The sequence below is a fragment of the Pseudomonas syringae group sp. J248-6 genome (assembly GCF_032586995.1).
Taxonomy (GTDB): domain Bacteria; phylum Pseudomonadota; class Gammaproteobacteria; order Pseudomonadales; family Pseudomonadaceae; genus Aquipseudomonas; species Aquipseudomonas amygdali.
Map to the genome: position 1 here is coordinate 230086 of NZ_JAWHOP010000004.1, position 55083 is coordinate 285168.

The window sequence follows — 55083 nt, forward strand, 5'->3', positions numbered from 1 at the left end:
GTGTTCAGTCATGTAAACGGCAGGGACAAGATCACTGTCAAAGGCTGGTTTGCCCAAGACAGTGGTCGTTACCAGCTAGAGCGTGTGGAGTTTTTAGAGGGTGGTTTGTGGAGCAGCCAAGACATGAAAGTAATGACGGCGAAATATACTCAGCTAGATCAGGTTAATATACTACTTCTAGGTCAAGGAGATTTTTCTCTTGAGTAAATAACAAAAAAATTGGAGTGGTGGAGTCAAAATGATATTTCCCCAACCTGCCCGGTCTTGCGCTGCTCACAGCGGCGTAAGACGTCGGCGCCTATATGAGGGAGTTCGCAAGCTTCGGCGAAATCCCTCGAGGCTCTTAAGTTAGCAGTTTCTGATCATATTTAATGATCGGCCGTTAATTGCTTTGAGCAGGCTGCAAAAACATAGCAAACTTGCTTGCTCAAAAGCTGTACTTGGCCGTCAACGCATAGCTGCGCGGGTTGCCGTAGACGTCGGTGGAGCCCCATACCGAGCTTGCGCCAATCGCCGTGTAGTAGGAGCGGTCAAAGATGTTGTTGGCGTTAAGTTGCAAGTCGAGGTTCTTGCTCACCTGATACCCCGCCATCAAGTCTGCGACGGCGTAGCTGCCTTGTTCCAGACGGTAGATGCCGTCTGTGAGCGCGATGTCGTTGTACATGCGACTCTGCCAGTAGACGTTGCCGCCGACGCGCATTTTTTCCAGTGCGCCTTGCAGGCGGTAGACGGTCGATACCTTGAACAGGTGCTCGGGTGTGTCGGTGTTGAATTGCTGGTTCTTGTTCGCCGGATCGGTGTCCTTGAGATAGTGGGTGCGGGCATAGGTGTAGCCTGCGCCGACTTGCCAGTTCTCGGTCAATGCGCCTTGCAGCTCCATCTCGATACCCTGACTGCGTACCAGACCGGCTGCGTCGTAACAGGTCAGGACCGCGCAGCCCGCCTGGGTCGGTGACTCGGTCTTGAGATTTTTCTGATCGATCCGGAACACTGCCAGGCTGGCATTGAGGGCACCGTTGAAATATTCGCCCTTGATGCCGACTTCATAGTTTTCGCCCACGACGGGGTCGAGTACCTTGCCGGACAGGCTTTGCGCGCTCTGTGGCTGGAAGACATCGGTGTAGCTGGTGTACAGGGAATGGTGTTCATCGAGCTTGTAGATCAGCCCCGCGTAGCGCGTCAGGTTGCGGGTGACCTTGTAGTCTTCATCACCAGAGCGATCATCGTAGTCGTACCAGTCCAGACGGCCGCCGAGGATCAGGGTCAGCGGGTCGGCCAGGCTCAGACGTGTAGTGAGGTAAACCGCATCCTGGGTGGCGATGCTATGCGTCTTGCCATCGCGGACGAAGTCCGGCTTCGGCGCGCCAATCGGCAGTCCTGTGTCATAGGGGCTGTACTCCTTGCTGGTCTTGTCGTACACGCGCCTGCTGGTGCCGACCACCACTTCATGGGTGCGCCCAAAGGCTTCGACCGGCCCGCTGGCGTAGACATCGAACGCAGTCTGCTGCTCCTCAGGCTTGGACTGATAGGCCGTCGTTTCCAGCGGGCCGTTGTAGCGCGACAGGTAAGTGCCTGAAAACAGACCGTCCAGCGACGAGCTCGAGCCTGCTACGCGCAGTTTCCAGTCGTTGTCGAAACGGTGCTCCAGCTCACCGAACACGGTGTCTATGCGGATTTTCTTGTTTTCCCAATCCGAGCCGGAATAGGTCGAACGCGGCAGGTTCAGGTGATGGCCGTCAGTGCCGAGTGGCAGGCCACCCCAGAAGTAATTGGTCTGATCTTCCTGACGAGACAAGCCCAGAGTGGCGGTCGTGGCATCGTTCAGATCTGCCTCGACCACCCCGTAGAACACGCTGTGATCACTTTTTTCCTTGTCGCGGAAACTGTTGGCATCCTGGTAGGAACCGACTATTCGGCCGCGTACCGTGCGGCTGTCATTCAGTGGTCCGGAGGCATCGAATACGCCGCGGTAGTCGTCCCAGCTTCCGACCGTGCCGGTGAGGGTGACCTGTGGAACGGCGGTAGGGCGTTTGCGCACCATATTGATCGCCGCTGAAGGGTTGCCAGACCCTGTCGCCAGGCCTGTAGCGCCTCTGATCACCTCGACATGATCGAACATGGCCAGGTTGGGTTGAACGCCTGCCGTGTAGCCCGAGTACGAGGCGGGCAGGCCGTCGTACATGATGTTGTCGATGTCGAAACCGCGAGAGGTGTAGGTTTGCCGGCCCGGTCCGCTGGATTGGTCCAAAAACAGACCTGGGGTGTATTTCACCACGTCGTTGATGCTGGTCATGGCCTGGTCGTCCATGCGCTGACGAGTGACGACGGTCACCGCCTGCGGGGTTTCACGAATGGTGAGCGGCAATTTGGTCGCCGTCTGCATCGGGCCCGTGGTGTAGGACTGACTGTCTTCGGTGGTAGAGCCAAGTTGATCGCTGCTGATTTGCGTCGCGCCCAGCTCCATTGTCGTCGTCGATGACGCTTCGGTGGCTTGCGTTTCAGCGCCGTAGGCAGCCTGAGAAGTTGCGATCCAGATGCCCATTGTCAGCAGGGCAGGGGTGAAAAGAAAACGGCTTTGCGATTGCTGGCCCGGCATGAACCCGACACTCCCTGAAGCCGTCCGTGGCTGGATGATAATAATGTTGATAACTGTTCGCATTATTGTGGCAGGTTGTTTCTGTCAGAAAAAGACACTGCGAACAAATAGTTAACAAAATTTTCACATTTCCACCGCGAGCACAGGTGCGCGTCTGCGCGCGCATCAGTTGAGTTTTCGGCAGCGCTATCGATCTTGAAGAGAGGGATCAGGCAGACATTTTTCCAGCTGTGGAATTGCCCATTCGACGAATGCCTTGACCCGGGGTGAGAGCTGCAAGGTGTGCGGATAAACCAGTTGAATCGGCAGATCTGCCGTTTCGAAGTCATTGAGTACCCTGATCAGGCGACCGTCAGCCAGTTCATCTGCAACCTGATAATGCATCAGCCGGGTCACGCCCAGACCCTGCACGCAGGCCAGGCTGGCAGCGCGGACCTGATTACAGACCAGCCTGGGGGTAATGTCCTGTATCAACTCTTTGCCCTGATGCCGGAAGTACCACTGCCGGCCGTGCGAAGCCAGCGTGATGCACGCGTGCTCAGGCAGTGATTTCGGGGTGTCCAGCAGCGCGGCGGTGCGCAGGTAGCCCGGGCTTGCACAGGTTACCAGCCGGGTCGCACCGATCCTGCGCGCGACCATCGCCGAGTCCGGGAGATGGCCGATGCGCAACGCCAGATCAAGGCGCTCGTCGAGCAAAGGCACGATCTGGTCATTGAGGTTCAGCTCGACGTTGATGTCCTGATGCTCGCTGAGAAAGGCGTTTACCAGCGGAGCGATATAACGCTGCCCGAACTCGACAGGTGCCGTCACCCGAAGCAGGCCCCGCACGATGCCGTCGCGGCCATCAAGGCGCTGTTCCATGTCATCGAAGTCCGCGAGCATGCGCCGGGTCCAGCGCAGATACTCCTCGCCCTCATCGGTCAGGGCCATGCGCCGCGTGCTGCGGTTCAACAAGCGTACGCCCAGATGACTTTCCAGAGCGGCCAGCGAGCGGACTAGCGACGCGACCGATTGCCCGGTGACATCCGCCGCCGAACTCAGACTGCCGCTGTCGACGATCCGCACGAAATTGGCCATTGCCTTGAGCCTGTCCATTGCCACCTTCTGATTTGTGCGATTAGTGCATAGGTCTTGTCAGGTCCGCAGCATAGGTGAAACCACTGCCGTGGCCGACACTGGCGAAACTGCTTCCAATCGGAGTTTCAACCTCATGAGCCTGCAACCCAACCCCGCCCGGATTCTCGCATACGACCACATCGGTATTCGCGTCAGCGACCAAAACCGCGCACTGGCTTTCTACCAGGCGCTTGGTTTTGTCGAGAGTGCGCGTTTTCCACGTTACGAAGCCAACGAGATGCTCAGCCCGGACGGCGTGCGCATCAACCTGATCTTCAATGGCGTTCGCGTGCCCCGTGCTCACAACGTGTTGCTGGATGACCCACTGAAACTGCCGGGCATGACGCACCCGGCGTTTATCGTCGATGACCTGCAGGCACTCGAGCGCTGGCTGGGCGCGCAGGGAATTGTCGTCACTGAAGGGCCGCACCCCATCGGCCCGCGACGAATCGCACTGTTCATCCGCGACCCTGATGGCAACGTTCTGGAATTCAATCAACTCGTCGATGGAGACACACAATGAAACTGTACGATCTGCAAGCCTCCGGCAACTGCTACAAAGTACGCCTGTTCGCTGCCCTGGCCCATATCGAGCTTGACGTGGTCGCCGTGGATTTTCTGAACGGCGAGCATAAAAAGCCACCACTGTCTGACCTCAATCCTCTGGGCGAATTGCCGGTTCTACAGGATGGTCCGGTCGTCCTGCGTGACTCGCAGGCCATTCTGATTTACCTCGCTGGCGAATATGGCGGTCTGGCGTGGTGGCCCGCTCACCCTCAGGGACAGGCCGAAATCGCCCAATGGCTTTCGTTCGCTGGCAACGAAATCCAGCACAGCCTTTGCGCGGCGCGGCTGGTGCAGAAATTCGGCGCTGCGCTGAACAAGGCCGAGGCCCTGCAGAAATCTTCTGTTGTGTTGGGGCTGCTCGACAAACATCTTGCACAGCATGACTGGCTGGCAATGGGGCGACCTACGATTGCCGAGTGTGCGGTTTATCCGTATGTGGTGCTGGCACCGGAAGGCGGTGTGGAGTTGGGGGCGTACCCGAGTGTTTTGCGGTGGCTTGAACGGGTGGAGGGGCTGGCGGGTTACCAGTCGGCTTGATTCGGGCCGCAGGCCTGGCACTGATCGTATAGGTGCCTGCCAGTTGGCAGGACACCACTCAGCCGCTGCTGCGGAACCTGCGACAACCATGACAGGTAACTCATCGAAAAACGCTATGAAAATCTTGTACATGAAATTACATTGGTACAAGTTTTGCGGCTTCGGAGTATTGGATAGCTGGCCCTGAGGTACAGGTCAATCGTCTGACGCCACAGCTTTTCAGATTCTTGCAGACGCCATGCGGAGCCTTTTCCATTGACCGAATCCCCCCATCTCCACCTCGTCCTCGGTGATCAACTGTCTTTCGACCTGGCGTCCCTGAAAGACCTGAACCCAGAGCGCGATACGGTCCTGTTGGTCGAGGTGATGGAGGAGGCAAGCCATGTGCCGCATCATCCGCAGAAAATCGTGCTGATCTTCAGCGCCATGCGTCATTTTGCCGAGGCGCTGCGCGAGCGCGGCGTTCGGGTGCAGTACGTCATGCTTGATGACCCGCAGAACACCGGGTCGGTGCCGGGTGAGTTGCGGCGCTGGCAGGCCCTGCTGCAAGCCAAAGAGCTGCACGTCACCGAGTGCGGTGACTGGCGGCTGGAGCAGTCGATCAAGGACAGCGGGTTGCCGATTCAATGGCATGCCGATACGCGCTTTCTCTGTTCCCGCGAAGAATTTTCGTCGTGGGCGCAGGGTAAAAAGCAGTTGCGCATGGAGTTCTTCTATCGGGAGATGCGGCGCAAGAGCAGGTTGCTGTTGAACGGCGATGGCACACCGGTTGGCGGTGCCTGGAATTTTGATGCGGAAAACCGCAAGGCGCTGCCCAAGGGCGTCGCTGCGCCTTACCCGATGCGCTTCTCGGCAGACGGGATCACTCGCGACGTGCTGACACTGGTAGCTGAACGTTTTGCCAGTCATTACGGTTCGCTGGATGATTTCGATTACCCGGTGACGCATGTCGATGCTCAGGCGCTGTGGGACTACTTTCTCGATTTCGGGCTGGCGGGTTTCGGCGATTATCAGGACGCAATGGCCACTGATGAGCCGTTTCTGTTTCACGCGCGGATCAGCGCTGCGCTGAACATCGGCCTGCTGGATCTGCGCCAGATCTGCAGTGACGTTGAGTCCGCGTACTGGTCGGGCAGGGTGGCGCTGAATGCCGCCGAAGGTTTCATTCGCCAATTGATCGGCTGGCGGGAATATGTGCGTGGCGTTTACTGGCTGAAAATGCCCGAGTATGCCGATGGCAACCTGTTCGGCAACAGCAGGCCGCTGCCGGAGTTTTACTGGACCGGCGAAACGAAGATGAACTGCATGAGTCAGGCGATCGGCCAGAGCCTCAAGCATGCCTATGCCCATCATATTCAGCGCCTGATGGTGACCGGCAACTTTGCGCTGCTTGCCGGTATCGTGCCGAGCCAGATCTGCGAGTGGTATCTGGCGATTTACATGGACGCTTTCGACTGGGTCGAGCTGCCCAATACGCTGGGCATGGTCATGCACGCCGATGGCGGCTATCTGGGCTCCAAGCCCTACTGCGCCAGCGGCCAATACATCAAGCGCATGTCTGACTATTGCCGTGGCTGCGCTTACAAGGTCACTGAAAGCACGACTGACGATGCCTGCCCGTTCAACGCGCTCTACTGGCATTTTCTGATGCGCCATGGCGATCTTTTGCGGCGCAATCAGCGTATGGGCATTATTTACAAGAACCTTGATCGCATGGCTGAACCCAAACAGCAGGCGTTGTGGGAGCGGGGCGAGGCGTTGCTGGCCAGGCTCGATGCTGGAGAGGCGCTTTGAAAAAGACTGAGCTGCCGGTCAAAACCTGTGTGGTCTGCGGGTTGCCGTTTACCTGGCGCAAGAAGTGGGCACGCTGCTGGGATGAGGTGCGCTACTGCTCTGAACGCTGTCGTCGAAACAAGCCATCGGCGAGCCAGTAACGCTTTCAAAATATTTCGAAATGAAAAGTGCTGAACTATCGCTTCGCCAGAATGATCCTTTTCTATGCGCATTCAGCGCGACCCCGACAGGCGAGTGCATTCGCACTGAGCATTGATCCAGGGTCGCCGAACGAAAAGGAGCCGTCATGACCGTAACCACCCATCCCGACTACCGATATACGCCAGGCCCGCTACACGCGACCCTGCTCGCCGGAACCGTGCCTCTGTTTCTTGGCGGATTGCTGAGCGACATCGCCTACTACCAGACCTTTCAGATTCAGTGGAGCAACTTTGCCGCCTGGTTGATTGCCGGAGGCTTGTTGTTCTGCGGGCTGGCGTTGCTGTTCGCACTGGTCAATCTAGTGCGTGCGGATCACAAGGCCGGTCGTCCCGTGGTGTACTTCCTGTTGTTGCTGGTTACCTGGGTGTTGGGGCTGGTCAATGCTTTCGAGCATGCGAAAGACGCCTGGGCGGTCATGCCGTCTGGCTTGATCCTGTCGGTCATTGTTACTGTTCTGGCCTGCGTTGCGACGTGGACCGGGCTCACCAGCCTGCGTTCCGGAGGTGCAGAATGAGAAATATCCACGCATTGACTGCATTGAGCATGGCGCTGCTGCTGAGCGCCTGCGGTGGTGAAGCCGACAGCACTCAGGCGCGCGGACCGGACCCGAAGTTGCCGGACCCGCAACGCGGCCTGTTGCCGAGCATGAAGATTGCCGAACCGACGGCTTGGGGCGATCAGAAGCCTGCCGTGCCTGAGGGTTTCAGTATCACGGCGATTGCCAGTGATCTGAATATTCCACGTCAGTCCATCGTTTTGCCCAATGGCGACATCATCGTTGCCGAAGGGCGCGGCGGCAGCGCTGCCAAGCTCAAACCCAAAGACGTGATTGCCAGCGTCATCAAGGCCCAGGGCAACACCAAGGTCAAGAGCGGTAATCGTCTGACACTGTTGCGGGACGCGGACGGCGACGGCAAGTATGAGCTGAAAACGGTCTTTGCCGAGAACCTGAATGCGCCCTATGGCCTGGCCTTCGCGAACGGCAAGCTGTACGTGGCCAACCAGGATGCGCTGGTCAGCTTCGATTATCAGGAAGGTCAGACCAAGGCCAGCGGTGAGCCGACCAAGGTCACCGATTTGCCTGCGGCGATCAACCACCACTGGACCAAGTCGCTGACGGCAAGCCCTGATGGCCGCTACCTGTATGTCGGTATCGGCTCGAACAGCAACGTGACCGAGCGCGGCATGGAAGTCGAAATCGATCGCGCGATGGTCTGGCAGATCGACGCCGCAACCGGTGCGCACAAGCCTTATGCGACCGGTCTGCGTAACCCGACCGCGTTGACGATTCAGCCGGGTACCGGGCAGTTGTGGACGGTGGTCAATGAGCGTGACGAGTTGGGCCCGGACCTGGTTCCCGATTACCTGACCTCGGTGAAGGAGGGCGCGTTCTATGGCTGGCCGTATAGCTATTGGGGCCAGAACGTAGACACGCGTGCCCAGCCACAGAACCCGGCCAAGGTCGCTGCGGCGATCAAGCCGGATTACAGCCTGGGTTCGCACGTTGCCGCACTGGGTGTGTCGTTCTCGATCCCGGCCATGGGCGACAAGTTCGCTGACGGCGTCTTCGTTGGCGAGCATGGCAGCTGGAACCGCGATAACCCGGTGGGTTACAAGGTGATCTTCGTGCCGTTCAGCAATGGACGTCCTGCCGGCGAGCCTGTGGACTTCGCAACCGGTTTCCGCGGAGCTGACGGCAAGACTCGCGGCCGGCCAGTGGGCGTGACAGTTGATCCGAAAGGCGCACTCATCATCGCCGACGACCTGGCCAACACCGTCTGGAGAGTGACCCGCAACAAATAGGTCACGACTGCCTGTGTGATCATTCCCATGCACCGCATGGGAATGCCTTTGACACTCTGCGCCAGGCAATGAGCCTCGACGCGGAGCGTCAAGAACTGCGTGCCGTCGCAGAGCGTCGGCACGATATTCAGTCAGTGATCGTTCCCATGCTCCGCGTGGGAATGCCGTTCGTGACGCTCTGCGTCACCCATGCAACCTCGACGCAGAGCATCGGCCTGACAGCCAGTCTTCGCAGAAATTATCGCGTGTCGTTGATACGGAATTTCGCTCGCAAGGTGGCTTCGTCAAGGCTTTACCCGTTAGGGTTACCCGCATCCATGCGCTGGCCCGACGGGTCAGTTGCTGACATTCCCGAATTCTGGAACCGCTGTGAGTCGTTTTGAAACCGCTGGAAACGTAGAAACAAAACCCGCTTCATGGTGGGCCGTTGGTAGCGTATCGCTTGGGTCATTCGCTACCGTCACCACTGAATTTCTCCCTGTCGGGCTGTTGCCCGATATTGCTCGTGACCTGGGAACCAGCATCAGCCAAGCGGGCTTGATGATGGCTGTGCCCGGCATCCTCGCGGCCATTTCAGCACCTTCCTGTATTGCCCTGTTCAGTCATGTCGATCGCAAGCGCCTGTTGCTGGGGCTGCTGTCGATATTGCTGGCGTCCAACCTCATCGTGGCGCTGTCGACGCACTTCTGGCTGACGCTTGCCGGCAGGGTCCTGCTTGGCTTCGCACTGGGAGGTTTCTGGACGATTGCCGGTTCGCTCGGGCCTCGCTTGAGGCCCGGCAAGGAGGGCGTAAAGGCCACCGCGTATGTGTTGGCGGGCGTCTCGATCGGAACTGTTGCCGGGATTCCGGCTGGCACGTTGATCGGTGAAGCGTTCGGCTGGCGGGCGGCATTTGAAACGGCGGCAGTGGTCACGGTTGCGGTAGGGCTGTTGATTGCAATGTTTTTACCGGCGCTGCCGGGCGAGCGCTCTGCCGGCATCAGTCAGATGCTGTCGCTGGCTGGCGAGCAACGCATTCGCCGCATGTTTGCCGCTGCACTGTTGATCTATGTCGGGCACTTCGCGGCTTACACCTACCTCGCGCCCTTCGTGCAGGAGTTCGCGCATATCCAGGGGCAGGCCTTGGGAGCATTGCTGTTCGCCTTCGGTCTGGCAGCGGTGGCAGGCAATCTGGCCGGTGGAGCCCTGGCAGCCAGAAGCGCACCGTCCTCGGTGCTGATCATGACCCTGCTGATGCTGGGGTCGCTGACTGCGCTGCTGATGTTTGTCGGCAACCCGTGGCTGCTCTGGCCGGTGATTCTGGTTTGGGGATTCGCTTTCGGGATGATCCCCATCACCACGCAGATCTGGTGTTTCGAGGCCTCCAATGATCGCGTGGAAGGTGTTCAGGCGCTGCTGGTCTGTGTGGTGAATCTGTCGATTGGCGGCGGGGCGTTCATCGGCGGCGTGGTGTCCGGTCGGGCCGGCTTCACCGCCGCCATCGTCATCGGGGCGGTATGTGCCGCGCTGTCCATGATCACCGTTGTGCTGGCGCTGCGCCGCTCCAGGCCGGTCATTTGCACAGACTGATTTGCCGCTAATGAGGTATTCGGCTATCCAGCATCCATCGCCGAATACCTGCTCACACCGTCAGCCTGCTTTGAAAAACGCGACCTTGCGGGTAAGGCGATCTGCAAGCTGTGCCAGTTCTTCGCTGGCACTTGCCACCTGCTGCGATCCATTGGCGGACTTGAGTGTCGAGTCGTGAATGCTGTTGATGTTCATGGCAACGTCTTCTGCCACCGAGCTTTGCTGAACAGCAGCGCTGGCGATCTGCGCATTCATGTGATTGATCGCGCCCACTTCCTGATTGATTCTGGACAGAGCACTTTGTGCGTTGCGTGTCTGGTCAACGGCGCGATTGACCAGCTCGCAGCTGTCGCGCATGTTCTGCGCCGCGGTTTCAGTACCGCCTTGCAGCGTGCTGATCATGTTTTGAATTTCCTGGGTCGACTGCTGGGTACGATTCGCCAGGGAACGAACTTCATCGGCGACGACCGCAAAGCCTCTGCCGTGCTCACCCGCACGGGCTGCTTCAATGGCCGCATTGAGTGCCAGCAGATTGGTTTGCGAGGCAATCGAGTTGATCACCTCGATCACCGTTTCGATCTGCTCGCTGTGCCTGGACACCTGCTCCACAGTATTTGTTGTTTCAGTCAGCGTGGCCGCCAGTTGCTCGATGGCAGTGGTAGTGCTTTCGACAAGGCGGTTACCGGTCGCCACTTCGCTGTCTGCCAAACGTGCAGCGTCTGCTGCCTGTGCTGCATAGCCCGAGACTTCATTGACCGTGGCGGCCATCTGGCTGATGGCGGTCGCCACCTGTTCGGCTTCACGGGTCTGCACCATGATCTGAGTATTGTTGGCAGAGGAGGCCGCCGACAGCACGGTGGATGACTGGCTGACCTCCTGGGCAGCCGTCCTCACCTCGGTGATGGTTTCCGAGAGACGAGTCAACGCGGTTTTCAGTACGCCCATGACACTGTCGGGATGCGCGGTGGTGATGGTTTGCTGCAGATCACCGGCCGCCAATCGTCGAATGGCCTGCGCAACCTCTACAGGCTCCGCGCCAAGCGTCTTTTTCACAAAGCGAATGATGAAAACCGACAGCACGATGCTCAGCAGCACGGCGAAAGCCGTTGCCAGCAGCATCAGGCCACGGAACTGGCTGGCGGTCGCCTGCACATTATCCAGTTGAACCCTGATCGAGGCTTCCTCATGGTCGATGAGCGCGTTGATGCGCTTCAGCCATTCGCTGTAGTCGCCCGATGTCTGGCTCAGCAACAGGGCCTGGGCACCGGCGATGTCACCGGTACGGCGCAAGGCAATGACGCTTTTGGTAGAGCCCAGCGTCTGCTGTTCGATTTCCTTGATGCCACGCAACAGTTGCCGCTCTTCGGCACTTACGGTCGGCCTGGAGAACAGTTGATCCATCGGTGCAGCCGAATCGATGTAGTCCTTTTCCAGCCGGGTCATCTCTGCCAGATGGAGCGCGAGGTCCTGATCATTGTTGACCAGTACCGCATCGCGCAGGGCGATCGCCCGGTTATGCACGCTGCCACGAAAGTTGATCGCATAGCGTTGCACCTTTGCGGCATTGTCTCCAACGTCTTCCAGGGTGCTGTCGATGAAGCCAACCCGCTGAATGCCGACAGCGGTGATCAATATGAGCAGTGAAACGACCGCGGCAAACCCCAAGCCGATGCGGGTAGCCAGAGAAACCGGATTTTTCATGGAAGGAACTCGAACGGGGGAAGTGGATAAAGTCGAATCAAGGGCTGGCAAACGGCCATTCATTGCGAATAGTCAGACAATACCGTGCAGCCGGTCGGTCGCCCAATAGATATTTGCGTGCGGCGAGATAGGCAGGTGTTATTTCAGAAATGTGTGACGGTTACGAGTGCTGTGATGTTGTCTTCGTAATATAAGCGTTGCTGGTCACCGTTCTATCGGATGACTGCGGTCCATCAGGTTACCGGCGACGCTGTAACGTTCGCCGGCGTCGGGTTTCTGCTGTGCGGATCAGACGAATCCGGTCACCAGATGCGGTACATAAGGTGCCTCAAGGCGTTGGATCTCTTCGTCGCTGAGCACCAGCTCCAGTGTGGCGATAGCATCGTCCAGTTGGGACGCTTTGGACGCGCCGACAATCGGCGCTGAAACCCCTCGTTTGGCCAATACCCAGGCCAGTGCGACCTGCGCCATCGGCACACCTCGTTCCGCGGCGACCTGTTCCACAACGTCGATCACCCGACCGTCTTCCTTTTCCGTCGCCTGGTAGAACGACTGACCGGAAACGTCGGTCCTGGTCCGCTCGGTCTGCTGCCCATGGGGCCGGGTCAGCCTGCCACGCGCCATCGGGCTCCAGGGCATCAGGCCGACACCCTGATCAATGCACAGCGGGATCATCTCGCGCTCTTCTTCGCGATACACCAGGTTCAGGTAGTTCTGCATGGACACAAACTTGCTCCACCCGTGCGCGACCGCGGCCTGCTGGGCCTTGGCGAACTGCCATGCATACATGGATGACGCGCCGATGTACCTGGCCTTGCCTGCCTTGACCACATCGTGCAGGGCTTCCATGGTTTCCTCGATGGGCGTGTCATAGTCCCAGCGGTGGATCTGATACAGATCGACGTAGTCAGTGCCGAGTCGCGTCAGGCTCGCATCGATACTGGACATGATGGCCTTGCGCGAGAGCCCTTTCTCATTGGGCCTTGTCGAGCCTTCCCACATGTTTGCCGGGAAGAACACCTTGGTGGCGATAACGGTCTCGTCGCGGCGTGTGAACTCTTTCAGCAATTTGCCGACGATGGTTTCCGAGGTGCCTGCCGAGTAGCTGTTGGCCGTGTCAAAAAAATTGATGCCTTGCTCGACGGCGTGTTTGATGATCGGCCTGCTTGCTTCTTCGCCCAGTGTCCAGGGGTGCGTTCCGGCATCGGGCTCGCCGAATGTCATGCATCCAAGGCACAGTCTGGAAATATCCAGCCCTGTGTTTCCAAGCTTCACGTAGTTCATGAATTCTCCATCTACCGTTGATTGATCAGTCGCCGAGCAGTTTTGCGTTTACAGATGGGGCAATGCCTGCCCGAAACAACTCTCTTTGGCGCGATTGGTTCTATAGTTCTAATTCTGTAGAACTATAAGCGACTGTGCACGATTCGGGAGAGCAATATGGCCAGGCTGGAACAGATAGGGTTTCTCGGGTTCGACGTATTCGGCACCGTTGTGGACTGGCGAGGTGGTGTGGCACGCGCCGCGGCGCCCTTTCTGCTGCGTCATGGCGTGAACGTCGACCCCCTCGATTTTGCCGATCAATGGCGCGGGCTCTACCAGCCTTCCATGCAGCGCGTTCGCTCGGGTGAGCGTCCTTTCGTGACACTCGACGTACTCAATCGCGAGAGCCTCGAAACCGTGCTGGCGCGGCACGAGGTGGATTTCGGCAGCATTCCGGATACCGAACTCACGGAGCTTAACAAGGCCTGGGAACGGCTGGACCCATGGCCCGATTCCGTCGCCGGCCTCACGCGGCTCAAACGCAGGTTCTCGATTGGCACGCTTTCCAACGGGCATATTGCCGGCATGCTCAACCTGGCAAAGTTCGCTGGCTTGCCGTGGGACGTGATTGTCGGCGCGCAAATCGCGGGCTCTTACAAACCAACGCCGCAGACCTACCTGAAATCGGCAGACGCCGTGGGTCTGGCCCCGCAAGCAGTCGCGATGGTGGCTGCGCATAATTCCGACCTCGCGGCAGCCCGTGCGAATGGCTTCAAGACCGTGTTCGTCCGACGCCCGTCCGAGCACGGGCCAGGCCAGACGTCTGACCTTACTGCCGAACAGGACTGGGACATTATTGTCGATTCCCTTACCGACGCTGCCGAGGCGCTCGGTTGTTGAGCGCAGATAATGGCTAGGGGATAACTTACTCCCGTAAATCCTTCCACATATGCACCTTGGAGACGAACCTGCTGCCTACGGCAACTGCAAGTGGTTCAACGCCAAAGGTCACAAAGCCCATGCGCTCATAAAGCCCTTGTGCTGCGGCATTACCCTGCGTGACGGTGAGCTGTACGACCAGAAGCTCAGGACGGGATCTGGCATGCTCGAGCACGCTGCACATCAACTGGTAGCCAATGCCTCTTTTTCTGTGAGCCTGAGGCACGTACATCCCGAACAGGGTTGACTTGTGCCGGGCCTTATTTCGGGTTTCAACTGACAGTCCGGCTACGCCCAGCAGTTGACTGTCTTCAACGGCGGCAAACACCGCTTCGGTCGAAGCATTGCTGTCATCCAGTCTGTTTTCCCACCATTCGCCAGGCAGCGTTTCACGTTCTTTTACATCAGAGGTAAAGGCGTCCGGGTGGCGATCATATGCCTCAAGCATCAAGGCGCGATAAGCCACTGCATCGGTCGGTGTCAGTCGTCGGTAAGTAATGGTCATGAAAGCAGGATTCGTCTGATTCAGGCGTCGAGTATTGCACCCGGAGGCGGGAAAAGTCTTAACCGCACGCTGGGTTTTAAACAGATGTCGGATTCGCGCAGCAGTGCCGTTTGACGGACACTTTGGGGGTTTGTAACTTTTTGTTTGCCTCGCTGCCAAAAATCATGGTTATTATCCGGGGCGCTCAGGGCCAAAAACCCAGCGTCAATGATTGCCATGGGTCTACAACCCCGCAGTCGCAGCCGATCGGGTCCACCCTGGCGCTGACACCCGGCGCAGGCCGTTCCCCGTCGTTGACCCTCAAACGGAAGATGAGGTTTCAATTGGTCACGCGGTATGCAAACGTCAGTTTCAAGGGCAGAGCGATCAGTCTCGTCAACGAGCCAGCCACCCCCCTTTCTGTATGCGAGTCGCGCCTTGCCGCGTTCGCCCGTCATTTCTCTGCAATCCCCGCAAGCGCTTCCATGTCTGGTCATGACGTGAGCGCAAGAGCACGCGCCGCACCTTCTCCCTGAGTCTCGAGGTTCATCCGGCATTTCCTATGCCGTGCCTGACGGGCGGGACGCTCTGTGCCTCTGTCCGTTCATAAAAATAATCTGCTCACGGACGGTGGTTCCTGATGGTCGACAAATCTTCCTCGCGCGGGACGGGCTTCGCTCATCCTGATACAGAGCAACCCTTTGCCGAAAACCAGTGTGTGCACAGCCTGTTCGAGGCTCAGGTGCAGCGCAATCCCGACGCCATAGCCGCGCGATTCGAACAGGACACGCTTGACTACGCGACGCTCAATACCCGGGCCAACCGTCTGGCCCATTACCTGCGCAGCCTCGGGGTCGGACCGGATGTGCGCGTCGGTGTGTGCCTGGAGCGCTCGCTGGACATGCTGGTCGGCGTGCTTGCGATACTCAAGGCGGGCGGCGCTTATGTACCGCTGGACCCCGCTTACCCAAAAGCGCGTCTGGCACACATGCTGGCGGACAGTGCACCGCGTGTGCTACTGAGCCATGCAGCGGCGCGTCCGGCGTTGTTGGCGGCGCTTGAGGAGTGTGCGGCGTCAGCGCCGCTGCTTGATCTGGCCGACACCCGGCTGTGGGTAGCGCAACCGGAACACAACCCGGAACCGCGTGAGGTCGGACTCACGTCGCGCCATCTGGCTTATGTGATCTACACCTCGGGCTCGACCGGCACACCCAAGGGCGTGATGGTCGAGCATCGCGGGCTGATGGCGGTGAGCGCTGCATGGGAGCGGCTATACGCACTGCACAAACCCCTCAATCACCTGCAAATGGCCGGGTTTTCCTTCGATGTGTTCAGCGCCGATCTGATTCGCGCACTGGGCTTTGGCGGCACGCTTGTTCTGTGCCCGCGCGACACGCTGATGGACCCGCCCGCGCTGTATCGCTTGTTGAGCGAGGCGCGCATCGATTTTGCGGACTTCGTGCCTGCGGTGCTCAACCCGTTGCTGGTCTGGGCGCAGGAGACCGGGCACGACCTGTCGTTCATGAGCACGGTGGTCTGCGGATCGGACATCTGGAATGCCCATAGCGCGCGGCAACTGCGCAGTCTGTGTGGCGAGCATGTGCAGATTGTTCAGGCTTACGGGGTCACTGAAGCAAGCATCGACAGCACATGCTTTGAGTTCGATAGCAACAGCGAGGTTGATGCGGTGCTGCCCATCGGGCGGGCGTTGGCCAATACGCGGATTTACCTGCTCGATGCGTTTGCCGAACAGGTTGCTCCAGGTGTTACGGGGGAGCTGTATATCGGCGGCGCAGGTGTCGCGCGCGGCTATCTGAACTTGCCGCAACTGACTCTTGAGCGCTTTGTCGACAGCCCGTTCGTGGCCGGTGAGCGCTTGTACCGCACCGGCGACCTGGCGCGTTATCGCGCAGACGGCAACCTGGAATTTCTCGGGCGCAATGACTCGCAGGCCAAGCTGCGTGGTCTGCGTCTGGAGCTGGGTGAAATCGAGGCGCGTCTGGCCGAAGTTACCGGCGTGCGTGACAACCTGGTGGTGCTGCGTGAGGACAGCGGCGGTGTGCCCAGGCTGGTCGCCTATTTTCACGAACAGGCTGATGCAGGGCTGACGCCGAAAAGCCTTCGCCAGCACCTGCAACTCAGCCTGCCGGACTACATGATCCCCACAGCGTTCGTGCGCATGGACGCGCTGCCGCTGACCGCCAACGGCAAGCTGGACCGCAGCGCATTGCCGGAACCGGGTGCCGATGCGTTCGATCAACACGCGTTCGAGGCGGCTCAGGGCCCGCTGGAAACGATCCTCGCGGCGATCTGGGCCGAGGTGCTGGGCGTGGAGCGGGTCGGTCGTCAGGATCACTTTTTTGCGCTTGGCGGCCACTCGCTGCTGGTGATGCGCGTGCTGGCCAAGGTTCGGCAGACATTGCGTCTGGACGTGTCGCCGGCTGCGCTGTTTGCCGCCCCTGTGCTGCAGCAGTTTGCTGAGCAACTGAGCAGCGCTTCGGGCAGCGCTCGTCCGCCCATCACAGCCATAGAGCGTTGCGGCGCACACGCGTTGTCGTCTGCCCAACAGCGTCTGTGGTTTCTGGCACAGATGGAGGGCGGCAACGCGGCCTATCACATGCCGTTGAATCTGCGCCTGCGCGGGCCGTTGCAGGTGGCTGCGCTGCAAAGCAGTTTCGACCGGCTGGTGGCCCGCCATGAGGCATTGCGTACCACGTTCATCGCCGTCGAGGGTGAGGGGCGGCAGCGGGTTGCTGCGACCGGAACGATTGCTGCCTTGCCGATCATCGACCTGCATGGCGAGCACGATGCACAGGCGCGCCTGCTTGAGCTGATGGACGAGGAGGGCAGCAGGCCGTTCGACCTGGCGGTCGGGCCGCTGATGCGCGTCAGCCTGGTGAAGCTGGCCGAAGACGATCACGTGCTCCTGCTGACCCAGCACCACATCATTTCGGATGGTTGGTCGATGGGCGTGCTGACACGTGAGCTGGGGTTGTTGTACGAAGCAGCACTCCACAAACATGCCGACCCATTGCCGTCCCTGCCGATCCAGTATGTGGATTACGCAGTCTGGCAACGCCAGTGGCTGTCTGGCAAAGTGCTGGAAGCGCAGCGACGTTACTGGCGTGAAACGTTGAGCGGTGCGCCGGTACTGTTGGAGTTGCCTACCGATCACAAACGTCCAGCGGTCCAGAATTACCGTGGCGGCTTCGTGCCGCTGATGTTTGACCGGGCGCTGACCGCACGGCTGCGCGCGTTGGCAACGCAACAAGGCACCACGCTGTTCATGAACCTGCTGGCCGCCTGGTCGCTGCTGCTGATGCGCCTGTCGGGGCAGGACGATGTGGTTATCGGTGTGCCTTCGGCGAACCGCAGCCAGCAAGAGCTGGAGGGCTTGATCGGTTTCTTCGTCAACACCCTGGCCTTGCGCATGACCCGCTCCGCCAGCCCGACAGTGGCGAGCTGGCTGCAACAGGCGCGCCACGTCGCGCTTGCAGCCCAGGAACATCAGGACTTGCCGTTCGATCAGGTGGTGGAAGTGCTCAACCCGCCGCGCAGCCTGGCTTACAGCCCGGTCTTTCAGGTGCTGTTCGCCTGGGAGCAGCATCAGGATTCGGACCTGACGTTGTCCGGGCTTGACGTGAGCGTGCTGCAAAGCAGTCAGCCAGTGGCCAAATTCGACCTGCAACTGGCGCTCAGCGAGCGCGACGGGCAGATAGTCGGCGGTCTGGAATATGCTTCGGGCCTGTATGAGCCCGAGACCGTGGTGCAGATGGGCGAATACCTGCGCCGCATCCTGACGCAGATGGTCGAGGACAGTGAGCAGCCTCTTGCGACGGTCGCCCTGCTGAACGCCGAGCAACATCGCCAGATTGTGCACGACTGGAACCGCACTGAACGTGACACCTCGCGGCAGCCCGATTGTGTGACGCGCTTCGAGGCTATCGCGCAGCGTATGCCCGATGCCGTGGCGTTGCTTGCCGATGAGCAAACGTTGACCTATGCCGAGCTGAATCAGTCTGCCAACCGGCTGGCACATTACCTGATCCAGCAAGGCGTAAAGCCCGAGCAGCGCGTGGGCCTGTGTCTGGAGCGCTCGGCGCAGATGGTTATCGGTTTGCTGGCCATTCTCAAGGCCGGTGCCGCTTACGTGCCGTTCGATCCCGCGTACCCGGCCGAGCGGCTGGCGTTCATGTTCGATGACGCCGCACCGACCCTGCTGCTGACTCAGGCCTCCCTGCGCGCAGACCTGCCGTCGCTGCGCGACACGCTGTCGATCTGCTGCCTGGACGTGGATGCGCAGCAGTGGGCGCAGTGCTCCGCTTCCAATCCGCACGTGCCCGTCAGCCCCGGCAATCTGGCTTACGTGCTCTACACCTCCGGCTCGACCGGGCGGCCCAAGGGCGTGGCGCACAGTCGTGCGGCGCTGGACAATCTGATCGCCTGGCAACTGGAACAGGCGCCCGTGTCGCAACGGGTGTTGCAATTCGCCTCGTTGAACTTCGACGTGTCCTTTCAGGAAATCTGCAGCACCTTGTGTCAGGGCGGCAGTCTGGTGCTGATGAGCGAAACTGCTCGCAAGGACCTCGCTTCACTGCGCCCGATGCTGGTGGCCGAAGGCGTACAACGGGCGTTTCTACCCTTTGCCGTGCTCCAGCAACTGGCCGGTCTCAGCGAGGCCGATGCCGCGCGTCCGGCGGATGGCTGTGAAATCGTCACGGCCGGCGAGGCGTTGCTGATCAATGACGAACTGCGTGCCTTTGTTTGCGGCCTTGGTGGCGCGCAGTTGCACAATCAGTACGGCCCGACCGAAACCCATGTGGTCAGCCAGTTCAGCCTGAACTGTGACGAAGCCGGACAGTGGCCGGACGCACCACCGATTGGCCGGCCCATCGCCAATGCGCGTCTGTATGTGCTGGACGGCGACTTGAACCCTGTGCCGGTTGGCGTGGCCGGGGAGTTGTACATCGCGGGCACCTGCCTGGCCCGTGGCTACCTGAAGCGTTCTGCGCTGAGCGCCGAACGCTTCCTTCCGGACCCGTTCGATCCGCAGCCCGGCGCGCGCATGTACCGCAGCGGTGACCTGGCGCGGTTTCACGCCGACGGCAACGTGCAGTATCTGGGGCGGATCGACCAGCAGGTCAAGCTGCGCGGCTTTCGCGTTGAACTTGGCGAGATCGACAGCCTTCTGCAACAGCAGCCGGGCGTGCAGGAAGCGGTCGTGCTGCTGCGCGAAGACGTGCCGGGCGACCAGCGTCTGGTGGCTTACGTGGTGGGCTCGGCAAGTACTGAAACCCTGCGCGCCGGGCTGCAGCGCCACCTGCCGGAACACATGGTCCCGACCGCCTGGGTTTCCCTGGTGCAACTGCCACTGACCCGCAACGGCAAGCTCGACCGTTCAGCCCTGCCTGCGCCAGAGCGCCACAGCGCAAGCACTTACGTGGCCCCGCGTGATGAGACCGAGCGGCAGATGGCGCAAATCTGGGCCGAGGTGCTCAAATGCGCGCAGGTCGGCCTCCACGACAATTTTTTCGACCTGGGCGGGCATTCGCTGCTGGCCACGCGGATGGTCTACATGATCAACCAGCGCATGGCCGCGCAGTTGTCCCTGAGCAGCCTGTTCAAGACGCCGGTGCTGGTTGATCTGGCAGAGCAGGTACGGCTCGGGCGTGGCGAAGGCCATTCGGTTGAAACGCCGTTTACCCCCATCGAAGCTGATCGCGGCGCACGTTACGCACCCTTTCCATTGACCGATATCCAGCAAGCGTACTGGTTTGGCCGCGAGTCTTCGGTCAGCCTCGGCGGTGTCAGTGCCCACGGCTACGAAGAGCTGCGCATTCCCGGCCTCGACGTGCCATGTTTCGAGCAGGCGCTGAACCGCATGATCCAGCGGCATGACATGCTGCGCGTGGTGTTTCGCAGCGACGGCACACAGCAGGTTCTGGAGAGCGTACCGACGTATCGGATGCCACGCAGTGATCTGCGCGGCTTGCCCGTCGCCGCCGCGCAGCAGGCCCTGCAAGAGACCCGCGAACGTCAGTCCCATCAGGTGCTGGACGCCAGTCGCTGGCCGTTGTTCGAGTTCAGTCTGTCGTTGCTCGATGACGGCATCAGCCATCTGCACATCAGCCTTGATGCTCTGATCGTCGACGCGGCGAGCACGCAGATTCTGGCTCGCGAACTAATGGCATTTTATGCCGACCCGCAGTTGCAACTGCCTGAGCCGGGTTTGACCTTTCGCGACTACGTGCTGGCCGAACAGCGCTTGCGCAGTGACCGCCGCTACGAACAGGCGCTGGGCTACTGGCGCGAGAAGGTTGCCACGCTGGCACCCGCACCGGACCTGCCGCTGGTGTGTCAGCCGGAAAGCATCAGCCAGCCGCACTTTACCCGCCGCGACCGCGAACTGTCGGTGCAGCAGTGGTCGCGACTCAAGGAACTGGCCCGACAATTTGGCGTGACGCCGTCGGTGATGCTGCTGACCGCGTTCAGTGAAGTGCTGGCGCTATGGAGTCGGCAACCGCGCTTCACCTTGAGTCTGCCGCTGTTCAACCGCATGCCCTTGCACGCGGATGTCGATGACATTATCGGCGACTTCACCTCACTGATCTTGCTCGAAGTCAGCCTTGAAGCGGCAGCGAGCTTCACTGACAAGGCGCGCGCCGTGCAGGCCAGGTTGTGGCAAGACATCGACCATTCAGTGGTCAGCGGGGTCCGGGTACTGCGCGAGCTGTCACAGGCCCGCGGTGTGCAGCAGACCGCCATGCCGGTTGTCTTCAACAGCACGCTGTCGGAGGCCGCACCGGAACTGGCCGAATTCAATCTGGCCGACGCCCTGAACGCCGAGCACATGCACAGCATCACCCAGACCCCGCAGGTGTGGCTGGATCACACGTTGCTGGAGCTGGAAGGGCGCCTGCTGTTCAACTGGGACAGCATCGACGAATTGTTTCCGGCGGGCATGATCGAACAGATGTTCGTCGCCTACAACGCGCTGCTGGACCGTCTGCTGGCGTCGGATGCCTGGAACGCCAACACCGCGCAGCTGATACCGCTGGCACGCTTGCCTGTGCCGTATGCCGCTCCTGTCGACTCGGCGCTGATGCACGAATTGTTCGACCGTCAGGCGCTTGCTGCCCCGGACGCACTGGCAGTGATCGGCACGCAGCGCCAGTTGAGTTATCGACAGCTGCGAGCCGAAGCGCGGCAGCTGGCGGCGCGGCTTCAGCGTATGGGCGTGGTGCCCAACAGGCTGGTCGCAGTGGTCATGGAGCGTGGCTGGGAGCAGGTCGTTGCGACGCTGGCGATCCAGTACGCAGGCGGTGCCTACCTGCCGCTCGACCCGGCGCTGCCAACCGAGCGCCTGGAGCACATTCTGCAGCGTGCCGAAGCGAGTCTGGCCCTGACTCAGCCCGCACTGCTGCAACGCATCGAATGGCCCGAGCAGATCAAGGTCATCAGCGTGACCGACCCGGTCATTTCCGGCGATGCCATTTCCGATCAGCCTGAATTGCACGCTGTAGACCTCACGCCAGACGACCTCGCCTATGTGATCTACACCTCGGGCTCGACCGGCATGCCCAAGGGCGTGGTCATCGATCATCGCGGCGCGGTCAACACGCTGCTCGACATCAACCGGCGCTTTGCCGTCGGTGCCACGGACCGGGTGCTGGCGATTTCTTCGCTGAGTTTCGACCTGTCGGTCTATGACTTCTTCGGCACGCTGGCCGCGGGCGCTGCGGTGGTGTTGCTCGAGCCGCAACAGGCGCTCGACCCGGCGCACTGGCTGGCGCTGATCGAGCGGCATCGGGTCAGCCTGTGGAACTCGGTGCCAGCCTTGTTCGGCATGTTGCTGGAGTATGCCGAAGGCGAGCGCAGTGCATTGCCGTCGAGCCTGCGGGTGGCGATGCTGTCGGGCGACTGGATTCCCCTGACGCTGCCCGAGCGCGCCTGGGCGTTGCAGCCGACCTTGCAGCTGATCAGCCTGGGCGGGGCGACCGAGGCGTCCATCTGGTCGATCCTGTATCCGTTGCAACAGGTCGATCCCCACTGGCGCAGCATTCCCTACGGCAAGGCAATGGATCACCAGCGCTTCTATGTGCTGGATGATGCGTTGCAGGTTCGCCCGACGTGGGTGGCCGGTCAGTTGTATATCGGCGGTATCGGTCTGGCCAAGGGCTATTGGCGCGATGAAACCCTGAGTGCCGGGAGCTTCTTCGCCCACCCGCTGACCGGCGAGCGTCTGTATCGCACTGGCGATCTGGGCCGTTGGTTGCCCGATGGCAATATCGAGTTTCTCGGTCGCGAAGACACCCAGGTCAAGGTTCAGGGGCATCGTATCGAGCTGGGCGAGATCGAAGCTGCGCTCAATCGCCATCCCGGCGTGCAAAGCGCTGTGGTGCGGGTGCTGGGCGAAGCGCTGGGCGAGAAGCGGCTTGCGGGCTACATACTCAAGGCCGATGCCTCGTTGCAGGCCAGTGATTTTGCCCAGTACCTGGCAGACAAATTGCCCGCCTACATGGTGCCGAGCTCGTTTACCTTCGTGCAGGAATGGCCGCTGTCGGCCAACGGCAAAGTCGACAAGAAACGCCTGCCGGAACCGACACAGGCTCAGGCGTCAGGCCCCGCGCTTGAAGTCGAAGGGCCACAGGAGCAACAACTGGTGACGATTGTGCAGGGCGTGCTCAAGCGTCCTTCGATTGCTGCCGACGCCAATCTGCTGAACCTGGGTGCAACCTCGATCGACATTGTCAGGATCAGCAATGCGCTGTCCGGCGAACTGCAGTTCCGCCCCAATGTTGCGCAACTGCTGGCGCAGCCGACCCTGCTCAATCTGCTCGGCATGTACCGCCAGACTCTGGCCGATGGCAGCGTGGTCGACAGCGTCCGGCAACGTGCAGCTGCGCCCGAGCAGGTGATTGAAGATCCGCAGCAGCGGGCGCGCTTCAAGGCCGATCAGCGTGGGCGTCGGACCTTCAACGCGCAGGTTGCGGCGCTGGACCTTGCGCGCCCGGATGACCCTGCGTTGGCGCGGCGCTTCAGCGATTACCGCTCGGTACGCCAGTTCGCTACCCAGCCGATCCCGACCGCAGCCTTTGCAGGGTTGCTGGCCAGCCTGGCCCAGGGGCAACTGGATGGAGAGGTCAAGTACCAGTTTCCGTCCGCAGGCGGCCTGTATCCGATCCAGAGCTACCTGTACGTCAAGCCGCAGCGGGTAACCGGTGTCGCAGCGGGTGCCTATTACTACGACCCGGTTCAGCACCGCCTGCTGAGGCTGGACAGTGGCGTGCTGGACCCGGACACCTACGACTATTTCGTCAATCGTCCCGTGTTCGAAAACGCTGCGTTCTCGCTGTTCTTTATCGCCGACATGGCCGCAATCCGGCCTCTGTATGGCGAGCGCAGTCGCGACTTCTGCCATATCGAAGCCGGAGGCATGGCGCAATTGCTGACCATGACTGCGGTCGAGCAGGGCCTTGGCCTGTGCGGCATGGGCTCGCTCGAGGAGCGGCAATTGTCGGCGTTGTTCGACCTGGGACCGAATCATCAGTTGATCTACTCGATGGTGGGCGGCCTGCGTACTGCTGATGAACATCGCCGCACGCAGATCGAGGCGTTCGCTTCTGCTGCGGATCAAACGGACGACGCCAGCGACATGGAGGAGATAGAGATATGAATGCCTATCAATTGCTGGAGTTGTTCGGTCGTCATGCCGTGGTGCTTGAAGTGGACGGCGAAAAACTGCGTTGCAAGGCTCCGCGCGGGCTTCTCAATGACGAGATGTTGCAGGCACTCAAGCAACACAAGGCAGAGCTGATCGCTTTGCTGAGCGGCACCGACCCGGCGGCGATCCCCCGTCGTGCTGTCGGGCTAACGGCGCTGCCGCTGTCCTTTTCGCAACGCCAGCTGTGGTTTCTCGACCAGATGGAACCGGGCAATGCGTTCTATAACGTGCCCACTGCGATCTTGCTGAAGGGCACGCTGGATGTGCCGGTGCTGGAAAAGGCGCTGAACGAATTGATCATGCGCCACGAAATGCTGCGCACCACGTTTGCCAGTGTGGACGGTGAGCCACGGCAGATCGTGCACCCGGTGATGGCGCTGGCGATGCCGAAGGTCGACCTGCGTGACCTGTCGCCAGAGGCGCGTGAAGTGCAGGTCGGACTGGCTGTCGATCGGGAGGCCAAAGCGCCATTCGACCTGGCCTGCGGCCCGCTGTTGCGGGCTTCGCTGCTGCGGCTGGCCGATGACGAGTATCTGTGGCTGTACAGCGTGCACCACATCATTGCCGATGGCTGGTCGATGGGTGTGATCCTTCATGAAGTGACCACCTTGTATGGAGATTTTTTGCGCGGTCAGGCGTCCAGTCTGGCACCGCTGGCGGTGCAGTACGCCGACTACGCCTGCTGGCAGCAACAGCGTTTGAGCGGCGAGGCGCTGGCGGGGCAACTGGCCTTCTGGAAGCGCACGCTGGCCGACGCGCCGCCGCTGCTCGACATGCATGCCGACCGGCCGCGCCCGACCGTGCAGCGCTACGCAGGGGCGACCTTCAGCTCGACAGTCGATGGCAGCACCTTGCGCGGTCTTAATGCACTGGCCAGACAAACCCAGGGCACGCTGTTCAACGTGTTGATCGGCGCGCTTTCCGTGCTGCTGTGGCGCCACAGCGGTCAGCGGGACCTGTGCATCGGTACGCCGTTTGCCAACCGCAGCCGTCCTGAAATCGAGCCTCTGATCGGCCATTTCGTCAACACCCAGGTGATTCGCCAGCGTCTCGATGCGCAGCAGACCTTTGCTGAACTGTTGCGCGAGGTACGTGCCACGCTGCTGGATGTCCACGCCCATCAGGATGTGCCTTTCGACCGGGTGGTCGAGGCCGTCAACCCACAGCGTGATACCGGTTATTCGCCGTTGTTTCAGGTGATGATGGTGCTACAGAACACCCCGGGTACCGCTGTGCAGATGCCGGGGCTGAGCATGACGCCATATGGCACCGGCAGTGCCACGGCCAAGTTTGATCTGGCCTTCGAATGGGTCGAGCGCGACGGTGCGCTGAACCTGTTGGTGGAGTACAACACCGACCTGTTTGATCAGGCCAGCATCGAGCGCCTGAGCGGGCATTATCGACACCTGCTGGAGCAGGTTGCGCTGAACCCGAAACAGCAGGTCGGCGCGCTGACGCTGATCACTGACGCCGAACGTGAACAGATTCTGCACGAGTGGAACAGCCCGGCAGCGCTGGCGCAGCCTGTCGATTGCGTGCATCGCCTGATCGAAGCTCAGGTAGCGCGTCGCGAAGATGAGTGCGCGGTCATTTTCGAAGGTCAGTCACTGAGTTACAGCCAGCTCAACAGCCAGGCCAACCGGCTGGCGCAGCACTTGCTCACCCTCGGCGTCGGCCCGGACGTGCGCGTAGCCGTCTGCATCGAGCGCTCGCTGGAACTGCCGGTGGCTTTATTGGCGGTGCTCAAGGCCGGTGGCGCCTACGTGCCGCTGGACCCGGATTATCCGTCAGGGCGCTTGCGTCATATTCTCGACGACACTTGCCCGGTTGTGCTGCTTGCACTCGGGCCAACGCGCAAGATTCTCCGCGAGGCCCTGCAAGGTGCTGAGCGCGAGGTGCCGATGCTCGATGTGCAGGCCGATGCCTTGCTCTGGGCTCAATGCTCGCCAGACAATCCAGACCCGCAGCGTATCGGGGTCAACGCCGACCATCTGGCGTATGTGCTTTACACCTCGGGCACTACCGGCCTGCCCAAAGGGGCGATGGTCACGCATCGCGGGCTGAGCAACCTGCTGCTCTGGTGTCAGCAGTTCTGTGGCGAATCCGGAAGCATGCTGCACAAGATTCCATTCGGTTTCGACGCTTCCGCCTGGGAGATCTTCTGGCCGCTGCTCACGGGGGGACGACTGGTCATCGCCCGTCCCGGCGGGCATTTCGAACCCGGTTATCTGGCGCAGGTGGTGCGTGAACAAAGCGTCACCGCGATGGTGTTCGTGCCGGCCATGCTGCAACTGTTTCTGGAGGTCGAAGAGGTCAGCGCCTGTCACTCCCTGAAGGATGTGTTCAGTGGCGGCGGGGAGCTGTCGCCCGCAGTGGCCAGGCTGTTTCAGGAGCGTCTGCCGCATGCCCGCTTGCACAACGTCTATGGCCCGACCGAAACCACAGTGATCAGCAGTGTCTGGACGCTGCAGCCTGGCGCAGAGGTTCCGCCGCGCCAGCTACCCATCGGCCGACCTATCGCCAACACCCGTTTTTATGTGCTCGACGAGCGCAATGCGCCAGTTCCAGCCGGTGTTAGCGGTCAGTTGCACATTGGCGGCGTCGGCGTTGCGCGGGGCTATATGGGATTGGCCGAACTCACTGCCGAGCGGTTTATCGACAACCCGTTTGTTGCTGGCGACCGGCTGTATCGCAGCGGTGATCTGGCGCGCTATCGCCCGGACGGTCAGCTGGAGTTTCTCGGTCGCAACGACTTTCAGGTCAAGCTGCGCGGCATCCGTCTGGAGTTGAGTGAAATTGAAGCGCGGCTCGACCTGTTCCCCGGCATCCGCAGCAGTGTGGCGCTGATCGTTGGCGATAGCGCGCAGAACCAGCGTCTGGTGGCGTGCTGTGTCGCCGACAGCGCAGTGGACGAGTCCGCGCTGCGGGCTCACTTGGCGACGACCCTGTCCAGCGCCGTCATGCCCAGCGCTTATCTGTGGCTGGACGCCTTGCCGTTGACGGTCAATGGCAAGGTCGACCGTGTGGCTCTCGCGGCATTGGCCGATCAGGACCTGGCCGAACGGCAGGTCAACCTCGGCAGCCCCAGGGACCATATCGAGCTGGCGTTGTATCAGATCTGGAAAGACCTGCTGCTGGTGCCGCAAATCGGCATCCGCGACAACTTCTTCAATGTCGGCGGCACCTCGATTGCGGCGATCAAGATGGCCTACGAGATCGGCCGGGCCTTCGCCGTCGAAGTGCCGGTGCGTGTGATCATCGGCCATCCGACCATCGAGGCGCTGGGCGGTTGGCTGCGGACCGGGGCCAGCCTGACTTCGGCGCAGGGCAACCTGATCGAATTCCGCCGCGGTGCCGGGCAACGCAACGTGGTGTGCATTCACCCGGCGGGCGGCACTGCGTTCTGCTACCTGTCGCTGGCCAAGGAACTGCCGGACGCTGTCGGTGTGTACGGTGTGCAATCGCCGGGGTTGAACCCTGGGGAGAGCACCGAGCCGAGCGTCGAAGCGATGGCCGACGCCTATCTACGGCGCATCGCGCCATTAACGTCTCAACCGCTGGTACTCACCGGGTTGTCGTTCGGCGGTCTGGTGGCTTACGAAATGGCCCGGCGCCTGACGGCTGCTGGCAATCGTCAGGTCACGGTGGTGCTGCTCGATACCCAGGGCTCGGATGACCCAGGCTTTCGGCAACAGATCGGCACCGTCGACATGGCTGAATTTCGCGACAAGCTGGTGCGCTTCAACGGCATGTACCCCGGTATCGAAGACGCGCAGGTCGAGCGTTATTTCCACCTCTACAACCACAACCGCCTGGCAATGGCTGCTTACGAATGCGAACCGCACGCCGGGCGCATCGTGCTGATTCAGGCCCGTGAAGGCTTCAGCCGCACGCAGTTGCATGAGCTGCGCAGCTTCTGGCGTCGCCGCGCGGGTGACGGTTACAAGGCCCGGCTGGTGCACGGCGGGCACTGGGACATGCTGGAAAGTGCCGAGGTGCATAGGGTCTCGCAGACGCTCAGGCAGGAATTGCAACGTTTCGACACGCAGGAGGCGCAATGATGAGCAGCCACAAGGAGGGTATGGCCCGGCACCCCGCGACTCTGCTGTCGCGCTTTACCGAACAGGTGCGACGCAATCCCGAGGCACTGGCGGTGATCGATCAGCACGTACGGCTGACTTACGCGCAACTGGCCAGCGCCAGTGAGCGCATCGCCAAGGGGTTGCTGGCACAAGGCGCAGGCCGCGGTGATCCGCTTGCCCTGTGCATGCCGCGTGGCTGGCAGTGGGTGGCGACGATCATGGCGGCTCTGAAAGTGGGGGCCGTTGTGGTGCCGCTGGATCGGGCCAGCCCGCTACGGCGTCGGGAACTGATGCTGGACGATGGGGGGTGTGTCGGGCTGCTCACCCTGAGCGAAGATTCTGATGCTGTGTCGACGCTGCGTGGCTGGCACATCAGCGTCGAGGCGCTGCTGGATTACCCTGATCAGCCGCCACAATCTGTGCCGGATGACTTCGCCGAGCTGAGTTTTCTGTTCTACACCTCGGGCACTACCGGCACCCCCAAGGCAGTGGAAGTGGGCGAACGCGGCCTGTTGCGTCTGGCCCGGGCCGACAGCTACATCGAGATTCGTGCAGGCGACCGTTTCGCCTGTCTGTCCAACCCGGCGTTCGACGCCTGTAATTTCGAACTGTGGGCACCGCTGCTCAATGGCGGTTGCTGCGTCATCATTGCCGACGCAGACCTGCAGGACGCACGGCGGCTGGCCACAGTGCTGGAAACACAACAGGTCGATAACCTGTTCATGACCGTTTCGCTGTTCAACACGCTGAGTGCGGATGACCCCGGCTGTTTTGCCAGCCTGCGCCAGCTACTGATCGGCGGCGAGCAAGTCAGCGCCGCTGCGGTGCGCGCCTGGTATCAAGCCAATCCCGATAGCCGCTGCCGGATTTTCAACGCCTACGGACCCACTGAATGCACCACCTTCGCCGTGTGCTATCCGATCCCCCGCGACTTTTGCGGTGATGCGGTGCCGATCGGTCGGCCATTGCCTGACACCGGCGTGCAAGTGCTCGACCCGCAACAGCGCCCGGTTGCTCAAGGCGAGGCGGGTGAGCTTTACCTGAGCGGCAGCGGGGTGGCACGGGGTTACCGCCAGCGTCCCGCAGAGACCGCGCAGCATTTCCTGCGCCTGCCGGCAATCGAGGCCGGGGACGTGCTGCATTACCGCACCGGCGATCAGGTACGGGTCAATGCCGAGGGGCTGATCGAGTACCTGGGCCGCATCGACCGACAGGTGAAGGTGCGCGGTTTTCGTATCGAGCCGGGGGAGGTCGAACAACGCATTCTGGACCATCCGCGGGTAGCGCAGGCGCATGTCTGTACCCGCAGGCAAGCGGCCGAAGACCATCAGTTGCTGGCGTTCATCGTGCCACGCGAAGGCCTGGACTATCGCGAGCTGGACCAGCACCTGCGTGAACACCTGGCGGTATGGATGCGCCCGCATCAGCTGTTTCTGCTTGAGCGTCTGCCGCTGACTACCAATGGCAAGATCGATCAGCGTGCGCTGCTGGGGCAGCCCTTGAAACCATGGCGACCGCAAGCCTGCTCACTGCCTGACGATCAGCACTCGCCCGCACTGGACTGGCTGTTGACCCAGGCCCGCAGGCTGTTGGCACAGCCCGACCTCAACGGCCAGGATGACTGGCTGGGCAGTGGTGGCGACTCTCTCAAGGCCATGCGCCTGCGCTCTGCAATCCGCACGCACTGGCGACGCGAAATTATGCTGGGCGCGGTGCTGGGCGAATCGTTCGCAGCACTGGCCGAACGCCTGAGCGATGAACAGGGCGCTGCGTCTGCCTATCCACCCGCGCCACCCGTCAACAGGGTCGGGCGTGCGCCAGCCACTGCCGAGCAAAGCCGCTTGTGGCTGATGCAGCAACGCACGCCGCAAGCCACGGCCTACAACGTGCCGCTCATTCTGCACCTTGCGGCAGGCATTCAATTGCCCGCGCTGGCTGAAGCCGTGCAGCGCCTGCTGGCCCGACACAGCGGGTTACGCACGGCCTTCGTGTCCGGGGCTGACGGGCTTTATCAGGAGGTTTGCGAGCGCGACGTGCTGTGCCGCACCTTTGCTGTGGGGGCGTTCAGCGAACAGACCTGGCGTAGCTTCGCGACGCTGGTGTTCGATACACCCTTCGATCTGGCGACATCAGCCCTGTGCCAGGCCTGGCTATTGCCGTTTGCCGATGGCAGCTGTCGCTTGCTGATGAACCTGCACCACATTGTCATTGATGGCTGGTCGATGAACCTGTTGTTCGATGATCTGGTGCAACTGTACGACGATGCGCTGCACGGGCGGGCAAATGCGGAGCCTTTGCCTGGGCTGGGCACGCTGGAATTTGCGCTCTGGCAACGGCAATGGCGTGTCGACCCGCGCTATCGCGACCAGCGCCGTGCCTTGGCCGGGTTGCATCGCCAGCAGCCAGCATGTTCTCCACCGCTGGTGGCGGTTCGCGAACCAGGCCCGCAGGCACGGCTGTACCGCCAGCCGCTGGGTGCCATGCGCAGCGCCGCACTGGATCGGTTTTGCAGCCAGCAACGCGTCACCCGCTATGAAGTGTTGTTCAGCGTTTATGCCTGGAGCGTGTACGCGCTGACCGGCTGCGAACGGCCGCGAATCGCCAGCCCGGTCTCCAACCGTCCATTGACCGAGTTCGAAGACGCAATCGGCATGTTTGCCAACACCGTGCTGATCCCGACGGTGCTCGACAACAGCATGACGCTCGACCAGCAGATGCACCGCCAGACTGCCACAGTGCGCGAGGTGCTGGCCTTGCAGGACGTCGCCCTGGCTGATCTGGTCGAAGACCTGCGGCTGTCGTCGAGCAGTGCGTTGTTCGATTTCATGTTCGTGCTGGAAAATACCGACTACGCCAAGCTCGCTCGCACTGGCTTGCGAGCTACGTTTGAACTCACCGAGACCGTGCAGGCCAAATGCCCGCTGACCTTGTCGGTGGTCGATGCCGGTTCGCAACTGGAATGCTGGTGGGAATACCAGTGCAGCTATTTCGACGCCGCACAAATGACTTCCGTCAATCAGGTGTTTCAACAGGGGCTTGATCTGCTCCTGGAAAAACCTTCGGCAATCCTTGACGATCTGCTCACGCCGTACCGCTTCAGCCTGCCGCCCGCCAGTCAGGGTGGCAGCGATGCGGCGCCGTTCGGCACCCTGGCCGACTGGTTCGAACATCAGGTCAATTGCACACCGGATGCCCCGGCGCTGGTCGCTGATCAGCAGCGTATCAGCTATGCCGAACTGGATGCGTTGGCCGACACCCTGGCGGCGACTCTGGTCGAGCGATGCCCATTACCGGAAGGGTATGACGCACCGCTGCAAGTGGTGCTGTACCTCGAAGCGTCGGTCGAGCACATCGTGGCCTTGCTGGCGCTGGCCAGACTCAACCTGACGGCCGTGCCGCTGGACCCTGGTTATCCGCTGGCGGTGCAGCGTCAAGTCATGCAGCAAGCACAGCCGTGTTGCCTGCTGTACAGCACTGTCACCGAGGCGGCACTGGATGAATTGAATGCTGGTCGGGTGGCCCGTCATCGGGTCGACCTGAGCGCTGCGCCACGGTCATTCGAACGTCGCCATCATGCGGGCGATCGACCTTTGTACACGCTGTTCACGTCCGGCTCGACGGGTACGCCGAAAGGCGTTCAGGTACCGGACCGAACCCTCTGCAACCTGTTGCACTGGCAGCGCAATGAGGGGCAGTTGCCAGCGAAGTCAGTGACCCTGCAATTCTCCATGCTGTCGTTCGATGTGTCGTTTCAGGAGATTTTCAGCACGCTTTGCGGCGGTGGCTGCTACCACCTGATCAACCCACGCTGGCGGCAGGATGCCCAGGCATTGTTGAGTTATCTGCAGCAAGCGCTCATCGAGCGGTTGTTCCTGCCGTGCGTGGCCTTGCAGCACTTGGCGCAGACGGCAGTCAGCCAAGGCGTTTACCCGCAGGCACTGCGTGAGGTGATCACGGCCGGCGAGCAACTGCTCTGCACCGATGCACTGCGCAGCTGGTTTGGGGGCATGCCGCAGGCGCGTCTGTTCAATCATTACGGGCCGACCGAAACCCACGTGGTCAGCGCCTGGCGTTTGCCAGCGGCGGTGCAGGACTGGCCTCTGCGAGCGCCCATCGGGCTGGCGGTGAACAACGCGCGGCTGCTGCTGGTGGACGAACACGACCAGCCAGTACCAGGTGGCAGCCGGGGTTATCTGCTGGTGGCGGGGCCGATGATTTCGCGCTGCTACCTGGCCGACCCGGCGCTGAATGCCGCGCGGTTTGTCGAGTTGCCGCAGCCCGAGGGCAACATGCTGTTCTATCGCACCGGCGACCTCGCCCGGGCTGATGCCGATGCCTGCCTGCACTACCTTGGCCGTGACGACCAACAGGTCAAGGTGAGTGGCCAGCGTCTTGAGCTGGGGCAGATCGAAGCCGCACTGATGCAGGACGCTCAGGTGAGCAATGCGGTGGTGGCCATGCACGGCGAACCGCCACGTCTGGTGGCCTGGTTGCAGGTCGAAGGCACGCCGCCTGACGTGCAGCAGTTGGATCGCCAGGTCACGCTGCACTTGCCTGCGCATGTGCGTATCGACGAATACCGCTGTGTCGATGCCTGGCCGCGTACGCCCAGCGGCAAGATCGACCGAAAGGCGTTGAGTTCGCTGGGCGAGGCACTGCAACGGCGTCGCAGTGCACTTGCGCAAGTGCCGCTGAGCGCGCTTGAACAGCAACTGAGCGAGTTGTTCGTGGCGGTCATCGGCCGTGATATCGAGCTTGATCAGACCTTCTTCGAGGCCGGTGCCACCAGCCTCGGCCTGATGCGCCTGCATGCCCGTTTCAACGAACAACTGCCACAACCAGTGGCGATGGCAGCGCTGTTCGAACATGTCACTGTGCGCCGTCTGGCGCAGCATCTTTCGGCCTCGCCATTGGTTTCAGTGGCGCGTGCGCAAGGCTCCGATGCTGGCGAGCAGCCGATGGCAATCATCGGCATGTCGGTGAATGTGGCGGGGGCGGGCAACCTTGCCGAGTTCTGGGCAATGGTCCAGGGAAACCAGTTGGGCATCGAGCTGTTCGACGCCGCCGATGGATTGGTCGGCGCGCGTAGTCAATTGGCGGGGATGCTGGATTTCGACCCGGAATATTTCGGCATCAGTCTTCAGGAAGCACGGCTGATGGACCCGCAACAGCGGCACCTGTTGATGGGCTGTGTGCAGGCGCTGCAACATGCTGCAATCACGCCCACAGCCGACGGCCCACGCATTGGTCTGATCGCCAGTTGCGGCGAAACCACGTATTTCCAGCAGATGCTGCGTGAAACTGCCGAGGGTGATCTGCCGGACGGCTTCCAGATGGCGTTGCACCACGACAAGGACTTTCTGGCCACCAAGGCGGCGTATCACCTGGACCTCGGCGGCCCGGCGCTGAGTGTTCAGGCAGCGTGCGGCAGTTCGCTGATTGCCGTGCACCTTGCGGCGGCGATGCTGCGCCAGGGCGACAGTGATGTAATGCTGGCCGCCGGGGTGCTTGTCGACCCTACCCTGACCGATGGCTACCGCTATCGCCCGCAACACATTTTCTCTCGTGACGGGCTGTGCCGTCCGTTCAGTGATGACGCCAGCGGGACCATCGGGGCCAGCGGCTACGGGGTGGTGGTGCTCAAACCGCTGGCCCGCGCCGAGGCCGATGGCGACCGGATCTATGCGCTGGTCGAGGCTTCTGCGCTGAACAACGATGGCCGGGCCAAGATGAGCTACACCGCGCCGTCGGTGGCGGGGCAGAGCGCGGTGATCAGCGAGGCCCTGCGCAAGGCGGGTGTCACAGGGGCTGACATGGGCTACATCGAGGCCCACGGCACAGGCACGTTGCTGGGCGACCCGGTTGAAGTGGCCGCACTCAGCAAGGCGTTCGGCGCAACGCCCGCCGCCAGTTGCGCTCTGGCGTCAGTGAAAAGCCAGGTCGGCCATCTGGGCGCAGCGGCGGGTGTGGTCGGGCTGATTCGTGCGACGCTTGCGGTGTTTCATGGGGTGATCCCGCCCAATCTGGGCTTTGCCCGGATCAACCCGCAAATCGACCTGCAGCACTCACCGTTCTACATACCCACCACCTCACGGCCATGGCCCGAGGGCCGTCGACGGCTGGCCGGGGTAAGCAGTTTTGGTATCGGCGGCACCAATGCGCACGTGATTGTCGGCGCGCCGCCATCGCAGGCAGACAGCGCCGAGGAATGCCCGCCATGCCTGCTGCTGTCGGCGCACAGCCGTACAGCGCTGGAGCGGGACGTCACGGCAATCGACGCATGGCTCAATACCTTTCCCGAACAACAAGCTGCGTTGCTGCGTTACCTGCAAAACGGGCGGCGCGCATTGCCCTGGCGCTTTGCGGTGATCTGCCAGCCGGGTCACACGCTGCGCTTGCAACCTTCTTCGATCAAACGGGTGACGGTCTCGGACGTGCGTCTGAAGGCCAGCGAACACTCGCCGCAGGCGTTGCTGGAAGCCTGGTATGCGGGAGCCAGTATCGAGGTGGCGACGCGTTCGGCACCGCCACCGTGGAACTTGCCGCCCTCGGCGTTCGACCTGCAGACCTTCCGCTTCAAGCCATCCGCCGCTGTCGAGCCGCAGCCGCCGCAAACCGCTGAGCGCCAGCCGATGGCGGACTGGTTTTATCAGCGTCAGTGGCAGCGGGTGCGTCGTCTGGGCACACAACCGATTGGCGAGCGTCGCGACAGGCTGGTGGTGTGCAGTCACGAGCGCATAGATGCCGCACTGCTTGGCAGCCTGCAGGGTGTTTATCGGCACGTCATCGAGGTGCAGGCCGGTAATGGCTATCAGCAGCTTGGCCCGAACCGTTATGAGCTCGATCCACTGGACCCGCTGGCGTTTAGCCGATTGATCGCCGAACTTGATCAGAGTGGGCAGGCGGCGACCGAACTCGACTGGCTGCATGCCTTGCCACTGTCGGTTGGCGGGGTGGTCAACGAGCAAAGCCTGGCGGCCGCGCAATGGGCGTGTCTGGACACGGTCAGCGCGTTGTTGCAGGCCTGGGGGCAACGCGTACAGAAGACCGCTTTGCGACTCTGGCTGCTGTCCTGGCAGGCGTGCCCGGTAAATGGTCAGGTCATGCGTCCGGAACTGGCGGCGCTGGCAGGTATTACCGAAGTGGCCCCGCAGGAGTACCCGATACGTTGTCACTGGCTGGATCTGCCCACTGCGCAATGGGGCATGCAGGCTCGGCAACTAGCGACGCTGCTCGCCGAGCCGACGTCGCTGCCACGACGCATGGCCATTCGTGACGGTTATCTGTGGCAGCCACAGTTGCAGCCCGGCTCGCTCGCGTTGCCAACGGTCGTTTCGAATCTGTTGCCGGTAAACGGCACGTTTCTGGTGCTCGGCGGTACAGGCGGTATCGGCCGTACGTTGTGCGAACACTTGCTGCAATCAAGCCAGCGGCGGGTGGTGCTGCTGTCACGCAGTGGGGAGTGTCCGCAGGAGCTGCGCGATTATGCCGCGCGTATCGATAGCGTTCAGGCGGATATCGCCGATTTGGCACGCTGGCCCAAGGTGCTTGAGCAACTGCGCGAGCGTTATGGACGCTTTGATGGAGTGATCCATGCTGCCGGGACCGGAGCGGGCAGTCTGATCCGTCAGCGTGATGCTCATATGCTGTCTGAAGCGATGGCGAGCAAGACCCGCGGCATGCTGGCGGTCGAAACGTTGATCGAACAGATGACGCCAGGGTTTGTGCTGTACTGCTCATCAATGTCGGCACTGTTCGGCGGCGCTGGACATCTGGATTATGCCGCCGCCAGCGCGGTGCTCGACGGCTTCGCCCATTACCGCCCGAATGCCGAAAATGGCTGCGTGCGGCTGGGTATCAACTGGGACATCTGGAGTGAAACCGGTATGGCCGCTGCCAGCGGCGTCGGCGATGAAGCGCATCAGCGGCACCTGGCGGTCGGCATGTCGGCGCAAGAGGGCTGCCGGGTATTCGACGCCGCCATGACTGCACAACTGCCGCAATTGTTGATTTCGACGACCGATCTGAACACAGCACGCCAGTTTTACCCGGCTCGCCATAGCGGTGCTGGCTTGACGCTGGTCGACACTGCGCCAGCCGTTGCGGCAGAAGCCGGTCTGCCTGAGCGTCTGTTGGGCTGCCTGTGCAAATGGCTTGGCGTGAGCGCTCTGGATCCGGATGACTCGCTGTATGAGCTGGGTGCTGATTCCCTGACCTTGCTGGACCTGATCGACGAATTGCAGGCCGCGACGGGTGTGGTATTCCAGTTGTCACAGTTTAGCCACAAGGTCAGCCTGCGCGAGGTGCTGGCGCTGGTGCAGTCAGCGCAGGGCGGTGCGGCTACAGTCGAAGATCAATGGGCCGATGCGGTAAGGATTGACCAATGGCATGCGGGAGCTGGCCGCGAGCGCCTGTACCTGATCCATCCGGTGGGTGGCGATGTTCAGGCGTATCGCGAGCTGGCCTCGGCGCTGCACCCTGATCTGGGTGTGTGGGTAATCGCCGACCCGGCCTTGCGCCTGGCCGAGCTGCCGAATATCAGTCTGGCCGAACGGGCGCAGCTGTATCTCGACGCGTTGCAGGCCCATCACCCCGACGGCACAGCATGGCGGCTGGCCGGCTGGTCGTTCGGCGCTTGGGTAACGCAGGCGATGTGCAGCCTGCTGGCGGACGATTGCGAGCAGCCGTTGCTGTACCTGATCGATCCGCCTGCGCCGGATGCCGGGACCGAGCTGACGCGGATCGACGAAGAACGTATTCAGCAGGTCTTCCAGCGCGAGTTTTCCGCACGGCGGACCCCCAACACTGCCGCCAGCACGGCCAGCGAAGACGCGTCACGTTACATGCAAAGCCTGATTGTCTGCTGCCAGAACAACATGGCGAGCATGGCTGATCATCGGCCCGCGCAACTGCCTGATACCAAGGCACGACTGTTCATTGCCACGCGTCCCAATCCATATGGCATGGGCAGCGCCTGGCAGGTGACAGACCTGCAGCGTGCCTGGCAAGACCTGTTGCCGCACCTGCTGAGCTGGCAGCCTCTGGACACTGATCATTACGGCATTGTCGCAGCGCCCTGGGTGCAAATGATTGCCGAGATGATCAACGCAGATCTGCCAGTGGGGGAGGGCTGAACGCGTTAGCGGCACGTTTTTCAGGCGGGGCTGACGTTCCCGTAGACGAACCACGGACATGGTGATCGGCCATGCCAACCATTCAAGGGTGAGGGATCATGGATCAAATGGCACTCAAGGCCATCGAAGGCATCGCGGGGGCGCCTCGCGCGCCGTATCACAGCATCACGGTCAACCGCCTGACACCCATAATCGGTGCAGAGGTCAGCGGGGTCGATCTGTCGCAGCCTCCGGGTGAGGAGCAACTGAAGGAAATTCGCCGCGCTTTTCTGGAAAACCACGTGCTGGTGTTTCGTGATCAGCACCTGACGGTCGAACAGCACAAAGCCTTTGGCCGGCTGTTTGGACCGTTACGTGCGTTGCCGGTAGAGAGCATTGATGGCGATGACCCGGAGCTGGTCGTGGTGCGCGCTAACGCCCAGTCACGCTTCGCTGCTGGCGAGCTGTGGCACACCGATGGCACCGCTGACCTGGAGCCGTCGATGGGCTCGATGCTGTATGTCAAAGAGACGCCCGCCATTGGAACCGGTGGCGACACGCTGTTTGCCAATATGCACCTGGCCATAGAAATGCTCTCGCCTGCGATGCAGGCGTTTCTTGGCGAACTGACGGCCATTCACGATGGCGAGATTCCGTGGAAGGGCTACCAGCCGCCTGCCAACCTTCCCAAAAGCGAGCACCCGGTGGTGGTTCGCCACTCTGAAACCGGACGCCGCAGCCTGTTTGTCAATTCCGGGTTCACCTCGCATATCGTGCAACTCTCGCCCGGCGAGAGCCGCGCGGTGCTGAACATGCTGTTCGATCTGATCGCCCGCGAACCTTCGCTTAGTTGTCGTGTGCGCTGGGAGCCGAACACGCTGGTGTTCTGGGATAACCGCTGCACCCAGCACCACGCGGTGTGGGATTACTTCCCGCACTCGCGCTATGGCGAGCGGGTGACGATTCTGGGAGGGCGGCCCAAAGCCTGAGCCGCTTTACGCAGCCTGGCGAACGCCTGGCTGCGGGCTTATCACCTCAGTCGCAGGTGGTATTTCAGGTCATCGAACCATTGATCGCCGATCTGATAGGCATGCGGGACGCGGCGTTCGAAAGAGAAACCGCATTTCTCCAGCACCTTGCAGGAGGCAATGTTGCCATCGGTCACGGTCGATTCCAGTGAATCAAGGCCGATGGCGGCAGCGTAGTCGATGATTGCCCGGCGGGATTCGGTGCCGAAGCCTTTGCCTTGATGTTCCGGCAGCAACAGACAGCCCACTTCGGCATGCCCTGGCGACATGATGCGAAAGCCGTTGACCCCCAGCTCCACGCCGCTCTGCTTGTCGACGACCACCAGGCACAGCCAGTGATCGGACTCTGGCGTCCATACCGGAAGGCGATGATCAAAGCCTTTGCGAACTTGTGCTTCTTCGATTTCCCCGAAGACGTACTGCATGGTCTGAGGCTCGGAGTGCAGCCTCAGAAACAACGGCCAGTCACTGGCGAACAGGGTCCGCAGATAAAGCCGTTCGGTGTGTAGTTTCAGCATCCGTTGCTCCTTGCACGATGAAAAAGGCACAGGGTTTTGTACTCGGCATTCGGCCAATGATCAATAATGCACGCGCATTTCATCGCCATCGCTCGCGGCAATCGCTGAGCAGCAAGGCATGGTCATACCCTTCAGCATTTCAGGGACGAGTAAATGGCACTTCGCGTATTGGTCATTGGTGGCTACGGTAACTTCGGCAGCCTTATCTGCAATCATCTGGTGATGATGCCGGACATTGAACTGGTCATTTCCGGCCGTGACAGCCGCAAGCTGGCGGAAAAAGTCGCTGAGCTGCAAACACCGGGTGGCACATCCTGCGAGAGCTGGTGCGTGGATATCATGCAGGACGCCGCTGGCAGCCAACTTCGCGCACTGGGCATTGATCTGGTTATCCATACGGCGGGGCCTTTTCAGGGGCAGTCGTATGCCGTGGCCCGGCATTGCATCGCGGCGGGTGTGAATTATTGCGACCTGTCGGATTGCCGGACCTTTGTCTCCGGTATCGCCACTCTGGATGCCCTGGCGCGTGAGGCGGGCGTCTGTGTGCTGAGCGGATGCAGCTCGGTACCGACGCTTTCGGCAGCCATCATTGATCAGCATCGTCAGCGTTTTCTGCGCATCGATTCCATAGAACATGGCATCTCCTCGGCCGCAAAAATGCCCGGGTTGTCGACCGTGCGCGGCGTTCTGGCCTATGCCGGTCGGCCCATCCGGCAGCTGCGGAACGGCCAGGTCCACGAAGTGCCCGGCTGGATGGACCTGACCCTGCGCCGAATGCCCGGTATGGGCACACGACTGCTGGCCAATGTCGACGCCCCCGACATCGACGTATTCGCCACGCGCTACGCTGCGCAGAACCTGAGTTTCAAGGCGGGTTCCGGGCTCAAGGCAGGCGGCATCGCCACCTGGCTGCTGGCATTGGCGATCAATTGCGGGCTGGTGCGCGATCCAGCGCCATGGGCCGCACGCCTGCATCGCTGGGGGACTCGCTTTGAACAATGGGGGGATCGAAAAAGCGCGATGTACATCGATGTCGACGGCGTAGACCTCGACGGCCGGCCGCTGCATATGCGTGCGCAACTGACCGCGCTGAATGACAAGGGACCGGAGATTCCCGGCTGCGCCGCCGTCGCCCTGAGCGCCAAAATGGCCAGAGGCTACCGGCCGCAGCCAGGCGCACGGGCGTGCGTTGGAGAGATCACCGTGGACGAGTATCTGGCGGCGATCAATGAACCGGCAAATATCCGTCTGGATGTACATTTCACCAACGGGGATGTCTGACGGTGCTTTATCTGTACCTGAAATACCTGCATACCGCCGTTACGGGCACGTTTCTCTGCTCAGCAAGATGACGCCGATGGTTTTTTGCACACCTGACGTTATTCAGTTGCACAGCCCTTCACCAGTCATCGGAAACAAGCCCTCTGAGCAAAGCTAAATAAATATTAATAAAGGCTGAAGGCCACGTGAAACGGGGTCTATGTGGCTTTGTCCATTGTCTTGCAAGCTAATTGTTATCACGCTAACCATAAAGTTACCTGACTAAGCGCCGATTCACGTGCATCCCGAAAAATCAAAGGCACACACGCAATGAGCGCAAAATGGTTGGACAACTTGAAAGTCAGCAAGAAATTAGGGCTGGGCTTTGCCGCTATTTTGCTGGGCGTGCTGACCGTTACCGCCATCGGTTACTCCAGCACCAACCTGCTGATCGAGCGCATGGGCAAAAGCAGCAAGGTCGCCGAGATCAAGGCTGACGTTCTGAATGCCCGGATTGCTGCGCAAGCCTATGCGACCGGCCCTACCGCCGCAGGTGTGCAGAACTACGCCAGCGCGCTGGATACCTTGGACCGCAGTGTCGATCAGGGCCTGCAGGTGTTCGTGATATCGAGCAACCTGGCCAAGCTGCGCGAGATCAAGGAACAGGTGGGCGGTCTGAAGCAGACGTTCAACCAATTGGTCGGCATCAATCAGAAAGTCGACGAGGCGTTGAAACCGATCATCAAGGTTTCCGATGATGTCAGCGCGACCTTTGAGAATCTGCTGAACAAGACCATTGACGACACCTTGCGTTCGCCGAATGAAACCGGCATCAGGCAGGTCAAGATCGCTGGCGACCTGCGTAACGGCATGACCAATTTCCGTCTGGTGTTTCGCCGCTACCTGAGTGTTCCGAATGCCGACAACCGTCAGGCCACCTATAAGGCCGCCGACGCCCTGATCGCGCAAGTGGACGCCGCTCGCAGCCAGTTGCCTGTCGAGGCAAATACTGCAGTGGATGCCGCGCTGGTCGCGTTGAAACAATACAAGGTGCTGATGACGTCGATTTCGGACATGCTGCAGCAGACCGAGCAAGTCCGTACCGATCTGCAACAGCAATCCATAGCGACCGCTGCCCGTGCAGATGATCTGGCGGCGTTGCAGGTCATCAGTGCCAAGAAGGAACAACAAACCGCTGTTGTGCAATTGCTGAGTGTTGCGCTGGTAGTGCTGCTGGTCGGCATCTTTGCTGCGTTCCTGATCACGCGTCAGATTACCGTGCCGTTGAACAGCACCGTAATTGCGGCGCGCCGGATTGCCGACGGCGATCTGACCCATGACAGCAGCACCACCCGCCAGGACGAACTGGGCCTGTTGCAGAACACCATGCAGCACATGACGGTTTCTCTGCGTGGCCTGATCGGCGGCATCGGCAACGGTGTGACGCAGATCGCCACGGCAGCCGAACAGTTGTCTGCTGTCAGCGAACAGACCAGTGCCGGCGTCACGTTGCAAAAAAACGAAGTCGACCAGGTTGCCACCGCCATGAACGAAATGGCGTCGACCGTGCAGGAAGTAGCACGCAACACCGAAGACGCTTCGCTGGCGGCCAAACAGGCCAGCGAGCGTGCCGCTCACGGTAGCAGTGTGGTGCAGCACGCCACTCGCGAAATCGGCCAATTGGCCGGTGAAGTGAAACAGCTGGGCGAAGCCATGCAGCGCCTCACCGAAGACAGTGGCAAGATCGGTAGCGTGATTGACGTGATCAAGGCCGTTGCCGAACAAACCAATTTGCTGGCGCTCAACGCGGCCATCGAGGCTGCACGTGCGGGTGAGCAGGGCCGCGGTTTTGCGGTGGTGGCTGACGAAGTACGTTCGCTGGCTCAGCGTACCCAGAACTCCACCACGGAAATCGAAGCGCTGATTCAGGCGTTGCAAAAAGGTACAGGTGCCGCATCGGGTCTGATGGATGCCAGCCTGCAACGCACCGAAGGCACAGTGGTGCTGGCTCGACAGGCCGAACAGGCACTGGTTGAGATCAATCAGTCCATCGGTACGATCGAGCAGATGAGCCAGCAGATTTCTGCTGCGGCCGAGCAGCAGAGCGCCGTGACCGACGAAATCAACCGCAGCGTGCTCAGCGTGCGCGACATTGCTGATCAATCGGCTTCGGCAACCGAGCAAAGCGCCGCATCGACTGTAGAACTGGCCCGCCTGGGCAGCGATTTGCAGAGCATGGTGGCGCGTTTCAAGATTTAACTTCCCTGTACCAGGCGCCTTGTGACTCGGTCACGAGGCGACCTGCCGCGCTTCCGCCCGTACGACCATCCACACACCGACGCCCGACACCGCCATGCCTGACGCCATCTGCCAGGACAGCGGCTCGTTGAACATCACCCAGGCCCAGAGCATTGTCACCGGCGGGCTGAGGTACAGCACACTGGCAACGCGGGTGGCTGATGCGCGGCGCAGACACACCCAGTAAAGCCCGTAGCCGCCAAGCGTCGCCAGCCCCACCGTCCAGATCACGCTCAACGCAAACCCGGTACTGGGAATGGGGGCCAGGCTGCCCTGTGTTCCCTGGATGATGGCGAACGCGAAGCTCGATATAAAACATTGCAGCCACAGGTTGGGAAGCAGGTCCATGGGCTGCATGTGGGTCGAACGCTTCTGCCACAGCGTCGCAATGGCCAGCGATAACATACCCAGCAGTGGCAGGCCGTAGGCCCACAATGGCGCATCTCCCACCGCCAGCGCGCTGTACGTGACCAGCACCACGCCGACCAGACCGACCACCAGCGCTGCCCAGATTTGCCAGACAAGCCGCTGCCCGAGCACTGCGGCAGCCAGCAGTGCCATGCCCATCGGCAACAAGTCGGCAAACAGCGCCGCGAGTCCCGCAGGTACGCCCAGCGCGATGCCCTGCGTAACGCCTGCGACATAGCCCGCCATGGCCAGCAGACCGATGCCCGCATTTTTCAACAGCGTGGCAGGAGGTATCGATCTCAGTTGCCTGGCGACGAAAGGCAGCAGGATCAACGTGACCACCACACAACGCCAGAACACCACCAGCAGTGGCGGTGCGTAATCAAGCGAAAACCGTGCACCGATGAAACCTGAGCTCCAGGTCAGGACAAGTGCTGCTTCCAGCAAGATAAGAGGAATGGCCTGATGCCAGGCAGGCCGCGTTACGCTCGGACAAATCGATAAGTGCTGGTTCATGGACACAGGTTACGAAGTCAGCGTAATCTAATAAATCAAAATTAACTGCATAAGTTATTCAGGTTTTATGAATCATGAGCGCAATTCTCGATATCGAACTGATACGTACTTTTCATGCAGTGGCGCGAATAGGGAAGTTTTCGGCGGCTGCCGAGCAACTTCACAAAAGCCCGGCGGCAGTCAGTGTGCATATCCAGCGACTTGAGACGGTGGCGGGCGGGCGCTTGCTCAATCGGGACAACCAGGCGGTGTCTCTGACTGCGCTGGGCAAGCGTTTGTTGCTGTCGACGACGGAGTTGTTGTCCACCCATGACCGGGTGCTGGCTGACCTGCAGGGGACTCATCTGGCAGGGCGCATCACGCTGGGTGTTCCGGATGAGTACGCCGTTCATGTCATCCGCGACATCCTGCCGGTGTTCGCTGCGGCCTGGCCCAATGTGGTGCTGGAATTGAAAACCGCACCCAGCTACACCCTGCGCGAGCAGGTTGCGCGCGGCAAGTTACAGACAGCAGTGATCGCGCAACCCAAAGGGCAGCCAAGTGCTGATACGCAGTTTCTGGTATCTACCAAGCCGGTCTGGGTCGGGCCGGCCAGCGTCGCACTGGGACCTGCGGACCCGTTGCCGCTGGCCATTCACGCAGCGCAATGTCCTTATCGTGAAGCCATGATGGCGTCGCTCAAAGACAACGGCCGCAAAATCCGTGTAGTTCTCGAAAGCCCGTCCAATCAGGCGATCAAAGCCTGTGTGGAAGCGGGCCTGGCGATCAGCCTTATTGATCGGAGCGGAGTCACGGAAGCCATGCAGATTCTCGATGACCTGCCTGAAATTCCCGAGCACGAAATCGTCTTCCTGCGCTCGCCGTCGTCACACAACGACGAGGCGGTGAGCCTGCTGGCGCAGGCGCTACAGAAGTATTTTCGGGTTTAGCCGGGAACACTGCAGCCGAAGTGTGTTATCGACTGCAGGAACGCTTTCGGCTCAACCATCCTTGAACAAAAAGCTGTAGGCATTCAGCGCCGGCACGCCACCGAGGTGGGCGTAGAGCACTTTTGAGCCCTCGGGGAATTCGCCATTGCGCACCATGTCGATCATGCCGTGCATGGATTTGCCTTCGTAGACCGGGTCGGTCAATACGCCTTCAAGACGCGCGCAAAGGCGAATGGCTTCAAGGGTTCCCTCGTTCGGCAGGCCGTATTCGGGGTAGGCGTAGCGGGTGTCGAGCACCACGTCTTCGGCGCTGATTTCGCGGCCCAGTTCCACCAGTTTTGCGGTGTTCTGAGCGATACGCAGAACCTGCGCGCGGGTCTTTTCCGGTTTGGCTGACGCGTCGATACCGATCACACGCTGTGCCCGGCCATCGGCAGCGAATCCCACCAGCATGCCTGCGTGAGTGCTGCCGGTCACCGAGCAGACCACGATGTAGTCGAATTTGAAGCCGAGTTCTTCTTCCTGCTGACGCACCTCATCGGCAAAACGCACGAATCCCAGGCCGCCATAAGGGTGTTCCGAGCAGCCCGCAGGAATCGGGAACGGCTTGCCACCGCTTTCCTCGACGTCGGACATGGCCTTTTCCCAGCTCGGCCGAATGCCGATATCGAAGCCTGCCGAGTCCAGGCGCACATCGGCCCCCATGATGCGTGACATCTCGATATTGCCGACCCGGTCGTACAGGGCGTCTGAATAGTTGACCCAGTTTTCCTGAACCAGTACGCATTTCATACCCAGATGCGCCGCGACGGCTGCCACCTGGCGGGTCTGGTTGGACTGGATGCCGCCGATCGACACCAGTGTGTCGTAGCCGCCGTCGATGGCTTCCGGCACCAGGTATTCCAGTTTGCGGGTCTTGTTACCGCCAAAGGCCAGACCGCTGTTGCAATCCTCGCGCTTGGCATACAACTCGACCTTGCCACCCAGATGCTCGCTCAAGCGTTTCAGAGGGGTGATGGGCGAGGGGCCGAAGGTCAGAGGGTAGCGCTTGAACTTGCTCAGGTTCATATCGGGGCTCCGTTGATAAGTTGATTCAGGCCTGCAAGGAATGAGTTCGACGTTTGAACGGTGTGCCTGAAGTGGTTCCTATCATAGGAAATAGCTGAATAATCGTGGTTGCAAAGAATTGTCTATTTGCAAAATCAGCGTTAGTGTCATAGCACTAACGCAAACTTTTATTTTGTGAAAGCCATCATGAAAGCAATAAATGAACGCACTAAAAAGTCCGCTGGCGATGTAGCGCCGCTGCTGGACAGGATTGACCGCGCCATTCTCAAGACCCTGCAACGTGATGCCTCGATTTCCAATGTGGCGCTCGCCGAGAAGGTCAAGCTGAGCCCGCCTGCGTGCTTGCGGCGCGTCGAGCGGTTGAAGGAGGCGGGCGTTATCAAGGGCGTGGTGGCGTTGCTCAATGGCGACGTTCTGGACGCGGGCATGGTGGTGCTGATCGGTGTGGTGCTCGACCGCTCGACCCCGGATTCATTTGCCCAATTTGAAGAAGCCGCGCAGAAGGTGTCCGGCTGCATGGAGTTTCATGTGGTCACCGGCGAGTTCGATTACTTCATGCTGCTGCGCACCAAAGACAGTCAGAGTTTCAACCGCCTGCATGCCGAACAGCTGCTGTACTTGCCCGGTGTCAGACAGATCCGCTCGTTCATGGGACTGCGTCAGGTGGTGTCGACCACGCAATTACCCATTTAACCGGTTGCTCGACGTGGCCTGCTTGTACTACGCAGCGTCAAACGTTCACGTCTGATGAAGGTCAGAGTTGTTGACTGCCACACGATTGACCCTGGCGCATGATTCAATCAGTGCTATTTCCTTTTTTTACTTGCTCAAGGATTTTTATTTTGGCTGCTGGAAGCTTGCTTACCCTGCTCGACGATATTGCGACCCTGCTGGATGACGTGGCACTGGCCACCAAGAAAACCGCGGGTGTGCTGGGGGATGATCTGGCGCTCAATGCCCAGCAGGTCACCGGAGTTTCAGCCGATCGCGAACTGCCCGTTGTCTGGGCCGTGGCCAAGGGCTCGTTGCTCAACAAGGCAATCCTGGTTCCGGCGGCACTGTTGATCAGCGCCTTCGCGCCCTGGGCGATTCTTCCCTTGTTGATGATCGGCGGCGCGTTCCTATGCTTTGAAGGTTTCGAGAAAATCGCCCATAAATGGCTGCATCCCGAAACCGGCGAAGAGCATGATCAGCGCAAGCAGGCGGCGACGGATGCTTCAGTGGACATGGTGGCGTTCGAAAAGGACCGTATCAAAGGCGCGATTCGCACCGACTTCATTCTTTCGGCAGAAATCATCGTGCTGGCGCTGGGCGTAGTGTCGGCCCGACCGTTCATGGATCAGGTCGGTGTACTGGTTATTGTCGCTGTGCTGATTACCGTGGGTGTCTATGGACTGGTGGCAGGTATCGTCAAACTTGACGACTTGGGCCTGTACCTGAAAAGGACTGCAAGCTCTGCGGCGCAGAAAATCGGTGGTGCTTTGCTATGGCTTGCGCCGGTATTGATGAAGGTACTGTCGATTGTCGGTACTGCGGCCATGTTCATGGTCGGCGGCGGGATTCTGGTTCACGGTCTGCCATTTGCTCACCATTGGGTCGAAGGCGTGACCGAAGCTGCAGCCGGTGCGGTGGGCGGGCTGTCGATGGTCGTCCCGACGCTGATCGATGCGGTCGCCGGGGTTATCGCTGGCGCGGTGCTGGTGTTGGTCGTGACGCTGATTGGCAAGGTCTGGAAAGCGGCTAGGGAGTGAGTGGAGGCGGGCGCCGCGCAGGAGTTGAATATCGTGCCAATGCTCCGCGTTGGCATGCATCCCGTGACGCTCCGCGTCACAGATCTGCGCAGCAACACCCTCTCAAGGTTGGGCGCAGAGGCTTCAGAAATGCGTTCCCGCGCTGAGCGCGGGAACGAGCTTCACAACCGGATCGTGCTTAGAAGAACACCTTCACCAGCAAACTCGCGGTGTTCTGGTCGGTGTCGAACGAGCGGCTGTCCTTGATGCCGTATTTGTTGGTCCAGTAATCGTATTCGATACCGACGTACAGCTGACGCTCAGGGTAATTCAGTGCCTTGCCCAGGTCATATTTGATCTGCGGGTTGAAGTGCAGGTTGGAGTGGTAAGTACCACGCGACGTCTTGTCGTTGTCCACTACCCAGTCCATGAAACCGTCGATCAGCACATCCGATTTGCCCATGGGGATGGTGTAGGACCACACCGGGGTAATCTGCCATACGCCATCGCCCGGACGGTTGCCTTCAGTCTGGCGCTGGTAGAAGTTCAGCTGGAAGTAGTCGAAACCCGGGATCTTCAAATCGAACGCCGGGCCGATCAGGTAAGACTCGTTATCGCCTTCACCAAATTCGTAAGTTGCCGCAATCAGCACATCGCTGATCGGGCCGAACTCGAACTTCTGGCCAAATATCTTGCCCAGCGACAAGCGTGGCGAGAACTCACCGTAATAGGTGTTATCGCCAGCGGTTGCGTCTCCCTTGCCGTTGTAGAAGATCTTGTCGACGAAGAAGAAGTTGTCGCCGTACTTCCAGCTGTCAGCATGTTCAAAGGTGAACGTCTGCTGGTTTGCCGGGTTGACGGCAAAGTCTCGTCCATTGAGATAGGTCAGGCTATTGCTCTGCCACTGGAAGATATCCCCGGCCATGGCTGGCGCAGCGGCCAGCAGACTGCTGGCCAGTAACACGCTGGAAAACGTACGGTTCATGCGGTGAGTCCCTTGAAATAGATCGTGATTTTTTCAGACTGGCGTTCTCTAAGTGACGCCTTGTCTGTGGTTGCAGTAATTTGTCTGTCTGGTCAGCTTTGTGTTGTTAGCAAGAGCTGCGCCAAACAGTGAAAAAAAGTTGAAGTAATCCCCAAACCGGCATCAACGTGTCGGTTTCAAGTCATTTTCCGGGTCGACAGAGTCCTGACCGTACAGTCAGCTAGTTGGCTGTTCGGTCAACGTCAGCGTACAGGGAGCGGTTGTCCGGTTTTGCAGCGGCGGCGGAGAATACTGACTTGCGTCATCTGACTCAAGTGCTCCAGCGCAGGGCGTCTGGAGCGAAAGTGGGGCGAGTGCGCCCCTTTTCAGGGGCGCTTGGTTAGCGAGGGACTCAGTTAGTGTGTGCGCCTTGATCGACCCAGGCACCGACCAGTTCGCGTTCCTGCTGAGTCATCTGGGTGATGTTGCCCAGCGGCATGATCGGCGAGGTGACGGCCTGCGCCTTGATGCGCGGGGCCTGCTGCTGAATCTGTTCTGGCGTATCGAACATCACTCCCGCAGGCGCAACGCTGAACAACTGACTGGTAGGCGTTGCGGAATGGCATACCGTGCAACGATGCTGAATCACTTCATGCACTTTGGCGAAGTCCGCGCCGGTGCTGGCAGGCTTGGCCTCGACCGGCGCGGTGACCGGCTCCGTAGGTTTCTCGTCGGCCCGATGACCGCCGACTGCGGTGCCGGGCAGCGGTTGGTAAACGATTTTCGCGGGAGGTTGCGCAGGGCCGGTGACGTACGCCAGGCAGAGCATGCCCAGCGCAGCGACCGGCAGAGTCCAGGCGAATCGATGGCTGTCATGTCTTGTATTGAAATAGTGGCGCACCAGGACCGCCAGCAGTGCGATGCCCGCCAGGATCAGCCAGTTGTACTCACTGCCGTATGTGCTCGGAAAGTGGTTGCTGATCATGATGAACAGCACAGGCAGGGTGAAGTAGTTATTGTGCCGCGAGCGCAACAGGCCCTTGGCGGGCAGGCTTGGGTCCGGCGTGCGGTTCTCGGCAATGGCGGCCACCAGGGCGCGCTGGGCCGGCATGATGATGCGGAACACGTTGCCGACCATGATGGTGCCCATGATTGCGCCCACGTGCAGGTAGGCACCACGACCGCTGAACACTTTGCTGAACCCGTATGCCGCCGCGACCAGCAGCACGAACAGGACCACGCCCAACAGGGCAGGGCGCTTGCCCAGTGGCGAGTCGCACAAAAAACTGTAGATGAACCAGCCGACAAACAACGAACCCAGGCCAATGTGCACGCCTTCGGCACCACTAAGGCTGCTGCCCGGCGCCAACAGGTACAGCGTAGGGTTGGCGTAGAACACCACGCACAACAGGGCCACGCCCGACAGCCAGGTTGAATACGCTTCCCATTTGAACCAGTGCAGATTCTCCGGCATGGTCGGCGGCGCGAGCTTGTACTTCTCCAGGTGATAAATGCCACCGCCGTGGATCGCCCATAAATCGCCGGACAGCCCTTCACGCGGGTTGCTGCGGTTGAGGTTGTTCTCCAGCCAGACAAAGTAGAACGATGCGCCGATCCAGGCCACGCCCACAATCATGTGAATCCAGCGTACGCCCAGATTCAGCCATTCCATCATATGTGCCAGCACGGTTTTACCCTTCCAGTGGGTTGGGATCGAGAACCAGCAACTGGCTCTCGGCAAAGTAATGCTCGTCGCAGTTGTTGCCTTCGCCACTGCGATCAACCACCAGGAAGTCATCCTGCTTTTCGATCGTCAGCACCGGGTGGTGCCAGACGCCGCGATGGTAATTGATACCCTGCCTGCCGTTGGACACGAAGGCGCGGGTCAGCTCTGACTCAGGCGCATCGCCAACCGGCGCGACCACGATCAGAAAGGGGTTGCCGAGCAGCGGGATGAAGGCCTGGCTGCCCTGCGGGTGACGCTCCAGCATGCCAATGGTCAATGGCATCGGCAGCGCTTCGGCGCGGAATATGCTGATGATCGCCTTGTCATCCGGTTGCGCGGTCTGCACTTCAGCCAGACGATGAAAGCGCATGGTCGAGCCGTTATTGATCATGAAATGATCGCTGCCATCGGTTTCGATCACATCACCGAATGGCGCAAAAGCTTCCTTGGTCAGTGGCTCGATTATCAGTTTGCGCATGCGGATTCTTCTTCAATGGTTTTGAGGGTGGGTCGTTTGCACATTCGTATTGATGACTATCGTGCCAATGCTCTGCGTTGGCATGCATTTCGTGACGCTCTGCGTCACAACTCTACGCCGCGCCACACATACTCAAGACTGGACGCAGAGCGTCCGGAACTGCATTCCCACGCGGAGCGTGGGAACGATAACCTGTTGCCTTCTGCTGACTTCCGACGCGTTGTTACCTGGACACCTTGCCCAGCACTCGCAGGCGGCTCACACCACCGTCCGGGAATACGTTCAGGCGGATGTGGGTGATCGGGCCGATGGCGTTGATCTGCTCGGCGAACTCGTGTTCGGCGTGCATGGTCAGCTTCTGGCTTGGCAGCAGCTCGCGCCAGAACAAACTCTGGGTTTCGATCTGGCTGTCGGTGCCACCCTTGACGAAAGCACCCTGGATCGAGCAGCTGTCCGGGTAATTGCCCTTGAAGTGCAGGGTGTCGACGATGACTTTCTCGACTTCGCCCTTGTGTCCCAGCGCCACGATGACCCAGTCGTTGCCCGGTGTGCGACGGCGCGCGGTTTCCCAGCCGTCGCCCATGTTCACACCACGGCCGGGGTTGAGGATATTGCTCATGCTGCCGTAATGCTCGTCCGAGCAGGCAATCGACCGGCCACCGTTGAGTGCCGCCACCAGATCGATCTGCTCGTCTTCGCTGACTTTCGACCAGTCGCGATGCGGCACGCCGTACACGCGCAGGCGCGCTACGCCGCCGTCCGGGTAGATATTGAAGCGCAGGTGGCTGAACGCCTGATCGCTGCTGATTTCGTGGTAATGATGGCTGTTGCCTTGCAGCTCCACAGACGGCAGCACTTCGGTCCAGGCGGTGTTTTCATCGGGTTCGCCAGAGGCCAGAAAGCACGCTTCCAGCGAAGCGGAAGGCGGAAAGTTGCCGGTGAAAAACGAGGTATCAATGTCTACACCCTTGATGGTGCCAGCTACACCGAGGCGGATCACTGCGCTGTCGTATCCTTCGAAACGCTTGCGGCGCGACTCCCAGCCGTCCATCCACTTGCCGTTGTCGTCGAACACGCCTTCTTTCCAGACCGCCGGGGTCGGCTGGAACAACCGGTTGGCATCTGCGAACCAGTCATCGGTGACCGAAAGGATTTTTGTGCCCAGGCGCGCGTCGGCCAGGTTCACGAACTTCTCGAACGGTGCGGCGTAAACTTTCATGCTTGTTGTCTGCCTTCTGAACAGGTTGATAACGGCGACGCTCAAAGCGCCTGTAGACGAAACAGTGCGATTTTGTTGATCTCGGCCAGGGCGCAAGCGAACTCGGCCTCGGGCGAGTGGTGGATGCGTTGCTCGAACGCCGCCAGGATTTTATGTCTGTCGCTGCCCTTGACCGCCATGATGAACGGAAAGCCGAAGCGGGCCTTGTAAGCCTCGTTCAACTCGGTGAAGCGCTGAAACTCTTCAGGCGTGCAGTGGTGGATACCGGCGCCTGCCTGCTCATCGGTACTGGCCTGAGTCAGCTCGCCCTGAACGGCAGCTTTTCCGGCCAGGTCCGGGTGGGCATTGATCAGCGCCAGTTGTTGCGCGTGGGTGGCACCGAGCAATATTTTGCTCATGCGGGCATGCAGGGCCTCGACCTGATCCAGTTCGGGGCCTGCGCCCTGATCGAAGGCCTGCTGCGCGACCCACGGTGAGTGTTCGTAGATGTCGGCAAAGGCTGCGATGAATGCGTCCCTGTCGAGGGTCGAGGGTGTCAGTTTCTGAAACTCGCTCATTGCGCCGCCTTGCCGGTAAACGAATGTTCAGTGTGCCAGTGGCGGGCGATATCGACACGCCGGGTAAACCACACCTGCTCATGGCCTTTGACGTACTCAATGAAACGCTTGAGCGCGGCCAGCCGGGCAGGGCGACCGATCAGGCGGCAATGCAGACCGATGGAAAGCATCTTCGGTGCGTCTTCGCCTTCGGCATACAGCACGTCGAACGCGTCCTTCAAGTACTGAAAGAATTGCTCGCCGTTGTTGAAGCCCTGCACCTGGGTGAAGCGCATGTCGTTGGTGTCCAGCGTGTAAGGGATGACCAGATGCGGCTTGCCGGTAGGGTTGTTCGGCTCCCAGTACGGCAGGTCGTCGTCGTAGGTGTCGCAATCATAGAGAAAACCGCCTTCCTCCATCACCAGTCGCCGCGTATTGGGCCCGGTGCGCCCGGTGTACCAGCCCAGCGGCCGTTCGCCACTGATCTCGGTGAGGATATGAATCGCCTGGCGCATGTGTTCACGCTCGTCGGCTTCATCCATGTTCTGATAGTCGATCCAGCGATAACCGTGACTGCAGATTTCGTGACCGTCGGCGACCATGGCGCGGATCACCTCGGGGTGACGCTGCGCGGCCATGGCTACGGCGAAGATGGTCAGGGGGATATCGAACTGCTTGAACAGCTTGAGAATGCGCCAGACGCCTGCGCGGCTGCCGTATTCATACAGCGATTCCATGCTCATGTTGCGCTGGCCCTGCAATGGCTGCGCAGCAACCATCTCGGACAGAAAGGCTTCTGATTCCTTGTCACCGTGCAGAATATTGCGCTCGCCACCTTCCTCGTAATTCAGCACGAATGACAAGGCAATGCGCGCGTTGCCCGGCCAGCGTGGATGAGGCGGGTTGTTACCGTAACCGATGAGGTCGCGTGGGTAGTCAGCGCTCACTGCAAGCTTCCTTCTGTGCGTTATGTGCGTTTGGCCAAGTGCGGTGCGAATGGCAGGCAAGGCACTGCAATGCGCAGATTGTATACAATTTTATTTTCGGCTTGTAACCCTGTAGGTTTCGTCACCGAGTCGTGCTTGTTCAGATAACGCAAGCAAGAAACCTGCCTGAGTGGTCAGCTAATCGGAAAAAATCTGATATTTTTCCTTTGCTTCCTTTCTTTTCAGGTAATTCGACGCTTGGCGAGCAGCACAGGCGTCAGCTGCAATCCCCTGAAGATTTTATTGTGTACAGGTTTTCGCGAAAGTGTCTTAATCGGTTGCAATCGCACCATGCAGAGCACTTCATTGGTGCACTGTTTCACCGTCGTCTGATGTGAGGAGTGAAGTTTTGGGGAAATTGACCACACACGTGCTGGACGCTGCCCACGGTTGCCCAGGCAGTGCCATCCGCATTGAATTGTATCGGGTCGAAGGCCAGCAGCTGCTGCACGTTGTCAGCGCTGTCACCAACAGCGATGGACGTTGCGATGCGCCCCTGTTGCAGGGAGACACTTATCAGTCCGGGGTTTATCAACTGCATTTTCAGGCTGGCGATTATTACCGTGCACGAGGTGTTGCGTTGAACGCACCGGCTTTTCTCGATGAAGTGGTGCTGCGCTTTGGCATTGATGCAGGTCAGGAACACTTTCATGTGCCGCTGTTAATCTCGCCGTATAGCTACTCGACGTATCGGGGCAGCTGAGTACCTCTTGCCCGCCCCACACTGCGGGCCTTTTTTTGCGCGCGTTTCCGGTTTTGCCCTGTGTACAATGCGCCAGTCCCAAAGCCGTAATCCATCTGCGCACGAGTGCCCATGAACGACCAGTCCCTGCCTCTCAAGAAACAGCCGCGCGGCACGACCAGCGCCAGCCGCAGCGTTACTCAGGACGATATCGTTTACGAGCATATTTTCGATGCCATTCTGGAGCAGCGGCTGGCGCCGGGCACCAAATTGAGTGAAGAGGCGCTGGGCGAGATCTTTGGTGTCAGCCGCACCATCATTCGTCGCGCTCTATCGCGGTTGGGGCACGAAGGTGTGGTGCTGTTGCGGCCTAATCGTGGCGCTGTGGTCGCCAGCCCCAGCGTCGAAGAGGCGCGCCAGGTATTTTTTGCCCGGCGCATGGTCGAGAAGGCAATCACTGAACTGGCAGTCGCGCACGCCACTGCCGAGCAACTGGTCGAGCTGCGCCAGATGGTCAGCGACGAGCGCGACAGCTTTGCCCACGGTGATCGAGGTGCAGGCATCCGTCTCTCCGGTGAATTCCATCTGCAACTGGCCGTAGCCGCCAGAAACGCGCCGCTGATCAGCTTCCAGCGCAGTCTGGTATCGCAGACTTCATTGATCATTGCCCAGTACGAAACCGGCAACCGCACACATTGTTCCTACGACGAGCACACCCAGTTGATCGACGCCATCGAAGCGCGCGATGCGCCGCTCGCCGTCGAGTTGATGATGCATCACATGGACCACATCGACGGCAAGCTCAACCTCGACCAGGACAGTGCCTCGGACGATTTGCATGCAGTGTTCTCGCACGTCATGGGCAGAAAAAAAACGGGGCGTTGAGGCCTTCGGATAATCGTGCGACGCTCCGCGTCGTCATGCCGTTCCGGACGCTCCGCGTCCTCTTGACGACGCAGAGCGTCGAGACCTGCATTCCCACGCGGAGCGTAGGGAACGATAACGAACCTTTGACCATCGTGCGACGCTCCGCGTCGTCATGCCGTTCCGGACGCTCTGCGTCCTCTTGACGACGCAGAGCGTCGAGACCTGCATTCCCACGCGGAGCGTAGGGAACGATAACGAAGCTTTGACCATCGTGCGACGCTCCGCGTCGCATGCCGTTCTGGAAGCTCTGCGTCCTCTTGACGACGCAGAGCGTCGAGACCTGCATTCCCACGCGGAGCGTAGGGAACGATAACGAAGCTT

Annotated in this window: 34 protein-coding genes and 1 pseudogene; 21 read left to right on the forward strand and 14 right to left on the reverse strand. The window is 60.5% G+C overall.

Annotation, left to right across the window (positions count from 1 at the left end):
- Nucleotides 1–207, forward strand: a 207-nt coding sequence (locus RYC17_RS07490; RefSeq protein ID WP_316902695.1) for a calcium-binding protein, incomplete at its 5' end; no start/stop codon positions are given.
- Between the two features lie 220 nt (nucleotides 208–427).
- Here RYC17_RS07490 and RYC17_RS07495 read toward each other — a convergent pair.
- Nucleotides 428–2596 carry a TonB-dependent siderophore receptor gene (locus tag RYC17_RS07495; RefSeq protein ID WP_219171167.1) on the reverse strand — a complete coding sequence of 723 codons (2169 nt, stop codon included), beginning with the start codon at nucleotides 2594–2596 and terminating at the stop codon, nucleotides 428–430.
- A gap of 186 nt (nucleotides 2597–2782) precedes the next feature.
- A complete protein-coding gene (locus RYC17_RS07500; RefSeq protein ID WP_058408464.1) occupies nucleotides 2783–3691 on the reverse strand; it encodes a LysR family transcriptional regulator in 909 nt (302 codons plus the stop codon).
- A gap of 115 nt (nucleotides 3692–3806) precedes the next feature.
- On the opposite strand from RYC17_RS07500, the gene RYC17_RS07505 reads away from it, so the two are divergent.
- The 7 genes from RYC17_RS07505 to RYC17_RS07535 all read left to right on the forward strand — a co-directional run bounded on the left by RYC17_RS07505 (nucleotide 3807) and on the right by RYC17_RS07535 (nucleotide 10183).
- Complete coding sequence (locus RYC17_RS07505; protein ID WP_122258247.1) at nucleotides 3807–4235, forward strand: VOC family protein; 429 nt, start codon at nucleotides 3807–3809, stop codon at nucleotides 4233–4235.
- Nucleotides 4232–4816, forward strand: a complete 585-nt coding sequence (locus RYC17_RS07510) for a glutathione S-transferase family protein (protein WP_122281556.1) — start codon at nucleotides 4232–4234, stop codon at nucleotides 4814–4816. Before RYC17_RS07505 ends, RYC17_RS07510 begins: the two co-directional genes overlap by 4 nt.
- A 255-nt stretch (nucleotides 4817–5071) precedes the next feature.
- Complete coding sequence (locus RYC17_RS07515; RefSeq protein WP_410478451.1) at nucleotides 5072–6610, forward strand: cryptochrome/photolyase family protein; 1539 nt, start codon at nucleotides 5072–5074, stop codon at nucleotides 6608–6610.
- Nucleotides 6607–6750 carry a DUF2256 domain-containing protein gene (locus RYC17_RS07520; RefSeq protein WP_080394996.1) on the forward strand — a complete coding sequence of 48 codons (144 nt, stop codon included), beginning with the start codon at nucleotides 6607–6609 and terminating at the stop codon, nucleotides 6748–6750. Before RYC17_RS07515 ends, RYC17_RS07520 begins: the two co-directional genes overlap by 4 nt.
- Nucleotides 6751–6896: 146 nt before the next feature.
- Nucleotides 6897–7325: a DUF2231 domain-containing protein gene (locus tag RYC17_RS07525; protein ID WP_058401950.1), complete on the forward strand. Its 429-nt coding sequence runs from the start codon at nucleotides 6897–6899 to the stop codon at nucleotides 7323–7325.
- A complete protein-coding gene (locus tag RYC17_RS07530) occupies nucleotides 7322–8614 on the forward strand; it encodes a sorbosone dehydrogenase family protein (protein ID WP_316902696.1) in 1293 nt (430 codons plus the stop codon). The genes RYC17_RS07525 and RYC17_RS07530 overlap by 4 nt, the downstream gene beginning before the upstream one ends.
- Before the next feature lie 369 nt (nucleotides 8615–8983).
- Nucleotides 8984–10183 carry an MFS transporter gene (locus tag RYC17_RS07535; RefSeq protein WP_122281558.1) on the forward strand — a complete coding sequence of 400 codons (1200 nt, stop codon included), beginning with the start codon at nucleotides 8984–8986 and terminating at the stop codon, nucleotides 10181–10183.
- Between the two features lie 60 nt (nucleotides 10184–10243).
- On the opposite strand, the gene RYC17_RS07540 is transcribed toward RYC17_RS07535, so the two are convergent.
- Complete coding sequence (locus tag RYC17_RS07540) at nucleotides 10244–11884, reverse strand: methyl-accepting chemotaxis protein (protein WP_316902697.1); 1641 nt, start codon at nucleotides 11882–11884, stop codon at nucleotides 10244–10246.
- A 288-nt stretch (nucleotides 11885–12172) separates the two neighbouring features.
- A complete protein-coding gene (locus tag RYC17_RS07545; RefSeq protein ID WP_122281559.1) occupies nucleotides 12173–13168 on the reverse strand; it encodes an aldo/keto reductase in 996 nt (331 codons plus the stop codon).
- A 156-nt stretch (nucleotides 13169–13324) separates the two neighbouring features.
- Here RYC17_RS07545 and RYC17_RS07550 point away from each other — a divergent pair, with 156 nt between their 5' ends.
- Nucleotides 13325–14047, forward strand: coding sequence for a haloacid dehalogenase type II (locus RYC17_RS07550; protein WP_058401953.1), 723 nt, complete (start codon nucleotides 13325–13327; stop codon nucleotides 14045–14047).
- Between the two features lie 25 nt (nucleotides 14048–14072).
- Here RYC17_RS07550 and RYC17_RS07555 read toward each other — a convergent pair whose 3' ends face one another.
- A complete protein-coding gene (locus RYC17_RS07555; RefSeq protein WP_316902698.1) occupies nucleotides 14073–14591 on the reverse strand; it encodes a GNAT family N-acetyltransferase in 519 nt (172 codons plus the stop codon).
- 619 nt (nucleotides 14592–15210) lie between these two features.
- On the opposite strand from RYC17_RS07555, the gene RYC17_RS07560 reads away from it, so the two are divergent.
- The 4 genes from RYC17_RS07560 (at nucleotide 15211) to RYC17_RS07575 (ending at nucleotide 38478) form a co-directional block, all read left to right on the forward strand.
- Complete coding sequence (locus tag RYC17_RS07560) at nucleotides 15211–24246, forward strand: non-ribosomal peptide synthetase (RefSeq protein WP_316902699.1); 9036 nt, start codon at nucleotides 15211–15213, stop codon at nucleotides 24244–24246.
- Nucleotides 24243–28355 carry an amino acid adenylation domain-containing protein gene (locus tag RYC17_RS07565; RefSeq protein ID WP_316902700.1) on the forward strand — a complete coding sequence of 1371 codons (4113 nt, stop codon included), beginning with the start codon at nucleotides 24243–24245 and terminating at the stop codon, nucleotides 28353–28355. The genes RYC17_RS07560 and RYC17_RS07565 overlap by 4 nt, the downstream gene beginning before the upstream one ends.
- Nucleotides 28355–37510, forward strand: a complete 9156-nt coding sequence (locus RYC17_RS07570) for a non-ribosomal peptide synthetase (RefSeq protein ID WP_316902712.1) — start codon at nucleotides 28355–28357, stop codon at nucleotides 37508–37510. The genes RYC17_RS07565 and RYC17_RS07570 overlap by 1 nt, the downstream gene beginning before the upstream one ends.
- A gap of 98 nt (nucleotides 37511–37608) precedes the next feature.
- On the forward strand, nucleotides 37609–38478 hold the full coding sequence (locus tag RYC17_RS07575) for a TauD/TfdA dioxygenase family protein (RefSeq protein ID WP_058409226.1): 870 nt from the start codon (nucleotides 37609–37611) through the stop codon (nucleotides 38476–38478).
- 41 nt (nucleotides 38479–38519) lie between these two features.
- On the opposite strand, the gene RYC17_RS07580 is transcribed toward RYC17_RS07575, so the two are convergent.
- Nucleotides 38520–39035, reverse strand: a complete 516-nt coding sequence (locus RYC17_RS07580; RefSeq protein ID WP_058409225.1) for a GNAT family N-acetyltransferase — start codon at nucleotides 39033–39035, stop codon at nucleotides 38520–38522.
- A gap of 153 nt (nucleotides 39036–39188) precedes the next feature.
- Between RYC17_RS07580 and RYC17_RS07585 the strand changes: the two genes are divergently transcribed.
- From RYC17_RS07585 to RYC17_RS26900, 3 genes and pseudogenes are all read left to right on the forward strand, one after another.
- Entirely contained in the window at nucleotides 39189–40316 is a 1128-nt protein-coding gene (locus RYC17_RS07585; RefSeq protein ID WP_058401960.1) for a saccharopine dehydrogenase family protein, read from the forward strand.
- Between the two features lie 438 nt (nucleotides 40317–40754).
- A pseudogene (locus RYC17_RS26895) lies at nucleotides 40755–41648 on the forward strand (methyl-accepting chemotaxis protein); the annotation flags it as partial.
- A 201-nt stretch (nucleotides 41649–41849) separates the two neighbouring features.
- Nucleotides 41850–42554 carry a methyl-accepting chemotaxis protein gene (locus RYC17_RS26900; RefSeq protein WP_371217786.1) on the forward strand — a complete coding sequence of 235 codons (705 nt, stop codon included), beginning with the start codon at nucleotides 41850–41852 and terminating at the stop codon, nucleotides 42552–42554.
- Between the two features lie 30 nt (nucleotides 42555–42584).
- On the opposite strand, the gene RYC17_RS07595 is transcribed toward RYC17_RS26900, so the two are convergent.
- Nucleotides 42585–43517 carry a DMT family transporter gene (locus RYC17_RS07595; RefSeq protein WP_316902701.1) on the reverse strand — a complete coding sequence of 311 codons (933 nt, stop codon included), beginning with the start codon at nucleotides 43515–43517 and terminating at the stop codon, nucleotides 42585–42587.
- A gap of 74 nt (nucleotides 43518–43591) precedes the next feature.
- Between RYC17_RS07595 and RYC17_RS07600 the strand changes: the two genes are divergently transcribed.
- Nucleotides 43592–44446: a LysR family transcriptional regulator gene (locus RYC17_RS07600; protein ID WP_058409221.1), complete on the forward strand. Its 855-nt coding sequence runs from the start codon at nucleotides 43592–43594 to the stop codon at nucleotides 44444–44446.
- Between the two features lie 51 nt (nucleotides 44447–44497).
- Here RYC17_RS07600 and RYC17_RS07605 read toward each other — a convergent pair whose 3' ends face one another.
- Nucleotides 44498–45514: a 1-aminocyclopropane-1-carboxylate deaminase gene (locus RYC17_RS07605; RefSeq protein ID WP_058401963.1), complete on the reverse strand. Its 1017-nt coding sequence runs from the start codon at nucleotides 45512–45514 to the stop codon at nucleotides 44498–44500.
- Nucleotides 45515–45700: 186 nt separating this feature from the next.
- On the opposite strand from RYC17_RS07605, the gene RYC17_RS07610 reads away from it, so the two are divergent.
- Together RYC17_RS07610 and RYC17_RS07615 are read left to right on the forward strand one after the other, a co-directional pair.
- Complete coding sequence (locus RYC17_RS07610) at nucleotides 45701–46207, forward strand: Lrp/AsnC family transcriptional regulator (RefSeq protein ID WP_002552794.1); 507 nt, start codon at nucleotides 45701–45703, stop codon at nucleotides 46205–46207.
- Between the two features lie 149 nt (nucleotides 46208–46356).
- Nucleotides 46357–47265, forward strand: coding sequence for a DUF808 domain-containing protein (locus tag RYC17_RS07615; protein WP_057402397.1), 909 nt, complete (start codon nucleotides 46357–46359; stop codon nucleotides 47263–47265).
- 178 nt (nucleotides 47266–47443) lie between these two features.
- On the opposite strand, the gene RYC17_RS07620 is transcribed toward RYC17_RS07615, so the two are convergent.
- The 6 genes from RYC17_RS07620 to puuE form a co-directional block, all read right to left on the reverse strand.
- Nucleotides 47444–48229 (reverse strand): outer membrane protein OmpK, encoded by a 786-nt coding sequence (locus RYC17_RS07620; RefSeq protein WP_002552796.1) that lies wholly within the window; start codon nucleotides 48227–48229, stop codon nucleotides 47444–47446.
- A gap of 391 nt (nucleotides 48230–48620) precedes the next feature.
- Nucleotides 48621–49895: a urate hydroxylase PuuD gene (locus RYC17_RS07625; protein WP_058409220.1), complete on the reverse strand. Its 1275-nt coding sequence runs from the start codon at nucleotides 49893–49895 to the stop codon at nucleotides 48621–48623.
- A gap of 4 nt (nucleotides 49896–49899) precedes the next feature.
- Nucleotides 49900–50412: an ureidoglycolate lyase gene (locus tag RYC17_RS07630; protein ID WP_230018059.1), complete on the reverse strand. Its 513-nt coding sequence runs from the start codon at nucleotides 50410–50412 to the stop codon at nucleotides 49900–49902.
- A gap of 223 nt (nucleotides 50413–50635) precedes the next feature.
- Nucleotides 50636–51631, reverse strand: coding sequence for an allantoicase (gene alc / locus RYC17_RS07635; RefSeq protein ID WP_057453578.1), 996 nt, complete (start codon nucleotides 51629–51631; stop codon nucleotides 50636–50638).
- 41 nt (nucleotides 51632–51672) lie between these two features.
- A complete protein-coding gene (gene uraD / locus RYC17_RS07640) occupies nucleotides 51673–52188 on the reverse strand; it encodes a 2-oxo-4-hydroxy-4-carboxy-5-ureidoimidazoline decarboxylase (protein ID WP_316889690.1) in 516 nt (171 codons plus the stop codon).
- Complete coding sequence (gene puuE, locus RYC17_RS07645) at nucleotides 52185–53114, reverse strand: allantoinase PuuE (protein WP_316902702.1); 930 nt, start codon at nucleotides 53112–53114, stop codon at nucleotides 52185–52187. The genes uraD and puuE overlap by 4 nt, the downstream gene beginning before the upstream one ends.
- 388 nt (nucleotides 53115–53502) lie before the next feature.
- Between puuE and uraH the strand changes: the two genes are divergently transcribed.
- Together uraH and RYC17_RS07655 are read left to right on the forward strand one after the other, a co-directional pair.
- The gene (uraH, locus tag RYC17_RS07650; RefSeq protein ID WP_058401970.1) at nucleotides 53503–53856 is read left to right on the forward strand and encodes a hydroxyisourate hydrolase; all 354 of its coding nucleotides are present in this window, start codon (nucleotides 53503–53505) and stop codon (nucleotides 53854–53856) included.
- Between the two features lie 111 nt (nucleotides 53857–53967).
- Complete coding sequence (locus tag RYC17_RS07655; protein WP_316902703.1) at nucleotides 53968–54720, forward strand: GntR family transcriptional regulator; 753 nt, start codon at nucleotides 53968–53970, stop codon at nucleotides 54718–54720.
- Nucleotides 54721–55083: the final 363 nt, after the last annotated feature.

What these genes read in the sequence shown, in the direction of transcription:
- RYC17_RS07495 (WP_219171167.1), bottom strand. Translation starts at nt 2,596, where the DNA reads ATGCCGGGCCAGCAATCGCAAAGCCGTTTTCTTTTCACCCCTGCCCTG.
- RYC17_RS07500 (WP_058408464.1), bottom strand. Translation starts at nt 3,691, where the DNA reads ATGGACAGGCTCAAGGCAATGGCCAATTTCGTGCGGATCGTCGACAGC.
- RYC17_RS07505 (WP_122258247.1), top strand. Translation starts at nt 3,807, where the DNA reads ATGAGCCTGCAACCCAACCCCGCCCGGATTCTCGCATACGACCACATC.
- RYC17_RS07510 (WP_122281556.1), top strand. Translation starts at nt 4,232, where the DNA reads ATGAAACTGTACGATCTGCAAGCCTCCGGCAACTGCTACAAAGTACGC.
- RYC17_RS07525 (WP_058401950.1), top strand. Translation starts at nt 6,897, where the DNA reads ATGACCGTAACCACCCATCCCGACTACCGATATACGCCAGGCCCGCTA.
- RYC17_RS07530 (WP_316902696.1), top strand. Translation starts at nt 7,322, where the DNA reads ATGAGAAATATCCACGCATTGACTGCATTGAGCATGGCGCTGCTGCTG.
- RYC17_RS07540 (WP_316902697.1), bottom strand. Translation starts at nt 11,884, where the DNA reads ATGAAAAATCCGGTTTCTCTGGCTACCCGCATCGGCTTGGGGTTTGCC.
- RYC17_RS07545 (WP_122281559.1), bottom strand. Translation starts at nt 13,168, where the DNA reads ATGAACTACGTGAAGCTTGGAAACACAGGGCTGGATATTTCCAGACTG.
- RYC17_RS07550 (WP_058401953.1), top strand. Translation starts at nt 13,325, where the DNA reads ATGGCCAGGCTGGAACAGATAGGGTTTCTCGGGTTCGACGTATTCGGC.
- RYC17_RS07555 (WP_316902698.1), bottom strand. Translation starts at nt 14,591, where the DNA reads ATGACCATTACTTACCGACGACTGACACCGACCGATGCAGTGGCTTAT.
- RYC17_RS07560 (WP_316902699.1), top strand. Translation starts at nt 15,211, where the DNA reads ATGGTCGACAAATCTTCCTCGCGCGGGACGGGCTTCGCTCATCCTGAT.
- RYC17_RS07565 (WP_316902700.1), top strand. Translation starts at nt 24,243, where the DNA reads ATGAATGCCTATCAATTGCTGGAGTTGTTCGGTCGTCATGCCGTGGTG.
- RYC17_RS07570 (WP_316902712.1), top strand. Translation starts at nt 28,355, where the DNA reads ATGAGCAGCCACAAGGAGGGTATGGCCCGGCACCCCGCGACTCTGCTG.
- RYC17_RS07575 (WP_058409226.1), top strand. Translation starts at nt 37,609, where the DNA reads ATGGATCAAATGGCACTCAAGGCCATCGAAGGCATCGCGGGGGCGCCT.
- RYC17_RS07580 (WP_058409225.1), bottom strand. Translation starts at nt 39,035, where the DNA reads ATGCTGAAACTACACACCGAACGGCTTTATCTGCGGACCCTGTTCGCC.
- RYC17_RS07585 (WP_058401960.1), top strand. Translation starts at nt 39,189, where the DNA reads ATGGCACTTCGCGTATTGGTCATTGGTGGCTACGGTAACTTCGGCAGC.
- RYC17_RS26900 (WP_371217786.1), top strand. Translation starts at nt 41,850, where the DNA reads ATGGCGTCGACCGTGCAGGAAGTAGCACGCAACACCGAAGACGCTTCG.
- RYC17_RS07595 (WP_316902701.1), bottom strand. Translation starts at nt 43,517, where the DNA reads ATGAACCAGCACTTATCGATTTGTCCGAGCGTAACGCGGCCTGCCTGG.
- RYC17_RS07600 (WP_058409221.1), top strand. Translation starts at nt 43,592, where the DNA reads ATGAGCGCAATTCTCGATATCGAACTGATACGTACTTTTCATGCAGTG.
- RYC17_RS07605 (WP_058401963.1), bottom strand. Translation starts at nt 45,514, where the DNA reads ATGAACCTGAGCAAGTTCAAGCGCTACCCTCTGACCTTCGGCCCCTCG.
- RYC17_RS07610 (WP_002552794.1), top strand. Translation starts at nt 45,701, where the DNA reads ATGAAAGCAATAAATGAACGCACTAAAAAGTCCGCTGGCGATGTAGCG.
- RYC17_RS07620 (WP_002552796.1), bottom strand. Translation starts at nt 48,229, where the DNA reads ATGAACCGTACGTTTTCCAGCGTGTTACTGGCCAGCAGTCTGCTGGCC.
- RYC17_RS07630 (WP_230018059.1), bottom strand. Translation starts at nt 50,412, where the DNA reads ATGCGCAAACTGATAATCGAGCCACTGACCAAGGAAGCTTTTGCGCCA.
- alc (WP_057453578.1), bottom strand. Translation starts at nt 51,631, where the DNA reads ATGAAAGTTTACGCCGCACCGTTCGAGAAGTTCGTGAACCTGGCCGAC.
- uraD (WP_316889690.1), bottom strand. Translation starts at nt 52,188, where the DNA reads ATGAGCGAGTTTCAGAAACTGACACCCTCGACCCTCGACAGGGACGCA.
- RYC17_RS07655 (WP_316902703.1), top strand. Translation starts at nt 53,968, where the DNA reads ATGAACGACCAGTCCCTGCCTCTCAAGAAACAGCCGCGCGGCACGACC.